At 49.8% G+C, this 57671-nt stretch carries 52 protein-coding genes (1 of these 52 running past the window's edge); 30 read left to right on the top strand and 22 right to left on the bottom strand.

Going from position 1 to position 57671, the window contains the following annotated elements; translation table 11 throughout:
* The 6 genes from FPG75_RS25345 to FPG75_RS25330 form a co-directional block, all read left to right on the top strand.
* A protein-coding gene (locus tag FPG75_RS25345) for a SusC/RagA family TonB-linked outer membrane protein (protein WP_161596921.1) crosses the window boundary here: on the top strand, nt 1-1208 show its 3' portion. 2029 nt of this gene lie to the left of the window's left edge; the window shows 1208 of its 3237 coding nt (coding positions 2030-3237); its start codon lies beyond the left edge, outside the window; it ends in the stop codon at nt 1206-1208.
* Nucleotides 1209-1234: 26 nt separating this feature from the next.
* Nucleotides 1235-2689 (top strand): RagB/SusD family nutrient uptake outer membrane protein, encoded by a 1455-nt coding sequence (locus tag FPG75_RS25340; protein WP_143310845.1) that lies wholly within the window; start codon nt 1235-1237, stop codon nt 2687-2689.
* A gap of 165 nt (nt 2690-2854) precedes the next feature.
* Nucleotides 2855-5338, top strand: coding sequence for a PIG-L family deacetylase (locus FPG75_RS25335; RefSeq protein WP_143310844.1), 2484 nt, complete (start codon nt 2855-2857; stop codon nt 5336-5338).
* Nucleotides 5339-5347: 9 nt separating this feature from the next.
* Complete coding sequence (locus FPG75_RS26105; RefSeq protein ID WP_161596920.1) at nt 5348-5521, top strand: hypothetical protein; 174 nt, start codon at nt 5348-5350, stop codon at nt 5519-5521.
* Nucleotides 5522-5619: 98 nt separating this feature from the next.
* Complete coding sequence (locus FPG75_RS26335) at nt 5620-5751, top strand: hypothetical protein (RefSeq protein ID WP_262712076.1); 132 nt, start codon at nt 5620-5622, stop codon at nt 5749-5751.
* The gene (locus FPG75_RS25330) at nt 5748-7460 is read left to right on the top strand and encodes a sodium:solute symporter (protein WP_143310843.1); all 1713 of its coding nucleotides are present in this window, start codon (nt 5748-5750) and stop codon (nt 7458-7460) included. The genes FPG75_RS26335 and FPG75_RS25330 overlap by 4 nt, the downstream gene beginning before the upstream one ends.
* Before the next feature lie 214 nt (nt 7461-7674).
* On the opposite strand, the gene FPG75_RS25325 is transcribed toward FPG75_RS25330, so the two are convergent.
* The 5 genes from FPG75_RS25325 to FPG75_RS25305 form a co-directional block, all read right to left on the bottom strand.
* A complete protein-coding gene (locus tag FPG75_RS25325) occupies nt 7675-8523 on the bottom strand; it encodes a DUF2911 domain-containing protein (RefSeq protein WP_143310842.1) in 849 nt (282 codons plus the stop codon).
* Nucleotides 8524-8547: 24 nt separating this feature from the next.
* Complete coding sequence (locus tag FPG75_RS25320) at nt 8548-9207, bottom strand: response regulator transcription factor (RefSeq protein WP_143310841.1); 660 nt, start codon at nt 9205-9207, stop codon at nt 8548-8550.
* A 119-nt stretch (nt 9208-9326) separates the two neighbouring features.
* A complete protein-coding gene (locus tag FPG75_RS25315) occupies nt 9327-10136 on the bottom strand; it encodes a sensor histidine kinase (protein WP_143310840.1) in 810 nt (269 codons plus the stop codon).
* The gene (locus FPG75_RS26280; protein ID WP_144695905.1) at nt 10123-10770 is read right to left on the bottom strand and encodes a hypothetical protein; all 648 of its coding nucleotides are present in this window, start codon (nt 10768-10770) and stop codon (nt 10123-10125) included. The genes FPG75_RS25315 and FPG75_RS26280 overlap by 14 nt, the downstream gene beginning before the upstream one ends.
* A 59-nt stretch (nt 10771-10829) precedes the next feature.
* Nucleotides 10830-11270 (bottom strand): hypothetical protein, encoded by a 441-nt coding sequence (locus tag FPG75_RS25305; RefSeq protein WP_143310838.1) that lies wholly within the window; start codon nt 11268-11270, stop codon nt 10830-10832.
* 381 nt (nt 11271-11651) lie between these two features.
* Here FPG75_RS25305 and FPG75_RS25300 point away from each other — a divergent pair, with 381 nt between their 5' ends.
* Nucleotides 11652-12575, top strand: coding sequence for a hypothetical protein (locus FPG75_RS25300; RefSeq protein WP_143310837.1), 924 nt, complete (start codon nt 11652-11654; stop codon nt 12573-12575).
* A 68-nt stretch (nt 12576-12643) separates the two neighbouring features.
* Here FPG75_RS25300 and xerD read toward each other — a convergent pair whose 3' ends face one another.
* Nucleotides 12644-13543, bottom strand: a complete 900-nt coding sequence (gene xerD / locus FPG75_RS25295; protein WP_143310836.1) for a site-specific tyrosine recombinase XerD — start codon at nt 13541-13543, stop codon at nt 12644-12646.
* Nucleotides 13544-13666: 123 nt separating this feature from the next.
* Between xerD and FPG75_RS25290 the strand changes: the two genes are divergently transcribed.
* Together FPG75_RS25290 and FPG75_RS25285 are read left to right on the top strand one after the other, a co-directional pair.
* The gene (locus FPG75_RS25290) at nt 13667-17128 is read left to right on the top strand and encodes a pyruvate carboxylase (protein ID WP_143310835.1); all 3462 of its coding nucleotides are present in this window, start codon (nt 13667-13669) and stop codon (nt 17126-17128) included.
* A gap of 406 nt (nt 17129-17534) precedes the next feature.
* On the top strand, nt 17535-19016 hold the full coding sequence (locus tag FPG75_RS25285; protein ID WP_143310834.1) for a lipopolysaccharide biosynthesis protein: 1482 nt from the start codon (nt 17535-17537) through the stop codon (nt 19014-19016).
* Nucleotides 19017-19072: 56 nt separating this feature from the next.
* Here the strand turns inward: FPG75_RS25285 and rffA are convergent, their stop codons facing one another.
* The 4 genes from rffA to FPG75_RS25265 form a co-directional block, all read right to left on the bottom strand.
* Nucleotides 19073-20200, bottom strand: coding sequence for a dTDP-4-amino-4,6-dideoxygalactose transaminase (gene rffA, locus FPG75_RS25280; RefSeq protein ID WP_143310833.1), 1128 nt, complete (start codon nt 20198-20200; stop codon nt 19073-19075).
* Nucleotides 20201-20225: 25 nt separating this feature from the next.
* The gene (locus tag FPG75_RS25275; protein WP_143310832.1) at nt 20226-20933 is read right to left on the bottom strand and encodes a GNAT family N-acetyltransferase; all 708 of its coding nucleotides are present in this window, start codon (nt 20931-20933) and stop codon (nt 20226-20228) included.
* Nucleotides 20930-22114: a TDP-N-acetylfucosamine:lipid II N-acetylfucosaminyltransferase gene (locus tag FPG75_RS25270; protein ID WP_143310831.1), complete on the bottom strand. Its 1185-nt coding sequence runs from the start codon at nt 22112-22114 to the stop codon at nt 20930-20932. The genes FPG75_RS25275 and FPG75_RS25270 overlap by 4 nt, the downstream gene beginning before the upstream one ends.
* Before the next feature lie 171 nt (nt 22115-22285).
* Nucleotides 22286-22702: a nucleoside-diphosphate kinase gene (locus tag FPG75_RS25265; RefSeq protein WP_143310830.1), complete on the bottom strand. Its 417-nt coding sequence runs from the start codon at nt 22700-22702 to the stop codon at nt 22286-22288.
* 153 nt (nt 22703-22855) lie between these two features.
* Between FPG75_RS25265 and FPG75_RS25260 the strand changes: the two genes are divergently transcribed.
* A complete protein-coding gene (locus FPG75_RS25260; protein ID WP_143310829.1) occupies nt 22856-23860 on the top strand; it encodes a DHH family phosphoesterase in 1005 nt (334 codons plus the stop codon).
* A 33-nt stretch (nt 23861-23893) separates the two neighbouring features.
* Entirely contained in the window at nt 23894-24781 is an 888-nt protein-coding gene (locus FPG75_RS25255) for an FKBP-type peptidyl-prolyl cis-trans isomerase (RefSeq protein WP_143310828.1), read from the top strand.
* 106 nt (nt 24782-24887) lie between these two features.
* Here the strand turns inward: FPG75_RS25255 and FPG75_RS25250 are convergent, their stop codons facing one another.
* The 3 genes from FPG75_RS25250 to folP are packed head-to-tail and all read right to left on the bottom strand — an operon-like array spanning nt 24888 to nt 26999.
* Nucleotides 24888-25292, bottom strand: a complete 405-nt coding sequence (locus FPG75_RS25250; RefSeq protein WP_143310827.1) for a thiol-disulfide oxidoreductase DCC family protein — start codon at nt 25290-25292, stop codon at nt 24888-24890.
* A 13-nt stretch (nt 25293-25305) separates the two neighbouring features.
* Nucleotides 25306-26118: a diadenylate cyclase gene (locus FPG75_RS25245; RefSeq protein ID WP_143310826.1), complete on the bottom strand. Its 813-nt coding sequence runs from the start codon at nt 26116-26118 to the stop codon at nt 25306-25308.
* A gap of 17 nt (nt 26119-26135) precedes the next feature.
* Nucleotides 26136-26999, bottom strand: a complete 864-nt coding sequence (gene folP / locus FPG75_RS25240) for a dihydropteroate synthase (RefSeq protein WP_143310825.1) — start codon at nt 26997-26999, stop codon at nt 26136-26138.
* 102 nt (nt 27000-27101) lie between these two features.
* On the opposite strand from folP, the gene FPG75_RS25235 reads away from it, so the two are divergent.
* The 7 genes from FPG75_RS25235 to FPG75_RS25205 all read left to right on the top strand — a co-directional run bounded on the left by FPG75_RS25235 (nt 27102) and on the right by FPG75_RS25205 (nt 32001).
* Nucleotides 27102-27641, top strand: a complete 540-nt coding sequence (locus FPG75_RS25235; RefSeq protein WP_143310824.1) for a DUF1599 domain-containing protein — start codon at nt 27102-27104, stop codon at nt 27639-27641.
* Nucleotides 27642-27666: 25 nt separating this feature from the next.
* A complete protein-coding gene (locus FPG75_RS25230) occupies nt 27667-28749 on the top strand; it encodes a BT_3928 family protein (RefSeq protein WP_143310823.1) in 1083 nt (360 codons plus the stop codon).
* 3 nt (nt 28750-28752) lie between these two features.
* Nucleotides 28753-29808, top strand: coding sequence for an ABC transporter permease (locus FPG75_RS25225; RefSeq protein WP_143310822.1), 1056 nt, complete (start codon nt 28753-28755; stop codon nt 29806-29808).
* Nucleotides 29809-29933: 125 nt separating this feature from the next.
* The gene (locus FPG75_RS25220) at nt 29934-30449 is read left to right on the top strand and encodes an RNA polymerase sigma factor (protein ID WP_143310821.1); all 516 of its coding nucleotides are present in this window, start codon (nt 29934-29936) and stop codon (nt 30447-30449) included.
* Complete coding sequence (locus tag FPG75_RS25215) at nt 30439-30912, top strand: hypothetical protein (protein ID WP_143310820.1); 474 nt, start codon at nt 30439-30441, stop codon at nt 30910-30912. The genes FPG75_RS25220 and FPG75_RS25215 overlap by 11 nt, the downstream gene beginning before the upstream one ends.
* 37 nt (nt 30913-30949) lie before the next feature.
* Complete coding sequence (locus FPG75_RS25210; RefSeq protein ID WP_143310819.1) at nt 30950-31471, top strand: DUF4252 domain-containing protein; 522 nt, start codon at nt 30950-30952, stop codon at nt 31469-31471.
* Nucleotides 31472-31488: 17 nt separating this feature from the next.
* Nucleotides 31489-32001 carry a DUF4252 domain-containing protein gene (locus tag FPG75_RS25205; RefSeq protein ID WP_143310818.1) on the top strand — a complete coding sequence of 171 codons (513 nt, stop codon included), beginning with the start codon at nt 31489-31491 and terminating at the stop codon, nt 31999-32001.
* A gap of 1 nt (nt 32002) precedes the next feature.
* On the opposite strand, the gene FPG75_RS25200 is transcribed toward FPG75_RS25205, so the two are convergent.
* Nucleotides 32003-32290 carry a DUF721 domain-containing protein gene (locus FPG75_RS25200; RefSeq protein ID WP_143310817.1) on the bottom strand — a complete coding sequence of 96 codons (288 nt, stop codon included), beginning with the start codon at nt 32288-32290 and terminating at the stop codon, nt 32003-32005.
* 103 nt (nt 32291-32393) lie between these two features.
* A complete protein-coding gene (gene recF / locus FPG75_RS25195) occupies nt 32394-33476 on the bottom strand; it encodes a DNA replication/repair protein RecF (RefSeq protein WP_143310816.1) in 1083 nt (360 codons plus the stop codon).
* Nucleotides 33477-33686: 210 nt separating this feature from the next.
* Here recF and pdhA point away from each other — a divergent pair, with 210 nt between their 5' ends.
* The 6 genes from pdhA to FPG75_RS25165 all read left to right on the top strand — a co-directional run bounded on the left by pdhA (nt 33687) and on the right by FPG75_RS25165 (nt 37919).
* Nucleotides 33687-34697, top strand: coding sequence for a pyruvate dehydrogenase (acetyl-transferring) E1 component subunit alpha (gene pdhA, locus FPG75_RS25190; protein ID WP_236652897.1), 1011 nt, complete (start codon nt 33687-33689; stop codon nt 34695-34697).
* Nucleotides 34698-34789: 92 nt separating this feature from the next.
* Nucleotides 34790-35488: a tetratricopeptide repeat protein gene (locus tag FPG75_RS25185; protein WP_143310815.1), complete on the top strand. Its 699-nt coding sequence runs from the start codon at nt 34790-34792 to the stop codon at nt 35486-35488.
* Nucleotides 35489-35554: 66 nt separating this feature from the next.
* Entirely contained in the window at nt 35555-36055 is a 501-nt protein-coding gene (ribH, locus tag FPG75_RS25180) for a 6,7-dimethyl-8-ribityllumazine synthase (protein ID WP_143310814.1), read from the top strand.
* Nucleotides 36056-36064: 9 nt separating this feature from the next.
* The gene (locus FPG75_RS25175; protein ID WP_143310813.1) at nt 36065-36784 is read left to right on the top strand and encodes a (Fe-S)-binding protein; all 720 of its coding nucleotides are present in this window, start codon (nt 36065-36067) and stop codon (nt 36782-36784) included.
* A 36-nt stretch (nt 36785-36820) separates the two neighbouring features.
* The gene (locus FPG75_RS25170) at nt 36821-37231 is read left to right on the top strand and encodes an EVE domain-containing protein (protein ID WP_143310812.1); all 411 of its coding nucleotides are present in this window, start codon (nt 36821-36823) and stop codon (nt 37229-37231) included.
* 1 nt (nt 37232) lies between these two features.
* Nucleotides 37233-37919 (top strand): SIR2 family NAD-dependent protein deacylase, encoded by a 687-nt coding sequence (locus FPG75_RS25165; protein ID WP_143310811.1) that lies wholly within the window; start codon nt 37233-37235, stop codon nt 37917-37919.
* Nucleotides 37920-37997: 78 nt separating this feature from the next.
* Here FPG75_RS25165 and FPG75_RS25160 read toward each other — a convergent pair whose 3' ends face one another.
* On the bottom strand, nt 37998-39323 hold the full coding sequence (locus tag FPG75_RS25160) for a saccharopine dehydrogenase C-terminal domain-containing protein (protein WP_143310810.1): 1326 nt from the start codon (nt 39321-39323) through the stop codon (nt 37998-38000).
* A gap of 423 nt (nt 39324-39746) precedes the next feature.
* On the opposite strand from FPG75_RS25160, the gene gyrA reads away from it, so the two are divergent.
* Together gyrA and FPG75_RS25150 are read left to right on the top strand one after the other, a co-directional pair.
* Complete coding sequence (gene gyrA, locus FPG75_RS25155; protein WP_143310809.1) at nt 39747-42305, top strand: DNA gyrase subunit A; 2559 nt, start codon at nt 39747-39749, stop codon at nt 42303-42305.
* 146 nt (nt 42306-42451) lie between these two features.
* Nucleotides 42452-43705 (top strand): tetratricopeptide repeat protein, encoded by a 1254-nt coding sequence (locus FPG75_RS25150; protein ID WP_143310808.1) that lies wholly within the window; start codon nt 42452-42454, stop codon nt 43703-43705.
* A gap of 288 nt (nt 43706-43993) precedes the next feature.
* Here the strand turns inward: FPG75_RS25150 and FPG75_RS26180 are convergent, their stop codons facing one another.
* From FPG75_RS26180 to FPG75_RS25120, 6 genes are all read right to left on the bottom strand, one after another.
* Entirely contained in the window at nt 43994-44188 is a 195-nt protein-coding gene (locus tag FPG75_RS26180; protein WP_201748012.1) for a hypothetical protein, read from the bottom strand.
* Nucleotides 44189-44327: 139 nt separating this feature from the next.
* Entirely contained in the window at nt 44328-47699 is a 3372-nt protein-coding gene (locus FPG75_RS25140) for a glycosyltransferase (protein WP_143310807.1), read from the bottom strand.
* Between the two features lie 150 nt (nt 47700-47849).
* A complete protein-coding gene (locus FPG75_RS25135) occupies nt 47850-50042 on the bottom strand; it encodes a hybrid sensor histidine kinase/response regulator (RefSeq protein ID WP_143310806.1) in 2193 nt (730 codons plus the stop codon).
* A 72-nt stretch (nt 50043-50114) separates the two neighbouring features.
* A complete protein-coding gene (locus tag FPG75_RS25130; RefSeq protein WP_143310805.1) occupies nt 50115-50309 on the bottom strand; it encodes a hypothetical protein in 195 nt (64 codons plus the stop codon).
* A 77-nt stretch (nt 50310-50386) separates the two neighbouring features.
* Nucleotides 50387-50584, bottom strand: a complete 198-nt coding sequence (locus FPG75_RS25125) for a hypothetical protein (protein WP_143310804.1) — start codon at nt 50582-50584, stop codon at nt 50387-50389.
* 158 nt (nt 50585-50742) lie between these two features.
* The gene (locus FPG75_RS25120; RefSeq protein WP_143310803.1) at nt 50743-51438 is read right to left on the bottom strand and encodes a LytR/AlgR family response regulator transcription factor; all 696 of its coding nucleotides are present in this window, start codon (nt 51436-51438) and stop codon (nt 50743-50745) included.
* Between the two features lie 104 nt (nt 51439-51542).
* On the opposite strand from FPG75_RS25120, the gene FPG75_RS25115 reads away from it, so the two are divergent.
* The 4 genes from FPG75_RS25115 to FPG75_RS25105 all read left to right on the top strand — a co-directional run bounded on the left by FPG75_RS25115 (nt 51543) and on the right by FPG75_RS25105 (nt 57464).
* On the top strand, nt 51543-51857 hold the full coding sequence (locus FPG75_RS25115) for a DUF6660 family protein (protein WP_143310802.1): 315 nt from the start codon (nt 51543-51545) through the stop codon (nt 51855-51857).
* 83 nt (nt 51858-51940) lie between these two features.
* A complete protein-coding gene (locus FPG75_RS25110; RefSeq protein ID WP_201748011.1) occupies nt 51941-55054 on the top strand; it encodes an efflux RND transporter permease subunit in 3114 nt (1037 codons plus the stop codon).
* Nucleotides 55051-56283 carry a TolC family protein gene (locus FPG75_RS26175; RefSeq protein WP_201748010.1) on the top strand — a complete coding sequence of 411 codons (1233 nt, stop codon included), beginning with the start codon at nt 55051-55053 and terminating at the stop codon, nt 56281-56283. Before FPG75_RS25110 ends, FPG75_RS26175 begins: the two co-directional genes overlap by 4 nt.
* An 11-nt stretch (nt 56284-56294) precedes the next feature.
* Nucleotides 56295-57464 carry an efflux RND transporter periplasmic adaptor subunit gene (locus FPG75_RS25105; RefSeq protein ID WP_143310801.1) on the top strand — a complete coding sequence of 390 codons (1170 nt, stop codon included), beginning with the start codon at nt 56295-56297 and terminating at the stop codon, nt 57462-57464.
* The last annotated feature ends 207 nt before the right edge of the window (nt 57465-57671 follow it).

Genomic DNA, 57671 nt, shown 5'->3' with positions numbered 1-57671 from the left:
AGAGAAGCGCGAATTTCTGGTCGGTAGGTTTGGCCTGGAACGTTTACAAAGAACTGTTCCTGATGGATGTGAAAGGACTGGATGAACTGAAACTCCGCGCCAGCTATGGCAGCAACGGTAACCAGGCGATCGATAACTTCGCATCGCTCGGATTATACAGCTCCGGCGCTGATTACGACGGTCGCCCGGGGTACGTGCTGTCACAATTCCCGAACAAATACCTCACCTGGGAACAGAACAAACCTTTCAACGTAGGTATCGATTTTGCCGTACTGAAAAATCGTTTATCCGGTACCGTAGAATATTATGAGAGAACCACATCGAGGTTATTGCTGAACGTACCGGTATCGTCTACCAATGGCGTTACCACCGTGTTCCGTAATAATGGAGAGATGAAGAACAGCGGGATAGAAGTATCGCTGTCGTCTAAAAACGTGATACCAAAGAAAGAAGGCGGTTTCTCCTGGAATACCGATTTCAATATCTCTACACTCAAAAATACCATCACCAAACTGGATAACCCGATGACCGGCACTTTCAAGAGAGAAGTAGGTCAGGACTTTTACCAGTACTACCTGGTAGGATATGCCGGCGTAGATCCGAAAACAGGAGAGGCGCTGTGGTATAAAGATGATAGCAAAACATCTACTACCAATGTATATGGCCAGGCTGGCCGTTTCTACCAGGGCAGCGCGCTGCCGAAATTTTATGGCGGTCTTACCAATACCTTCAGTTTCCGTCGTTTCGACCTGAGTTTCCAGCTGTATTACAACTGGGGCAACAAGGTATATGATAGCTGGGGCACCTTCACGGAATCCGATGGCAGTGGCGGATTTAGCGCTACCGCTAAAATGTCGCGCAACGTTTACAAGAACCGCTGGCAGCATCCCGGTGATATAACCGATGTACCGAAAGTGACTTTTGGCGGCACTCAAACCGGTTTGAGTAACCAGGCATCATCCCGTTTCCTTTATGATGGCAGCTATATCAGGCTGAGAGATATTACCATCGGCTATAATCTTCCTACAGCACTGATCAGAAAAGCAAGGATAAGCGATCTGCGGATTTATGCGAGGGCCAACAACCTGTGGACGTATGTAAAAGACAAGCACCTGACCATGGACCCGGAAACCCCGGTAACAGGGGATTTCGACCAGCGTCCGCCCGTGTTCAGAACATTCCTCGTAGGTCTTGATCTCAGTTTCTAATCCATCATCGAAATAAATCTGCAATCATGGTAAAACAATATAAACATCATATCATCACGCTGGTAGCAGGTTTCCTGCTCAGCGCCACTGCTGCCTGTAACAAAGACTTCCTCGAACTGAAACCGGAGCAGTCCACAGATGTAAAAGACGCCGTAAAAGACTTGCCCACCATGCGTGCCGCCATCAATGGCGTGTATTCGCAAATGCAGAGCGAAACCTACTACGGGCGTACCTTTTCGCTGTTGCCCGACCTGATGGCCGACAACGAATACATCAGTGTGATCAACAGTAACCGCTACCGCAACAATGACCAGTATGTAGTTACTTCCAATGATGGTAACGCTGCTGATACCTGGAACCAGCTGTACAACATCGTGGCCAATGCCAACCTGATGATCAGCAAAGGGCCGAAGATATTTCTGCCGTCTACCGCTGCTGATACCACCGAGGCTACCTCCTTGCTGGCCGAAGCCTATGCCGTAAGAGCGCTGGCCTTCTTCGACCTCGCGCGTTTCTATGCAAGGCCTTACACGTATACTGCGGATGCATCCAGTCTGGGCATTCCGCTGGTAACCACTACCAATGTAGATTCCGTGCAGTCGCCTGTCCGCGCTACGATCAAACAGACCTATGATCAGATCATCGGTGATCTTTCCAGGGCCTGTGATCTTTTTGTGAGCAGCAAAAGCAAGTTTTTCAACTCGGGCAGGATCAACCTGCAATCCGCCAGGGGCCTGCTTGCACGAGCATATCTCTATAAAGAAGATTGGGTAAGGGCAGATTCTGTAGCCACCCTTGTCATCAATTCTAAAAATTATACCCTGCTCGCCAACGATAAACTCGTGAGCGATTTCAAGAACACGGGCAATTCCGAAACGATGTTTGAGGTGATCAATACCGCTACTGATAACCGCGGTACCAACGCCCTGAGCTATTTCTATAGCCAGAGCGGCTATGGCGACGCACTGGCCACTGATGATGTGTATAAGCTGTATGCCGCTACAGATGCGCGTTTGGGCTTCCTTACCCGGGGGCGCCGCGCTGGCGGTGGTGAAAACCCGGCGAACATCATCACTAAATACAAAGATGTGAACACTTTCCTCGAAGCCATCAAAGTGATGCGCTTTGCGGAAATATACCTGATCCGCGCCGAAGCGCTGGCACGCCAGGGCAAGGAGCCCGCCGCACTTGTTGATCTCAATGTGATCGTGAAAAGGGCTGATCCCGCCGCTACGCCGGTTGTTGCCGCAGGTGCGCAACTCTTGCAGGCCATTCAGCTGGAAAGACGTAAGGAGCTTGCTTTTGAAGGTCATCGCCTGTTTGATCTCACCCGTAGTAAACAATCGTTTACCAAATACCTGACGGGTGGTAAAACTATTGCTGTAGCGGCATCCAACCCGAAGGTAGTATTACCGATCCCGCAAAGGGAGCTGGATGCCAATCCCAACATCCGCGGCCAGCAGAACGAGGGATATAATTAGATAAATAATTTTCACGCAAAGGCGCAAAGGAGCAAAGCAGCAAAGTACACACTTTGCTGCTTTGCTCCTTTGTTGCTTTGCGTGAAAAACAACCGCTTAACCAAAATCTCTTCTCCGGCATCAATTAATTACTATTTTTGAAAATCCGTAAATCACGTAATAGTAATGATTCAAAGAATCCGTACCGCACTGGCTTTGCTTTTGCTGCTTGCAGCAGGCCTGCCGGCGATGGCGCAACCTTCGCCCGTGTGGAATGCCGCAGATATTAAATTGCAGCTCAGGAAGCTGGATACGCTGGGCAGCGTGCTATATCTCGCCGCTCATCCCGATGATGAAAATACCCGTTTGCTCGGATACCTGGCCAAAGAGAAATTGTATCGTACCGGTTATCTGTCGCTCACCCGCGGCGATGGTGGCCAAAACCTCGTCGGCAACGAACAGGGCGAGCTGCTGGGGCTTATCCGCACACAGGAGCTGCTGGCAGCACGCCGCATCGATGGAGCGGAGCAGTTCTTCACCCGTGCACAGGATTTCGGGTTCTCCAAAAATCCTGATGAAACATTTACGATCTGGAACAGGGAACAGATATTGGGAGATGTAGTATGGATGATCCGCCAGTTTCAGCCGGATGTGATCATCTGCCGCTTTCCCGCTGATAGTCGCGCCGGTCACGGTCATCACACCGCTTCCGCCATGCTCGGCGCTGAAGCTTTTGCCGCCGCTGCCGACCCAACACGTTTTCCTGAACAACTCAAATATGTAAAACCCTGGCAAGCCAAACGCCTGCTGTGGAATACTTTCAGCTTCGGTAATACCAACACTACTTCTGAAGATCAGTTCAAGCTGGATGTAGGCGTATACAACCCGCTGCTTGGCAAAGGCTTTGGCGAGATAGCCGCTGAAAGCCGCTCCCAGCACAAGAGCCAGGGCTTCGGTGTGCCCGCGGGCCGTGGCAGCTCACAGGAATATTTCCTGCCCATCAAAGGCGATGCGCCGCATCAATCTCTCATGGATGGCGTGAATACGGGCTGGTCGCGCCTGAAGGGCGGCGATGCTATCGGCGCATTGGTAGATAAGGCGATTGCCAATTACAACATGGAAGATCCCGCTGCCTCCGTACCGGCGTTGCTCAATATCCGCAAAGCGATACAGGCACTGCCCGATGGCTACTGGCGCAATCAGAAACTGAAAGAAACCGAACAACTCATCTTTGCCTGCGCAGGCTTATGGGCAGAGGCTTACAGCGCTTCGCCCAGCGTAGTGCCGGGCTATAAAATGGAGGCCTCTGTGCAGCTGGTAAACCGTGGCAATGTGCCCGTAACGCTGGAACAGATCAGTCTTCCAGGCAATGATCATATCGCGGCTAAACAGGAGTTGTCGTTTAACAAGCTCACTACCTTAGGTAACACGATCACAGTATCGGAAAATACGCCGGTATCAGAGCCTTATTGGTTATCGGCGCCACATCCGGTGGGGACTTATATGATCAGCGATCCTTTGCTGGTAGGCCATCCGGAGAACATTCCGGCACTACAGGCTACTATCCGCCTGCTGATCGGCGGCCAGGAATTCAGCATCCAGCGGCCCTTGCAATATAAATATACCGACCCGGTAAAAGGGGAGTTGTATGAACCGCTGATCATCGCACCGCCGGTAGTTGCTAATCTCAACAACCAGGTATTCATCTTCACCGATCTTACTACGCAGTCTGTACCAGTGAAAATAAGAGCAATGGCCGATGGCGTGAATGGTACCGTGGAGCTGAAACTGCCTGCCGGCTTCACTGTCAGCAATAATAGTCAGTCGTACAACCTGGCAAAGAAAGGAGATGAAACGGAAATACGTTTCAACATAGCGCCTTCAAAAGCCGCTATGGGCAATCATACCGGTACGCTCACCGTTTTATTGCATTGTAACGGTAAAGACTATACGGAAAGCATCCAGCAGATCCGTTACGACCATATCCCGGTGATCACGCTGTTTCCGCCCGCGGAAGCGCGCCTGGTAACCGTTGATCTCAAACACAATGGCAAGAGACTGGGCTACATCCCTGGCGCCGGCGACATGGTAGCCGCCTCACTCCGGCAGGTGGGCTATGATGTTACTGAACTGGGCGAAAAAGAGATCATGGGCGGCCAGCTCGATCAATACGACGCCATCATCGCCGGTGTGCGCCTCTATAACGTGAACCCACGTATGAAATACTGGCAACCACAACTGATGGAATATGTGAAGAACGGTGGCACGCTGCTGGTACAATACAACGTGAACTCCCCGCTGGTGCTCAACGACCTCGGGCCGTATCCTTTCAATCTTTCCCGCGACCGCGTCACGGATGAAAATGCAGCCGTGCATTTCATCGACCCGAAAGACCCGGTGCTGCATTATCCCAACGATATCACCGCAGGTGATTTCGACGGGTGGGTACAGGAACGCGGACTTTATTATCCTTCCGGCATCGACAAATCTTACGATAAACTCTTTACCATGCACGACAAAAACGAGCCAGCGCTCGATGGCAGCACGATCGTTGCCAGCTATGGTAAAGGCAGATATGTATACACGGCCTTGTCTTTCTTCAGACAGCTGCCTGCCGGCGTACCTGGCGCCTATCGTTTATTCGTAAACCTGATTTCAGCAAAAAAGTGATGCCCGACAATGAGCAGTAAAAGAACAGAACAGAACAGGCCTCGCCTCCGCATTGCAGCAATACTTTGCATCCTGCTCGGATTGGTGATCGGCTTCGAAATTAAAAGAGTACATATCGGCTTACTGATAGGAATCGCACTGGGCCTGCTCACCGGCAGCCTGTGGAGTAAAAGCCGGGAATAATATTTACGGATTCAGGGATTTTTTGATTTACGGATTTACATCAATCAAAAAATCCCTAAATCCCTAAATCCATAAATAAACCTGTAATTCACATAACCATGACAGAAAAAGATCTGCATGAGGAGAAACCGCCATTATTTCCATCCTGGAATTATTGGTATGTATTAGTAGTAGCCTGGTTGCTGTTGCTGATCATCCTCTTCTGGTTATTCACCAAAACATTTTCATGAGTGTTCTCGACTGGGTTGTTCTTGTTTGCACGCTGACAGTGATTATCCTGTATGGCGTCTGGAAAAGCAGGGGCAAGCAAAATATGGAAAGCTATTTTCTTGGTAACCAGGCAATGCCCTGGTATATTGTGTTGTTGTCGATCATCGGTACACAGGCCAGTGCGATCACTTTCATCTCTGCACCCGGACAGGCTTATACCGACGGTATGCGCTTTGTGCAATATTATTTCGGCTTGCCGCTGGCTATGGTCGTGCTTTGTATCACGTTTGTACCCATCTTCCATAAATTAAAAGTATATACTGCTTATGAATTTCTCGAGCAGCGTTTCGACCTGAAAACACGAACGCTTACTGCCTCGCTGTTTTTAATTCAAAGAGGATTATCCACGGGGATCAGCATCTGCGCGCCTTCCATTATCCTGTCGTCGTTGTTGGGATGGAACCTGTATTGGACGAACATGGTGATGGGAGGCCTGCTGATCATCTATACGATGGCAGGCGGCACCCGTGCTGTATCCTACACGCAAACGCTGCAACTGGTGGTGATCTTTGCCGGCATGTTTCTCGCCGCCTGGATGGTGATCCATCTGCTGCCGCCGGATATCGGATTCAAAGAGGCTTTAAAGGTATCGGGGAAGATGAACAAGCTGAATGTGATCGTCACGAAATTTGACTGGAATGATAAATACAATATCTGGAGCGGCCTGATTGGTGGCTTCTTCCTGGCCTTGTCTTATTTCGGAACGGACCAATCGCAGGTGGGGCGCTACCTCACGGCCAAATCTGTAAAGGAAAGCCGCCTTGGCTTACTCATGAACGGCCTCGTGAAAGTGCCGATGCAGTTTGCCGTGCTGCTGATCGGCGCCTTGGTATTTGTATTCTATCTCTATTTCCGTGCACCTTTATTTTTCAACCAGGCAGAGCTGGCGAGGGTACATCAAACCGAGCATGGCGCTGCCTTACAGGAGTTGGAGAACAAATATGCCACCCTCTCTGCGCAAAAGCAGCAGCAGGTAAAGCAGCTGGCTGCCGCACTGGAAGGCCATGATGAAAGCCGCATCAGTACTGCGCAGCAGGCATTACAGCAAACAGAAGACCGCTCACAGGCCCTGAGAGGGGAAGCGGTGGCGCTCATCAAAAATGCTGACCCCGCCGGCGATGCGAGCGATACCAATTATATTTTTCTGCACTTCGTGGTGAATAGTTTACCTAAGGGACTGGTAGGATTGTTGATCGCCATCATCTTCCTCGCGGCCTGGGGCAGCATTGCCGCAGCTTTGAACTCGCTGGCATCAACTACGGTCATCGATGTATATAAACGGCTGTATAGAAATGATGGATCGCCGGAGCAATACCTCCGCATCTCCAAAATGTGGACGCTCATCTGGGGCATTTTTTGTATTGCCGTGGCGCAATTCGCGAGTGGCCTGGGCAGCCTCATTGAAGTGGTAAACGTGCTGGGGTCCTGGTTTTACGGCGTAACGCTCGGCATCTTCCTGGTGGCTTTCTATTTCAAACGCATTGGTGGCACCGCCACCTTCTGGGCCGCCATCCTCGCAGAGATCATCGTCCTGATTCTTTTCTGGCTCAACAAAGTCTCTTTCCTCTGGCTCAACGCCATCGGCTGCATATTGGTAGTGTTATTTGCAGCTGCGCTGCAAGTGTTGATGTCAGGCGAAGGTAGTCTTGCTCAGGATTATTCTGATTGAAAGGATTACAAGGATTTTTTTCAGGATTAAAAAAGATTAAAAAAAGATTGATGGGAAGATATTAGCGATGGTAGCCCTTGAAGCGCTCAAAGCGCTTCAAGGGCTGGAACCTTGTTGATCTTCTCACAAATCTTTTTTTAATCTTTTTTAATCCTGAAAAAAATCCTTGTAATCCTTTCAATCAGAATAATCCTGAGCAAGACTACCTTCGACCTTATTTCATTGTCGCCAGCAGCCTTTTATTTAGTGCTACGTAGTCGTCGCTTTTGGCGGCTTTGGCTAGTTCTGTGGATTTGAGAGCTGCGGCTTTGGCGGTCTTGTAATCCTTTGCCAGTGCGTGGATGCGGGCCTGTTGGTAGAATACCCAGAAGGCATCCGGGGATTGTGCCGCGGCCTGATCGATGTATTCAACAGCTTTTTTCACATCTTTCATTTCATCGGCGTAGAACATGGCGGCCTGGAAATAAGGTTTCTTATCTCCCTGCATGGCCTCATTCAGTTGTGCGATGATCTTGTCTTTGTTATCGGCGATGATCTCGACAGGTACTTTTGTTTTATCCCAGCTGATGGCCATGATCATGGAAGAAGGCAATACTTTTTCGAAGGCGATGGTGAAGCTCTCTTCGGAGAAGGGCAGGTTCACAACATTCGCGGTAACGCGGGCTACATCTTCTTCTTGTTTGTAGTCGGCCGGTTTGGTGATGTTGAGGTTGCTGGAGAGTATCACGGTCCATTGTTTCGGGCCGGGAATGGTTACCAGCCCGTATTTGCCGGCTTTAACGGCTACGCCGCCGAACTTTACATCTTCGCCGAAAGTGATGGTGGTAGCGCTGTTGGCGCCTGTTCTCCATACTTTACCATAAGGTACGATATCGCCCATGATGGTTCTTCCTTTGATCGCAGGGCGGGAATAGCTCAGTTCTACATTGGAGAGCGAGAAATCTTGTTTCACCAGCTGGGTGGGGCTAGGGGCGGGCATCTTCACGCCTTGCGCCATGGCCGAACCGGCAAATAGCAATACGGCACATCCGGCAGATGTGGCAAACGTTCGCAATGTTTTCATATTTAGTAGTTATTGGTGGCAGGTTTATTCGATGATCCCGTTTCTGAAAGCGTATAGCACCAGGCCCACGCTGTTCTTGACATTGAGCTTTTCCAACAGCTTTTGCCGGATACCTTCTACGGTGCGCGGACTCAAAAATATTTGCTCTGATATTTCCTGTGTGGTGTATTCGTTACAGATCAGCTTCAGTACTTCCTGTTCGCGATCGTTGAGCTGCACTTCATTTTTCAGTGTAGGTTTGATCTGCTGTTTGGTTTTATGCAGTACTTTTTTGAGCAGCGCCAGGTTTACATTTTCGTTGAAGTAGAAACCCTTGTCGTAGGTAGTGCAGATGGCCTCATATATTTCTTCCGGCTCTGCATTCTTGAGCAGATAGGCGTTGGCGCCATTTTCCACGAGGTGTACGATGAAGTTGTCATCTTCATACATCGTGAGTATGATCACCTTTACGTCGGGATATTTCTCTTTTACTTTGATGGTGGCTTCTATGCCGTCCATGTTGGGCATCTTGAGATCCATGAGGATGACGTCAGGGAGTTGTTTCTCCATGATTTGCAGCAGGTGTAGGCCATCGTCGGCTTCAAATACGATGCTGATATTTTCGTATGGAATAAGTGTGTTGATCACTCCACTGCGAAAGATCTTGTGATCATCCGCAATTGCCACTTTGATATGGTGTGCCATAGGTGGACAGTTTACAGAGAAAATGCTATTAATTTACAGTTAATAAATTGCTGTAGGTCATGATGTTAGAGGCGCCAATCACTACCGGTTGGCAAGTTAGTAATAAAACAACATAAGTATCAACTATTCTGTGCGGGCGACTGGTAATTTTCGACTGTGATTTGAGCAATGGTGCCTTTAGGGGTGCGCTGGCTGAAGTTGATCTGGCCGTCGATGATGTTCAGCCGGCTCTCGATATTTTTCAGTCCCAGGCTGCCGGTCTTCTTTTTGGATTCGTTGAGCGATTGCAACAGTGCGCCGTTTCCGTCATCTTCAACAAGTATGGTTAGCAGGGAAGGGGTGGTTTGATAGGTGATCAGCACCTCTTCGGCTTGCGCATGTTTCAGTATGTTGTTAATAAGTTCTTGTACTACGCGGTATACGTTCAGTGCCTTTTCGCGGTCTACCGGGTGGCCGTTGCCAGCTGTCCGGAACGCGATCTTTACCTGTTTGTTTTTGTTCATCAGGTTACAGAAAGAGTCCAGGGCATGGGCAAGACCAAGGTTTTCCAGTGCTTGCGGGTGCAGGCTTTGGGAGATGAACCGCAATTGCTGGATGATGGTATCAGTAAATTCTTTGGTTTCTTTCAGGCGTTCCGATTCACCGTTGCCGGTTTTCATATAGGATTGCAGGCCGCCAATGCTGAGTTTCAGTACAGAGAGCTGTGCGCCCACCTCGTCGTGGAGGTCTTCTGCAATACGTTTGCGTTCCTGTTCCTGTCCTTGTAAAACGGCGAGTAGGCGTTCACGTTGTAATTGCAGGTCTTTGTCGCGAAGCACCAGTTTATGCTGGATTACCTGCTTCTGCTGCAACATCACGAGCAATATAACGATGACCCCCATGATCAACATTACGGTAGAGCCAATGACGATAATATCAACTATTCGCATAGCTCGCCTTTTTTTCTTTTGTAAGTCCTATATAGAAGAGGATCATAGATATTGTACCAACGAAATAGATACTTGATAATACCAGCGTAATTGCCATCAGCGGCGTCATGCCCGCTTCAATGATGAAATTATAGCTGATGTTGAACATAAACGAAGTACAAAAATATAAAAATATCCCGGCATTATACCAGAATGAGGGAAGGGAGTCGATATAAATGGCGCGCTCTATCAGGTCTTTGTCGCGCAATAACTGAAGAAAGAAGAAAATACCATAAAAAATGATCACGAAATTTCTTGCGCCGGCACTGATGGAGTTGAAATTCTGCATGCCTTCAATGAGGAAGAAGTCAATGAGAAAGATGATGGTGATGATGACAGGCATGATCTTGATCACCATTCTCATGGTGTCGTTCTTGATAATATGCCAGTAAAAAATTGACAGGATAACAAATTGGACGAGGTTCATTACACTGAAAAACCAAAGGTTGTTACCAAAAAGTTTTTGTATAACATAAGAGCCGCCGGCAAATACCACGGAGCTGGCAATGTAATACAGGATTGATTTCCCGCTAACATCCAATGACTTGAATTTAATTATAAAGGGGATCAGTACCACGCACTCGATCCCCATCATAAGAAAATAAATTGCAAAGAAAACTGACTGATTCACTTTACTGGTTTAAATGACGATTGTTATACTGCTGGTGGAGGAGGGGGAGGCGGATTGCCAGTGCAGTATTGAGGGCAAGGCAACCCTCCATCCAGTATCACTGCCTGAGCTGCCATGCTTTTTGCCATGATCTGGTTGCCATTGCTGTCTTGGGCAGCATGCGGAGGAAGAATGTCATTACCATTCTCATCTACCGCTACCAGTACCATTTTCTTTTCTTTGATACCGTCACCGTTGGTATCCACTTTCAAACCGTAATAGATGCGGAGGGCAGTAGCACCGGGCTGGCTCAACAGCTCTATTACTTTGTCTCTGCCAAAGCACATCGCTTTTACGTGTGTACCCATGCTTTTCTGTGAAGCATGTTCGTTATCGTAGTTCTGACAGAGGGTATCCATTTCCTCCCGGGAAATGAACCCGCCGGCATCGGAATGGATCGGCCGTCGTTGAGGAGAATCGTTCATAGTGGGTAGTTTTAGTTTTGGCGGTAAAATTATTATAATTTATGGCTTATGCAATAGATACGTGTTGCTCCAACGTTTGTGTAATTGGAAAGAAGGAGACAGTGTAATCCGCTATGGTAAATCGTTTGGGCGTGTTTTAAGGCATGTTCGCCAGGCACGGTTTCCGTAAACGTCTCTCAAAAATGCGTATAAATACGCATTCGTTTTTTTCAGTTGTAAAACGCTTGACTCCCGGCTTTTTCTTCACAAACTTTGCATCATCAACCGGACCTAAGGGACCACAAAGATCGAACGCATTAAAGCAATTGGCCTTTCTACCATGTTTGTTTTGAGTTAGAAGTATGCAGCGGTACATACCCCATTTTCTAAACTTACGAAACTATGAGCTACCTGTTAATCGGCAACATCTCTGCGCTTATCTGTGACGATTGTATTGAGCCGCTGGCAAATGCACGGATCCGCGTTTATCTGCCGGAACCAAAATATCCCTCAGATAACCTCACTGTTGTGAAGGGCATCTTCAATAACCTGAGGCCCCTGTCGGCAAGGGAAGTACTGATGAAGGCCGACCGCCTCCTGGCAGAAGCTGCACTTGATGAGAAAGGAAATTTCAGTCTCGCATGGGAAGAAACACATCTCTTCACCGAACCGCTGGAACTGGACCTGTGCCTGGATAAAATGCCCGGTAATACCGGCAGCTATCAACCCAGGAATTACCACCTGAGCTATATGGTGCCGCATTGGAAACGCAACAAGGAAAATTTTATAGGCGCCTATGCCTATGTGATACCAGCTGCCATCTGGACTGATATCTGTAGTAATGCAGGCGCCTGGGTGATCACCGGATTCGTAAAACGCTATGGCTGTGATAATGGCCAGCCACAACTCAAAGTGGCCGCCTTTAACGCCGCCAATGGCAAGATGGTCGGACAAGCCACTACCAATGAATTCGGACGCTATACCATCCGTTTCTCCCGGAAAGACCTCTACGCCGGCACTTTACAGCCGCTGCGCGAGGGCCGCAAACACTTCGGACCGGATGTGTATTTTAAAATATACCGCCACGATCAGCTCATCTGGGCGGAAGATGAAAGTATCGCTGCCAGCGCCGCACGCCAGGACCTCGCGCCCTGCGCCTGCCTCGATATCTGTTACAAGCCTTCGGCCATCGGCAGGGCTTCGATACACATCAACCGCTGGATCAATAATATTGTAACGCTCACGGATACACGCAAACGTACCCGCGTCGTACTAAAACATACAACTAACCCACAGCTTGTTGTAAAAGATTACCCTCATGTTTGACAACCCCTTGTTTAAGGCTCGCAGCTACCCTGTTCCCCGGGTAGCTGTTTTTTTTGTGGTAACTATCATTAAAAGCGAGGGTGGAAACGCTGTAGGGTGTCGCGCAGGTATTCGCGGTCGAGGTGCGTGTAGATCTCGGTAGTAGTAATGCTTTCATGGCCAAGCATCTCCTGCACGGCGCGCAGGTCGGCGCCGCCTTCCACTAAATGCGTAGCAAAGGAATGCCGGAATGTATGCGGCGATACTTTCTTCTGAATGCCTGCCCGCATCGCCAGGTCTTTGATCACGAGGAAGATCATCACCCGGCTCAGGGCGCCGCCACGGCGGTTGAGGAACAAAGTATCTTCTTCGCCCTTCTTAACGGGCATGTGTACACGAATATTACGCCGGTATATATCTATCTGCCGCATGGCATCTTTCCCGATCGGCACCAGCCGCTCTTTATCTCCCTTACCAATCACGCGGATAAAGCCCACATCCATATGCAGCTGCGTGATCTGTAAATTGATCACCTCACTCACCCGGAGGCCACAACTGTACATGGTTTCCAGGATTGCCTTGTTACGGTGCCCCTCGGCAGTGTCCAGCGGTATCTGTGCGATGATCTTTTCAATCTCTTCAAAAGTCAGCACATCCGGCAGCTTGCGCTGTATCTTCGGCGCTTCCAGCAATTGGGTGGGATCTTCTTTCGTCATATCCTCCAACAGCAGAAAGCGGTAGAACGCTTTGATGCCCGAGATGATCCGTGCCTGCGAGGTGGCCGTCATGCCCAGTTTGGCCACCCATTGCACAAAGGCCTGCAGCGTTGCCAGCGTAATATCCTGCGGCCGCAGCCGCTCATGGCCCGTCGCCTGAAGATATTGTTCCAGCTTCTCCACATCCCGCAGGTAGGCTTCGATAGAGTTCAGCGACATCGAACGCTCCAATTGCAGGTAGCCCTTGAACAGTTTCCTGAATGATTCCCACATAAGCAGCAAGATAAGAGCTTTTCTAATGCTAAATCGATTGTAATTAGATAACGCCTAAATATTTTTTAGATAGAAAAACGAGGGACTGAATTGCGCTATTTTTATCCAAAGCTCTTTATAATTATGCCAGACCTTCCATTAGAAAAGATCAGAAAACTGCTGGTGGCCAATCGTGGCGAAATTGCCGTACGCGTGCTGAGAGCGGCGGCAGAGCTGCGTATCCGGACCATCGCCATCTTTACGTACGAAGACCGTTACTCACTGCACCGCTACAAGGCCGACGAAGCCTATCAGATCGGTAAAGATGATGAGCCGCTGAAACCATATCTGGATATTGAAGCCATTATCCACCTCGCCAAATCGCAACAGGTAGATGCGATTCACCCCGGCTACGGCTTCCTCAGCGAGAACGTGACCTTTGCCCGGCGCTGCCGGGAAGAAGGGATCATCTTCATAGGGCCCTCACCCGAAGTGATGGCGCAACTGGGCGATAAGGTAGCCGCCAAGGCCATCGCCCGCGAGGCCGGCGTGCCCCTGATCGAAGACAGCCGCCTGCCACTCACTGATGCCGCCGTCGCTTTATCGGAGGCAAAACGTATAGGGTTCCCCGTTATGCTGAAAGCCGCCGCCGGTGGCGGAGGCCGCGGCATGCGCATGGTACGGCAGGAGAACGAACTCGAACGCGCCTTTCTCGAAGCCCGCAGCGAAGCCGCCAAAGCCTTCGGCGATGATACCATCTTCCTCGAAAAATTTATCGAAGACCCCAAGCATATAGAGATACAGCTCATGGGCGACCACCACGGGAACATCGTACACCTCTATGAGCGCGACTGCTCCGTGCAACGCCGCTTCCAGAAGGTAGTGGAAATAGCGCCCTCGCCCAATCTCCCGGAACATACACGGGAACAGCTATACGAATATGCGCTCCGCCTCGCCAGGAAAGTGAACTTTAATAATGTAGGCACAGTAGAGTTCCTGGTAGATAGTAAACATCATATTTATTTTATAGAAGTTAACCCCCGCATACAGGTAGAACATACCGTAACGGAAGAAGTGACGGGGATAGATATTGTGCGATCGCAGATATTGATCGCACAGGGACATCGCCTGTCGGACCCCGAGATCTTCCTGCGCGGGCAGGAAGACGTGCACCTGAATGGCTTTGCCATCCAGTGCCGTATCACTACGGAAGATCCGGAGAACAACTTCAAGCCAGATTACGGTACTGTGATCGCGTACCGTAATGCAGGTGGCTTCGGTATCCGCCTGGATGAAGGAAGTACTTATTCCGGCGTCAAGATATCGCCCTTCTTTGATTCCATGCTCGTGAAGGTAACGGCCTGGGGCCGCACGCTCTCTGGCGCCGCCGGCCGCCTGCACCGCACCATGCGCGAGTTCCGTATCCGGGGCGTGAAAACCAATATCCGTTTCCTCGAGAATGTGATCACGCATGATATCTTCCGGAAAGGCAACTGCACCGTGAGTTTCATCGATCAGCACCCGGAGCTGTTCCGCATGTCGCAGATACGCGACCGCGCCACCAAAACGCTTATGTACCTCGCCGATGTCACCGTCAACGGCCACCCGGATGTAAAAGTGAAAGACCCCGGCCGCAGTTTCCGCACGCCCGCAGTGCCGGGCTACAGCAAGCTGGCGCCTTTTCCCAAAGGCACCAAAGACTTGCTGGAAGAGATGGGGCGCGACCGCTTCTCTGAATGGCTGCGTAAAGAACAAGGGATATATTTTACTGACACCACTTACCGCGATGCGCATCAAAGTCTGCTCGCTACGCGCGTGCGTACCAAAGATATCCTCGCCGTGGCGGAAGGCTATGCCCGCAACAACCCGCAGCTCTTTTCCATGGAAGTGTGGGGCGGCGCCACCTTCGATGTGGCGATGCGTTTCCTGCATGAGTGCCCCTGGCGCCGCTTACAGCAGATGCGCGCCGCCATGCCCAATGTATTGTTGCAGATGCTATTCCGCGGTTCTAACGGTGTCGGCTACTCGGCGTACCCGGAAAACCTCATCGCCAAATTCATCGAACAGGCTTCGGAAAGCGGCATCGATGTTTTCCGCATCTTCGACTCCCTTAACTGGGTGGAAGCCATGGAACCCAGTATCCGCTTCGTGCGCAAGTATACCGCTGGTATCGCGCAGGCAGCCATCAGCTATACCGGCGACGTATTGCAGCCCGGCGCCAACAAGTATTCCCTGCAATATTATATCGACCTCGCCAAACGCCTCGAAGATGCCGGCGCGCATATGCTCGCCGTGAAAGATATGGCTGGCCTGCTCAAGCCCCGCAGCGCGGAAGTGCTCATCCCCGCACTGATGGATGCCGTGAAACTGCCTGTGGTACTACATACGCACGATACCGCCGGTATTCAGGCCGCTACTTATCTCAAGGCCATAGAGGCCGGTGTGAACGTAGTAGATTGTGCCATCGCTTCCCTGAGTGGCCTTACCTCGCAGCCCAATCTCAACTCCATGGTGGCAATATTGGAAGGCCATCCCCGCAGCCGGCCGATGAACCTGGCTGCACTCAATGCGTATAGCAACTATTGGGAAGATGTGCGTGACTACTATTATCCATTCGAATCAGACATGAAAGCCGGCACCGCGCAGGTGTATGAAAATGAAATACCCGGCGGCCAGTATTCCAACCTGCGGCAGCAGGCCGAGTCGCTCGGACTGGGCGACAAACTCGAGCTGATCAAACAGAACTACGCCATCGTAAACCAGCTGTTTGGTGATATTGTGAAGGTAACGCCCAGCTCAAAAGTAGTGGGCGATATGGCGCTGTTCATGACGGCCAATAACCTCAGCGCTACCGATGTGATGGATGCAGATCGTAACCTGGCATTCCCGGCATCCGTGAAAGGTTTCTTCCGGGGCGACCTGGGCATACCGCATGGCGGCTTCCCAAAAGATTTGCAGCGCATTGTGCTGAAAGGCGAAGCGCCCCTCAAAGGCAAGCCCAATGATCACCTGCCACCGGTGGATTTCGATGCCGACTTCGCCGCCTTCCAGTTGAAGTACCCGCATGCTACCTTCCTGGACTATCTCAGCTACCAGATGTTCCCCAAGGTGTTTGATGAATATTATCATCATGCCATGACCTTTGGCAATGTGGAAGCGATTCCTACGCCGGCCTTTTTCTATGGCCTCAAACCGGGAGAGGAAATACTCATCACCCTGAGCAAAGGCAAAACCATCATTGTGAAACTGGTGTACATCCTGCCCGCTGATGAAAGCGGCATGCGCACCGTAGTATTTGAGTTGAACGGCTACGCCAGAAGGGTACAGATCCGGGACCGGGCAGTCACCAACCTGAAGCCGTTGAACCGGAAAGTGGAGGACCCCGGCAAGGAGATCGGTGCACCTTTGCAAGGTAAGTTATCACGTTTGATGATCCGGCCTGGCGACCAGGTCAAGGCAAATATGCCCCTCTTTATTATCGAAGCTATGAAGATGGAGACAACTGTTACGGCTACACGAAATGCCATTGTGAAGGCCGTGCATTTAAAGGAGGGAAGTATGGTGCAACAGGACGATCTGGTGGTGGAAATGGAAGGGGAGGTATGAAAAGTATCACTATCGAAAGTTGGATGTTAATCTAATTGAAACAAATGACTAATAATGAAGTGATTATCTGATCTGAAAAAATAATGAAAACACCTGTTTTTATTCATAAAAATGGGTGTTTTCGTAAGATAATCCATCAAAAAAAGAGGCTGGTTTTACCTGATTTTCAATCAAAATGCCCGTTTGGTCTATTTGTTTGAGAGATTACTTGATGTAACTGTATTTAGTTATTTGAAAATCAGTTAAATAAGATATGCTAGAATTGACCAGCAAGCTGCCTTTAAACAATATCGGTTAACGGAACCGTTTTACCCTTGCCGCCAGCTGAATGAAGAGCAAAAGTAAAATGCTGTTCGATTTTGCGTAATATTGTAGCCTCAAATATAGTTTAATTTTTTATATATAGATGGGCGTTATCAAACATCAGAGCATCAGGTCTACCGCACTTATTTACATCGGATTTATCATCGGAGGGATCAATACTGTTTTTCTGTTTCCGCGTATTTTCTCGGACAGTGAATTTGCATTGACCCGTTTGTTGCAGGAGATCGCTGTGATCCTGGTGCCATTTTGTACAATCAGTACTGTGCCCACCATCAGCCGTTTTTTTCCTTATTACGCCGGCCATCTGAAAGACAAGGACAACGACATGCTCACCTGGTCGGTGGTGGCTACCTTCGCCGGCTTCTTGTTGTTTGTGCTGGGTACTTTGTTCGGTAAGGATTTCATCATCGCGCAGTTTTCGGAAAAATCGCGCTTGTTCGTTTCCTACTTTTTCCTGGTGTATCCCAACGTATTGTTATTTTCCCTGTTCGGCGTATTTGAGGCCTATAGCGGTTCCAGGCATCTTACGGTATTCCCGAACTTCCTGAAGGAGCTGGTATTACGTGTGGTCACTACATTGCTGGTAGTGCTATATTACTTCAAGTGGATCGGCCTGGATATATTCCTCTGGCTGTTTTCCTTATTATACGGCATGTTGCTGCTGGCCTTGCTGGTATACCTTTGGCGGCACCGCGTGTTATATTTCACTTTCCGGGTGAGCAATGTTACGCGGAGGTTGTTCGGTAAAATGGCTAACTATTCTCTGTCATTATTGGGAGCTACCTTGTTTAACGTGTTGGCAAAGAATATAGCCCCGCTGATCCTGACGAGCACGCACGGCTTGCAGAATGTAGCGTATCTCACTATTGCCACTTATTTTTCACAGGTGATCATGGTGCCTCAAAGGAGCATCTCGGCCATCGGGCTGCCCGTACTGGCGCAATCCTGGCGGATTAAAGACATGGCCAAGATCGAAGAGGTATATACGAAATCCTCCCTGTTGCAGCTGGTGTATGCATTGTTTATCTTCCTGGTGATATGGCTGAATATCGACAGCTTGTTCACTCTCTTGCCACCCAGCTACATTGCCGGCAAGTATGTGGTGTTGTTCCTCGGGCTATCCCGCATTGTAGACATGGGCACGGGTTTAAACAGTCAGCTGCTGAGCACTTCCAGGCTGTGGCGCTTCGATTTTTACAGCTCCACCGTGCTGCTGGTGCTCTCGTTGCCGCTCAATTATTTCATGATCAATCACTATGGCCTGCTGGGTTCCGGCTATGCTGAGCTTATCTCTATCTCTGTCTTTAACCTGATGCGCTTCCTGTTTATCTGGTGGCAGTTTGGATTACAGCCATTTACCATTAACAGTGTAAAGGCGCTGGTGATCGCCGCAGTGGCCTATTTCGCCTGCTACTGGATCCACACCGGGCTGCATCCGCTGCTGGAGATGATGATCAAGGGCGCGTTATTTACCCTTATCTTCATCGGCCTTACCTTATATTTCAAAGTATCTGATGATATCAACAGCACTGTAAGAAATGCCATCTCCAGATTCATCAAATAATCAAATCCTAAATTCCAAAATCCGTAAATCAAAAAATCCCCCAATAAAAAAGGGGCTTAACGGCCCCCTTTATAAAATGCTTTTATGGTGTTGGTGATGTGTAGTACTTCGTCATTCGTAAGCTCGAAGAAGAGTGGCAAGCGTACCAGTTTCTCGGAGTAATGATCGGTGTATTTTAATTCCCGTCCATCGTGTTTGTCTTTGTAGAAAGGAGATTTATGGAGAGAGAGATAATGGAACACCGCGTGTACCTGGTTTTTCTTCAGGTAGGCGATGAGGGCATCCCGCTCGTCGATGTTATTGCAGATCAGGTAAAAGATGTGCGCATTATTGGTGGCGTAGGGTGGGATGGTGGGCAGTCCCACTACATTACCCAGCTCCTGGAGCTCCTGCATGTATAGCGCCCAGATCTCTTTTCTTCTTGTTTGTATCTCCTCAATATTTCCCAGCTGTGCGTAGAGGAAGGCGGCGGTTACTTCCGAAGGCAGGAAGGAGGAGCCGATATCTACCCAGCCATATTTATCGATCTCTCCGCGGAAGAATGCCGAGCGGTTGGTACCTTTTTCCCAGATGATCTCTGCGCGTTGTACGAACCTTTCGTCGTTGATGGCGAGCAGGCCGCCTTCGCCGGAGATGATATTTTTTGTTTCGTGAAAAGAGAAGGCTGCCAGGTGGCCGATGGCGCCCAGGCTTCTGTTTTCGAAATAAGAGTCGATCGCCTGCGCCGCATCTTCAATCACAAATAAGTTGTGGCGTGTTGCGATATCCATGATCTTCGCCATATCGCAGGCGGCGCCGGCGTAGTGCACCGGTACGATCGCCTTGGTTTTGGGCGTGATCAGGGCCTCGATGGTATCGGCGTCGATGTTGGGATTGTCTGCGCAGCTATCTGCAAATACGATCTTGCCGCCTCTGAGTATGAAAGGGTTGGCGGTAGATACGAAGGTATACGAAGGCATGATGATCTCGTCGCCGGGTTGTGTATCGATCAGGATGGCGGCCATTTCGAGGGCATCGGTGCAGCTGGTGGTGAGCAATGTTTTCCGGAAACCGTATTTCTTTTCCAGGAACTCCTGGCATTTTTTGGTGAAAATGCCGTTGCCCGACAATTTGCCGGACATCACTGCCTGGTACATGTAATGGGTTTCTTTACCTGTGAGGTATGGCCTGTTGAAGGGTATCATCGTTGAAAATTTTAATCGTCATTTATTAAAGCCAGAAATGATAAAAGTACTCTTCCTTTATCACTTTATAACCGCTCTTTTCGTATAGTCTGCAAGCAGGTATGTTGAAACGCTGTGTAACTACCTGTATTTCCTGGTATCCTTCCCGGAAAGCCACATGCTCTGCGGCTTCCATGAGCATGCTGGCGGTGCCTTTGCCGCGGGAGGAGGCGTCTACGGCTACCAGTCCGATATCTGCGCGGCCATTTTTTTCACCCAAAGTTACCATGCCTGCTATGTGCGGGCCTTCCTGGCAGATGAGGATATATTTGGCCAGGCTGCGGTTGGCGGAGCGCTCCGCCCATATCCGGTACATGGCTTCATATTTATCGCGGCCGATAGCCGGGTCGGTATTGTAACGGGAGTAGATGCCTGCGGCAATGCTCAGGCGGATCAGCTGTTCGCTGGCGCTGAGACCTTCATAAAAACTCACGGCCGGCGGAAAAGCAGCGCTGGCGCTGGTGGGCTTGGCATAAGTGGTTTTCACATCCACCAGTTTGCCATTGTAGCTTTGCAGTAATTCCGGGGCATCCAGTTCTTCCGGACTGGCAAGGTACACTAACCTGGCCTGGCCTTTCAGCTGCTCAAGCGTGCGGGCCAGCTGTTCCGGCGCCTGCTGGCTATCGGCCATAAATACTTCGTAGCCGAAAAACTCGCTGTCCCAGGGCAATCTTTTATATGGCGCAGTGATCATCGTTCGCTTAAAATTTCTGCCAGCACTTTCATCTTCTTCTCCGGATCAAACAGTGTATCCATTACCGTTATATTATGGCGTATGGCGTCTTCACTCAGGGGAGTGATGAAGTCCCGGAAGGATGTTTGTGCAATATCTTTCGAATCGAAAATAGTGATATTGTTGGTTTTGAGAAATTCGAAAGTGGTGCTGTTGCTATGTACGTATACTTTTTTTCCTCTGTACAGCAGTGCCAGCGTGTTGCCGGCGGCCTGTGTGCGGTAGTGGTACATCACGGCTACGTCTACCTGGCCGAGGAGCTGATAATACTCGCTGCGTTCCATGTAGCCGCGCAGGGCCATTACCTTGTCTTCGCCAAAGATCCGTTTCGCTTCCTTTTCCACGAGGTCGCCGTAGGCTACATTGCCGTAACTGAGCGGGATCATCAGCTTGATCGGTTCATCTTTGTAAACAGACAATGCTTCCAATGCTTCGAGGTGATTGTTGGTAACGGTATCCGAGTTGCCGAGGAGGATAGTGGTGTAGGGGCGTGCTTCCCTCTTGGCCATGATGGCTTGCTCTTCGGCGCCTGGTTTGGGATTGAAGTTATAATAAAAGTATTTGTAGGCGGCTTTGGTATCGTAATGTTTCAATAGCCACTGGTAGTCGATATAGCTCCAGTTGAGGAAGAAGTTGAGCCTTTTATAGAACCGTTCGCGGCTGCGCAGGATGGCCTTTTCGGGCGCTTTGTAGCCCAGGTACCTTTGTGCGAAGGTGGTCAGCAGCCTTTTGGGCCTTGCCGGGTTCCAGCGCACGGATGGCAGTTCTTCATGCTGTTCAAAGTATCGCAGGCTTTGCGGGCCGTATACCGACTTTTTGAAGCGTGAATAGGGGATCTCCACTACATCGCCGCCCCAGAAGAACATCCCTGTGGTAACGTCTTCGGGAAGGGATAGCACGGCCTGTACGGCCTGTTCAGAGGCCCAGTGCACAAATACTTTATCGTTGGCGTCGATCTTTTGCAGGATGGCCTTGAAGGCGGGTGTGTGGAAAGGTACGAAGGTGACGAGTTCCGATTTTACAAATCTGGATTTGTGCGCGCGGTTGTCAATCAGATAGACGTTCTTACCCGGAGCGGCATTTTCGGCATCAGTAATAAAATCATTGATGAACTTGTCGTCGACCATTAAGTGATAGTTCATGCGGTCCCGTTGGGTATTATTGAATAGTGTTTGCGGAGGTACAGAGTATAGTCGGGAGCAACGGACGGTGGGCAACGCTACGCCTGCTGGATGAGAAGATTGGATAACGCCTGCGCACGCAATGCCTGCGCAGGCGTGTTATGTCAAAATGTTTTTTGACTTTTGTCCGGACTAGAATTTTTCCAGGCCGCTGAAGAAGAAGTCGCCTTCGATCACTGCGTTTTCGTCAGAATCGGAACCATGAACGGCGTTGCGGCCGATAGATTCAGCGTACTTTTTGCGGATAGTGCCTTCTTCTGCATTAGCAGGGTTGGTAGCGCCGATCAGCTTGCGGAAATCTTCCACTGCATTGTCTTTTTCGAGGATAGCTGCTACAATATGACCGCTGCTCATGAATTCTACCAGTTCGCCATAGAAGGGTCTTTCTTTATGCACGGCATAAAATTCGCCCGCTTTCGCTGCTGATAACTGTGTCATTTTCATGGCCACGATACGGAAGCCGGCAGCATTGATCATGTTCAGGATGCCACCAATATGCCCGTTTGCCACCGCATCAGGCTTGATCATTGTAAAGGTTCTGTTGCCCATATGATATTTAATTCCAAATGTGTATTAGAGCCGCAAAAGTAATTACATTTTCCTTTAGTGGTAAAAAATTTTGAAATTCTGTGTCAAATAAAGATATTCGCACTTCGTTTTCTGTTGAGAACAGAGATATCTACTAATTATATTACAGTTTGAATGAAGTCGATTGAGGAAATTAAGCCTTTGCTGGAAAACCCTAAAAAAATCGTCATTACCATGCATCAGAAGCCTGATGCAGATGCGATGGGATCTTCGTTAGCGATGTATCATTACCTGACTCAGAAAGGCCATACGGTAACTGTAATATCACCAACCAACTTTCCGGATTTCCTGAAATGGATGCCTGGTGCCGACGGAGTGATTGATTACGAGTCTTCTACAGACAGGGCGATACAAGCGCTGGAAGGGATCGAGCTGTTGTTCTGCCTTGATTTTAACGCCTTGTACCGCACCAAGAACCTGGCGCCTCACCTGGAAAAACTGGATTGCCCGAAAATACTGATCGACCACCATCTCGAGCCCCAACCCGGCTTCGAATATGGGGTAAGTGATACTGCAGCCAGCTCCACCGCCCAACTGGTATATGAAACCATCTACAAGCTGGGAGACGAGCAGCTGATCAACCTGCCGATCGCGGAATGTATCTATGCCGGCACCGTAACTGATACCGGTTCTTTCCGTTTCGCCTCCACCTCTGCACGCGTGCACCGTATGGTGGCCGACCTGATGGACAGAGGCCTGAAACATGAAGTGATACACCAGGCGATCTATGATAACTTCCTCGAAAACAGGCTGCGCTTCCTGGGCCATAGCCTGCTCAATCGCATGGAAGTGTTCTATGAATATAATACCGCCATGCTGGCGATACCTTATTCTGATCTGAAACGGTTCGACCTTCAGACGGGCGATACAGAAGGATTGGTTAACTTCCTCCTGTCTATTCAGGGTATCAAAATGGCGGCCCTGATCATCGACCGTAATGTAGAAGTGAAACTGTCATTCCGCTCGAAAGGTAATTTTGATGTGAACACTTTTGCACGTAAATACTTCGATGGCGGCGGCCACTTCAATGCTGCCGGCGGCAGAAGCACCGACTCACTGGAAAAGACCGTCAGCCGCTTTATCAAAGCGATGGAGGAAAATGAGGACGCCTTGCAATAGAAAAAAAGTACTTCAACCTACTAATACAATCAAATGAAAAGAAACAATCAGTTATTAGTTGCAGCGTTCGGCTTGTTGTTAGCCAGCTGCGGCGGCGGTGTCAAAAAAACACCGAGCGGTATTGAATATATCGTTCACAAATCCGGCAGCGGCGCTCAATTAAAAGTGGGTGATACCGTTATGCTGAACGTGATTCAGAAGATCAACGACTCTCTGCTGGGTGATTCCCGCAAGATCATGGGCGCTCCGCTCAATGTAGTGATCCAGAAACCGGCAGACAAACTTGACCTGATGGAAGGTATTGCGCTCCTGCATGAAGGTGACAGTGCTACTTTCTTCATCCCCTGGGATTCTTTACCGCAGATGCAACGTCCTCCCTTCGGTAAAAAAGGCGACAAGCTGAAGATCACTTTCGCTGTGGAAGGCAAGTTCTCTGCTGCTGCCCAGAAAGATAAAGACGAAAAAGCTATCAAAGAATACCTGGAAAAGAACAAGATCAACGCTACTAAAAATGCGGCTGGCGTTTATATCGCGGTGAAGGAAGAAGGCGCCGGCAACACACCTAACCCGGGCGATACCGTAGTGGTGCACTACACTGGTAAACTCACCAACGGTAAAGTATTTGATTCCAGCCTGGATTCTACTATGCGTCCTGGTATGCCTTTAGAGCCTATCAAATTCCCGATCGGTCGCGGTTTTGTTATCAAAGGTTGGGACGCTGGCCTCAGCAGCCTGAAAAAAGGCGCTAAAGCTACCCTGGTGATCCCTTCTACACTGGCTTACGGCCTGCAAGGCAGTCCCCCGGCCATTCCTGGTAACGCTGTGCTGGTATTCGATGTACAACTTGTGAACATCATCCCTGGTAAACCAGAAGCTGCTCCTGTAGCGCCTCCTGTTGCTCCGGCTCCAGTTAAGAAATAATAGTAAGACAGTCAATAAAAGAATAGGGTGTATCAAAAGCAATTTTGATACACCCTATTCTTTTATAAGATATGCAGATCGGCCCCCACAGGGCCAAAGCCCGGTACTAACTATCCTGCAAAAAACGGCTTCGCACATCCGGCGTAGGCATCATACACGCCTCCTGCCGGCCAAACCAACGGTAACGGTTACGCGCAATCCAGCTGTATAGGCCGTCACGGAGCGGACGGGGGATCGCCATGAAAACATAAGCCAGGCGCCAGGGGAAAGGCAAGTGGCGGCATACTTTCAGGGCTGCCGTACTTTTCGTATAGGCCTGCGCGTTCTCCACCAACACAAAGGAGGCCATCGTTTCCAGCGGGAAATGATATTGTACAGACAAGGCACTGGCAATATCCGATTGCAAGGGCGCAAAACGGAAGTAGGACCGCCGGTCGTGGCGGATCACAAAATTGACACTGGAATTGCAGAAATTGCAAACACCGTCGAACAATATGATCGCATGTTGCATAGTGACGGGGTTATCAGGCATAGCCGTCTATCAATACTTCATATAACTTTACTTTGAGGTCTTCCAGTGATACGTCCTGCACGAGGTTCCCATCCTGCGCATAGGACACGCTGCCTCTTTCTTCTGATACAATGATGGCCAGGTTATCACTATGTTCGGTGATACCTACTGCCGAGCGGTGGCGCAGGCCTATACGCGTGGGCAGGTCGGGGTTTTCCGATACGGGCAATATTACTTTGGCGGCCAGCATCTTGCTACCCACAATGATGAGCGCACCATCGTGCAGCGGGCTGTTTTTCTGAAAGATGCTTTCTATCAGTTTGGCGCTCACGTTCGCATCGATCGGGATACTGGAAGCGGTGTCAAATTTCACGCGGTAAGTAGTGGAGATCACGATCAATGCGCCGGTGCTGGAACTCTGCATGCGGCTCACCGCGGTAATGATCTCGTTGATGATATTCTCTTCGTCTTTATAACTCTTGAACTTATCGGGCAAAAACAACTTGGTGAGGAAGCTGTCTTTACTCAAAGGTGTTTTCTTACCCAGCACCAGCAGGAATTTCCGGATCTCCGGCTGGAAGATGATGATGATAGCGATGATACCAACATTGATAAAGTTCTGCAGGATATTACTGAGGATGGGCATCTTCAGCGCCTTCACCAGGAAGTAAGCGGCGTATACCATCAACAGGCCTACGAAAATATTAAAGGCCAGACTGCCCTTCAGCAAACGGTACAGTTGTATGATCAGGAAAATAACGATCAGCAGATCTACTATATTCAGCCAGCGAAACTCATATCCGTATAATTGTATTACTTCCTTCATGTTGTAAAAATAGCAAATTAATTCCCTTTTGTTTTCTCTGTGATCTTCACCGCTTCCACAGCGGGCTTTACGTCATGTACGCGCAGGATATGCGTGCCTTTTTGCAAGGCAATTGTGTTCAGTATGGTGGTGCCATTGAGGGCTTCGGCGGGCGTAATGCCGAGCAATTTATGTATCATCGATTTACGGGAGATGCCCGTGAGCACCGGCGCCTGCAGGGTTTCCACGAACAGGTCGAGGTGATGCATCAGCGCATAATTGTGTTCCACTGTTTTACCGAAACCGAAGCCCGGATCGGCGATGAAATCTTTGATGCCCGCCGCGCGGCACTGGGCTTGTTTTAGCACGAGGTAGTCCAGCACTTCGCGCACCACGTTTTCATACTGCGGTTTATTTTGCATGGTGGCAGGCTTGCCTTGCATATGCATCGCGATGTAGGGCACTTGCAGTTGTCCGGCAAGCGGTATCATATCCGGGTCCATCTCCCCGGCGCTCACATCGTTGATGATGGCGGCGCCCGCATGAATGGTTTTCTCTGCCACAGCGGCGTACCAGGTATCGATAGAAAGAATGGCCTGCGGGAAACGGTGCAGGATGGCATGTATGGCGGGCAGGAGGCGGTTCAGCTCTTCCTCTGCGCCGATCATCTCCGCACCCGGGCGTGTGCTTTGTGCGCCAAGATCCAGTATAGCGGCGCCTTCGGCGAGATGCTGTGCGGCTTTCTCCACCACATGATGCAGCTCGCGCAGGCGATTGCCTTCATAAAACGAATCATCGGTAACATTGATAATACCCATCACAACCGGCTTTGCGAGCGGCAATAACTGTCCCCGGCAATTGATCGCACAGGATGGCGTGGTGGCGAGATGGTGAGCTTTCATGGTATTTGTTCCGCGTGTTTATCTGAAATTCTTTATTTTGCCCTGCAAATTTAAGCAATGTAAGCACAGCGCTTGCATTTTATGCAATAGGAGTTCTCAATTATGGATACATCAGCGCAATATCAGGCAGCCATCGCGGGTTGTAAAGACATTTTTATCAAGAAGACGAAAGACTATGGTACGTCGTGGCGCGTGCTGAGGCCGATCTCCGTGGTGGATCAGATCTTCATCAAGGCACAGCGTATCCGCAATATCCAGGAGCTGGGCACCCAGCGCGTGGCAGATGATATAGAAGGAGAGTTCAAAGGCATCGTGAACTACGGCGTGATCGGGCTGATACAGCTTGAACAGCACGGTAACCCCTATACGGACTTACCCGTGGAAGAAGTATCCCGCCTTTACGATCACTATCTCGCGGAAGTGCAAAAGGTAATGGAAGATAAGAACCACGACTACGGCGAAGCCTGGCGCGATATGAGCCAGGAATCATTCACAGACCTGATCCTCACCAAGCTGCTGCGCATTAAACAGATCCTGCGCAACCAGGGCCAGACGCTGATCTCCGAAGGCATCGACGCCAACTATACGGATATCATCAATTATGCGTTATTTGCATTGATTAAGATAGAAGAAAACCGATAGCGGAACTAAACCATTAAACTATTTTATGAAGATTATCCTGAACCTGTTACGCATTGTTGTGGGAGTGTTGTTCATCTTCTCCGGCCTTATCAAGGCCAATGACCCTTTGGGGCTGAGCTACAAGATGGACGAGTTTTTTGAAGTGCTGCACCTTACGTTCCTGTCGCCCTACGCGTTGGCCTTTTCGATCGTCATGAACGCCTTCGAGATCATCGCGGGTGTGGCCTTGCTGCTGGGTTACCGCATGCGTATCTTCTCTGTACTGTTATTATTACTGATCATCTTCTTCACCTTCCTCACCGGTTATGCGCTCTTCAGCGGCACCATCCGCGAATGCGGCTGTTTCGGAGATTGTATCAAACTCACCGCCTCTCAAACATTCTGGAAAGATGTGGCCCTGCTGGTGATGATACTGGTGATCTTCGCTTACCGCAAACGCATACAACCCCTGTTCAAAGGCGCCGGGCTGGCGATGCTGCTGGCCACCGTGTTTGCATTGGGCATCCAATGGTATGTGCTGCGCCATCTGCCATTCATCGACTGTTTGCCTTATAAGGTAGGCAACAATATTCCCGAGAAGATGAAACTGCCGCCAGGCGCCACTCCCGACGTATACAAGATGACCTTCATCTATGAGAAAGATGGTGTGAAGAAAGAATTTACGGAAGAGAACTATCCCTGGTCAGACAGCACCTGGAAGTTTGTAGACCGTAAAGACAAGCTCGTCAAGAAAGGCAATGCCGAACCGGCCATCAAGGATTTCATCCTGATGGACCTCGATGGCGGTAATCAAACCGCATCAGTATTGAGCGAAACAAAACCGGTGTATCTTTTCCTGGTGCTCAACACTAACAAAGCTGGCAGCGGCTGGGATGAGAAGATGAAAGCGATCCAGCAAAAATTCAAAAACGGCGAAGTGGCCATCTATGGCGTATCTGCCTCTACCAAAGATGAGATCGGCGCTTTCAAACAACAGCATGGCCTGGAGTTTCCTTTCCTGCAAATGGATGGCGTGGCCATCAAAACAGCTGGCAGAAGTAATCCCTGCCTCATCCTGCTGGATAAAGGCACGATCAAAGGTAAATGGCATTATAACGATATTCCCTGACGCATGTTCCGCTTCGTGATCCGCAAAACAGGCTATGGCGTGCTGGTGTTACTCGGCGTAGTAACGCTGGTGTTCTTCCTGTTCAATGTGCTGCCGGGCGATCCCGCGCGGCTCACACTGGGACAGCGGGCGGATGTGTCGTCACTGGAAAATGTACGCAAAGAACTGCATCTCGACCAGCCGGTAGGGGTGCAGTTCCTGCTTTATCTCAACGACATCTCACCCATAGGTGTACATACGATGGCGGAGGCGCAGGAAAACCTGCATTATCTCATGCTCGTACATCTCTCTAAAGAAAAAATACTGGTGCTCAAAACGCCCTATCTGCGCCGCTCTTACCAGGGCAAGCGGCAAGTATGGGAAGTGCTGACCGATGCGCTGCCCGGCACATTGCTGCTGGCCATAGCGGCCATGCTCTTTGCCACGGTAGTAGGTATTGCACTCGGCATCCTCTCGGCCGTGAAGCAAAACACCTGGCTGGATACGAGCGCTATATTTGCCAGCGTGATGGGCATTTCAGCGCCTTCCTTCTTTGCGGGCATTGTGCTGGCTTATCTGTTTGGTTTCCTCCTCAGCGATTATACCGGCTTGCACATGACGGGCAGCCTCTTTGATATCGACCCTTTCCATGGGCGCATCCTCAACCTGCGCAACCTGGCGCTGCCAGCGGTTACACTGGGTATACGCCCGCTGGCCATCATTGTACAACTCACGCGCAGCGCCATGCTGGATGTACTGCAACAAGATTATATCCGTACGGCCTACGCAAAAGGACTGGCGCAAAAGCAAGTGCTGTGGCGGCATGCGCTGCGCAATGCACTCAACCCGGTGATGACGGCCATCACCGGCTGGTTTGCCGAACTGCTGGCAGGCGCCTTTTTCGTGGAGTATATCTTCGGATGGAAAGGCATTGGCAAGATCACCGTGGATGCGCTGGACAAATACGATTTCCCCGTAGTGATGGGCGCTATCCTGTTTACCGCCGGCATCTTTGTGCTGGTAAACCTGCTCGCAGACCTCTTATATGCCGTGATAGACCCGCGCATCAAGCTGCAATAACGAGTAGCTAAATATTTGAAGATCATTCCCTTCTCCCGTATTCTTCCTGTTAATAAAGAATTTTTTCAAATCTTTGTAACATCTGCATTTTACAGTCGTCTTCTTTTAAAATCACGATATCCTGCATGTCTTTAGATTTATTCCTTTCCCAGGTCATTCCCGTCAGGCAGAAGCTGTACCGCTTCGCATTCCGTCTGTTAGGGAATGAGGAGGATGCGAAGGATATCACACAGGATGCACTGATGAAAGTATGGGCGATGCAGGAGAAGATGCTGGAGTTACAGAACCTGGAAGCCTGGTGTATGCGGATCACGCGTAACCTGGCGCTGGACAAGATCAAATCCAGGAAGTACCGCATGGCCGATGATTTAGACAGGGCAGGAGAAGTGGTGGCATCGCATCAGAAAACGCCGCATGCCGCCATGGAACAGCATGACGTGATGCAGAAAGTACGTGCTGCGATACAGTCGCTTCCCGAAAAATACAGGACCGTTATGGAACTGCGGGATATCGACGGACTAGCCTACCAGGAGATCGCAGACATCATGAGCATTGAGCTCAACGACGTTAAAGTGAATTTACACCGCGCGCGTAAAGCCGTGCGCGAGAAATTGCAAAATCAGCAGGTATATGGATTATAACAAGATCAGTGAATTGCTGGAAAAGTATTGGGAGGGAGAATCCTCGCTGGAAGAAGAAGCCACCTTGCGCAGCTTCTTCAGTATCACACACAGGGATCTGCCGGAGCACCTGCGGGAGGCAGCACCATTGTTCCAGTTCTTTCATGAGGAAGCGGCAGGAGAAACGGTGGAACTGCCTGAATGGGAGTTTACGCAGGAGCAGCCGGAGACGCCGGTGGTGAAGATGAATCCGTTCCGCAACTGGATGAAGTATGCCGCCATCTTGCTGATGGCCATAGGCATCGGCCACGCCGTGCGGCAGCATCAACAGCAGCAGCAGGTGGCAATGCAGCAGGACAAAGCATTTGAAGAAACCAAGAACGCCCTGCGCCTGCTCGCCAAAAACCTGAATAAAGGCACCAGCCAGATGCAGAAGCTGTCTTACTTCAATGATGCAACAGAAAAAATAGAAGGCAATAATTAATCAACAGACCATTTAATTCCGCTATAAATTTCAACAGATGAAACGATCCCTTTTATTATTGATCGCGGTATTTGCCAGTTTTAACCTCTTCGCGCAGCAGGGGAGCGTGATCGACCGATTCTTCTCGAAATATGAGAACGACCGGAACTTCACACTGGTAAGTATTACGCCTAAGATGTTCAGCATGTTCTCCAAGCTGGACGCCAATGATCCCGACGCCAAAAGCCTGATGCGGGTGATACAGAAGCTGAAAGGCCTGCGCATCCTTGCCAAGGAAGACACTAAAGACGGTCCTAAACTTTACCGGGAAGCAGCTGCCTTTCTCACCAACGATTTCCAGGAGCTGATGACCGTACGCGACAAAACCAGTGATCTTAAATTTCTTGTCAAGGAAAATGCCCGCGGCAACATCAATGAGCTGGTGATGCTGGTAGGCAGCCCTGATGAATTTCTGGCGATGAGCCTTGTAGGCGATATTGATCTCAACGAGATCTCGCAGATCGCCTCTTCTGTCAATATCCAGGGTATGGATAAACTCAAAAATCTCAAGAAAAAGTAAACTTTAAAACCAACACGATGAAATCATTTGTAATTGGATGTTGCTGCCTGCTCGCCGCCAGCGCCGCTTTCGGGCAGGAAAAAAGTATCCGCGAATTCCGCGACAACTTCCGTGGCAAAGCTGATGAGGCTTCCGTAAGAGTAGGCGCCGCAGGTATGCGTCTCGCCGGATGGGTGCTCTCTTTCGACGACAGCGGCGATCCCGATGTAAGCACGATGCGCAAATTAATGCGGAAGGTGCGTAACGTGAAAGTATATACGTTTTCAAACGCCGACAGCTCCCTGCTGAACGGGGAAGAGGTCAACCGCCTCAAACACAACCTCGAAAGCCGCGATCATTTCGAAACCCTGATGGAAGTGCGTGAAAAGAGCGGTAGCCGGGTGCAGGTTTTCAGCAAAGGCAAAGACGATGAATTGGGCAATGTAGTGATGCTGTTACAAGATGCGAAAGACTTTGTAGTAGTGAATCTGCACACGTCTCTGAAGGTAGAGGACATCAATGACCTGATCCGGCAGTTTGCGAAGAACTAACTCAACGGATCATCACTTCCCTTACAATACTTTCTCCGAGCATTTCATTTACCAGCTTGATGATCTTGTCTTTTGAATAAGACAACTCCTGTTTAAGTGGCGCCACACTTGTAGTAATGATCAGTTTTCCATCTATCAGCTGGATGCCTTGTGTATAGCGGGCAATCGTTTTACCCATAATTTTTTCCCAGTTCTCCTGAATACGAACCTCCGTGAGGCGGGGTTTCAGCCTGCTCTTGTTCATAAATTCCCGGAGGGCATCTCCTATACTGGTTGTTCCATGACGCATAGTGCGAAACTAAAGAATATTTACGGATTTATGGATTTATGAATTTAGGGATTTGGGCAACAGCCTACAAATCCCTAAATCCGTAAATCCGTAAATTCCTAAATCAAGAAATACTTATCAGTTGTACCGTTTCTCCGGTGGCGGCAAAAGCGTCCAGCAGCCGTTGTGCATGGGTGTCTGTGATGAATACCTGGCCATATTGCTGATCGGCCACTAGGGCGATGAGGCGCATTACGCGATCCTGGTCGAGCTTTTCGAAAACGTCGTCGAGCAGCAGCAGGGGCGGGAACTGCTTATGTTTTTTCAGCACTTCAAACTGTGCGAGCTTGAGGGCGAAGAGAAAACTTTTACGCTGGCCTTGCGAGGCGCTGGTTTTCATGGGATGATCATTGAGCAGGAATACGAGGTCGTCGCGATGGATGCCGGTGCTGGTACGTTGTAATTGCATATCGCGGTAACGGCAGGCATGCAGCAGGTTGGCAAAGTCATCTTCCTGTAAGCTGCAATGGTAGCGGATATTCACGGTTTCGTGTGTGCCGGCGATGTAATCGTAAAGACGTTGTACCTCTGGTATGAACGCTTGCAGGAACTGCTGCCGGGCTTTGAACACAGGCACGCCATGTTGTACCAGCTGGAGATCGAAGATATCGAGAAGTTGATCCTGCTGCGGGCCGCTCGCCTCCATATTTTTCAGCAGGGTATTGCGCTGCAATAATATTTTCTGATACACGATCAGGTGATCGAGATAGGAGGGATCGAGCTGGGAGAGCAGGGTATCGAGCCACTTGCGGCGTTCTTCGCTGCCGCCGGCGATGATGGCTGCATCGTCCGGAGCGATCATCACCGCGGGGAACTGCCCGATGTGGCGGGAGAAGCGATCGTATTTATCATCGTTGAGCGAGAACTCTTTTTTGCCTTCCTTTACGGTGCAGAGGATCTTTTCTTCATGGCCATTTTTGCTGAAGGTGCCTTCCAGTCGGAAGCCGTTGGTATGATACCGGGTGTTCTGGCTTTCGTTGCTGGTGAAATAGCTGCGGGTAAAGCAGAGGTAATAGATGGCATCGAGGAGGTTGGTTTTACCGGAGCCGTTGCGCCCGGTAATGCCCACCACCTTTTTATCGAAGAGGAATTGCTGCTGGGTATAGTTTTTAAACTGTACGAGTGATATTTTTTTTATATACAGCAATGAAAAAAGTTATGCGTGAATAATAATATGCAAAAATACTCCGATTTATAACTGATAAAAAACCGCGGCCATCGGAGCTTCGCAGACAATAATCTGCAAATAAATACAAAACTTATTGAAATTGATGAATTTGCATAATTTAACGGGAATTGGAATTGATATTTATATTTTACGATTTTCCTGTTATATTTGCGAACAAATTTAGAAAGAGTGCAAACTAAAACAGACGTGAAGACGAAATTCACCAAAGAGACGTATCTGTACTGGTATGAATTGATGCTTTTGCTGCGCCGTTTTGAAGAGAAGGCCGGCCAATTGTATGGGATGCAGAAGATCCGTGGTTTTTGTCACCTGTATATCGGACAGGAAGCGATTGCTGCGGGTGCGATCACTGCTACCAAGCCGGAGGACAAATTCATTACTGCTTACCGCGACCACGCGCTGGCGATTGCAAAAGGTATCACGGCAAAGGCTTGTATGGCAGAATTGTATGGTAAGGCGACCGGTTGTTCCAAAGGAAAGGGAGGCAGCATGCACTTTTTCTCCAAGGAACATAATTTCTTCGGCGGCCACGGTATCGTGGGCGCACAGATAGGCACCGGCGCCGGACTGGCTTTTGCTGAACAATACCTCGGTACCGACAACGTGGTACTGTGCTTCTTCGGTGATGGCGCGGCCCGCCAGGGTATCCTGCATGAAACCTTCAACATGGCCATGCTGTGGAAACTGCCCGTAATATTCATTTGCGAAAACAATATGTACGCCATGGGTACTTCTGTAGAACGTACCTCCAACGTAATGGATATCTACAAATTGGCAGATGCTTACGAAATGCCGGCGGATTCTATCGACGGTATGAGTTGCGAAACAGTGCATGAAGGCGTGGAAAGAGCCGTGAAACGCGCGCGTGAAGGCGGCGGGCCCACCCTGCTCGAAATCAAAACTTACCGCTACCGCGGCCACTCTATGAGCGATCCGGCTAAATACCGCACCAAGGAAGAGGTAGAAGAATATAAAGAGAAAGACCCGATCACTGAAGTACTGAAAGTGATCCAGAAAAATAAATGGGCTACCGAAGCTGAAATCGAAGCCATCAACGAACGCGTAAAGAATGAAGTAGAAGAATGCGTGACCTTCGCTGAAGAGTCGCCATGGCCGTCTGACGACGAACTGCTGAAAGATGTTTATACGCAGGAAGATTATCCTTTCATCGTTGACTAACATTTTTTAACGTAAATGGTGAGTGGTTAACGGGATTCGTTGACCACTCACCATTACCTGTTATTTATCATTCACTAATCACTATTCACCAAATGGCAGAAACTAAAAATAAAGCCACTACACCGCCGGTAGATCAGGATTTCGATCTGCAGGCATCTATGCACAGAGCTGAAGATTTCTATACCAAAAACAAAAATGTTATCAATATTGCGCTCCTGGCAATAGTGGTAGTAGTAGGCGGTTTCTTTGCTTACAATCGTTTTATCAAACAACCTAATGAGAACAAAGCGCAGGAAATGGTGTTCCACGCACAGAACTACTTCGCTGTTGACTCTTTCAAACTGGCGCTCAACGGCGACGGTAACAACTACGGTTTTCTGCAGGTGATCAACAAATATGGCGGCACCAAAGCCGGCAACCTCGCCAAATACAGCGCAGGCGTATGTTACATCCGCCTCGGTGAATACCAGAAAGGTATCGATATGCTGAAATCCTTCAGCGCTACCGATCTGCTGCTGCAACCCGCTGCCTATGGCCTCATCGGTGATGCCTACATGGAACTGAACAACACCAATGAAGGTATTGAATACTACAAGAAAGCCGGTCACTATAACGATAACGAACTCACTTCTCCTGTATACCTGTTCCGCGCCGGTATGGCCCTGGAAAAAGCAGGCAAACCACAGGATGCTATCGCTATCTACAAAGAGATCAAAGAGAAATTCCCGCTCTCTAACGAAGGCAGGGATATGGATAAATACCTCGCCAGACTGGGCGACGTTAAGAACTAAGCTACAGTTTTCAGCGTGGTACCGCAACCCGCGCTGCTGCGCTGAAAGCTGGTCCAAAATCCGATTATGTCTGAAAATAATAAAAGCTTATTAAATGATGCTGGCATTCTCAACCTGGAGGATGCCAGTGTTGTTATGGTGTACACCGAATGGAACGACGCCATCGTCAACGAACTGGCAGCAGGCTGCCAAAGATCGCTGACGCAATACAACGTATCGAAAGTGAACAGGATCGTAGTGCCCGGCGCCTTTGAGCTGCCCTACGCCTGCAAACAATATTGGGAAGCCACCAAAGGCACCGGCAACCAGCCTGGCGCTATTATTGCGTTTGGTTGCGTGATCCGCGGAGAAACCCCGCATTTCGACTACGTGTGCAAGGCCGTAACAGAAGGGATACTGCAACTGAACTTGCAGTTACCCGTTCCCGTTATATTCGGTATCTTAACAGTAGATAATGAACAACAGGCGCTCGACAGGCTCGGTGGCGCGCACGGACACAAAGGAGAAGAAGCCGCCATCACCGCCCTGAAGATGATCGCCCTGCAAAGAGCATTGGCAAAGAGTTAAAATATCAAGATGAACGTACAGTTATTCATACCGTGTTTTGTAGATCAGCTGTTCCCGGAAACAGCATTCAATATGGTGAAAGTGCTGGAAAAACTGGGCTGTAATGTGATGTATAATACAGACCAGACCTGCTGCGGCCAGCCAGCCTTCAACGCCGGCTATCACGACGAATGCAGATCGGTAGCGAATAAATTTGTAAAGGACTTTCATACCTTCGACTACATCGTTGCGCCCAGCGGCTCCTGCACCGGCTTTGTACGCAACTACTACAGCAAATTGTTTGATAATTCCGCTGCTCATAATGAAGTGAAACTCCTGAAGAAAAACCTCTACGAGTTCACCGAATTCCTCACGGAAGTATTGCATGTGACCGACCTCGGCGCCACCCTCAACGGTGTAGGCACCTACCACGATGCCTGCGGCGCCCTGCGCGAATGCGGCATCAAACAAGGACCCCGCCAGCTGCTCGAAAAAGTGAAAGGCCTGGAACTGCGTGAAATGAACGATTGCGAAGTGTGCTGCGGTTTCGGCGGTACCTTCTCCGTAAAGTTCGAACCCATCTCCATCGGTATGGGAGAACAGAAAGTCAATAACGCCGTTAACAGTGGCGCCGATTATCTCATCTCCACCGATCTTTCCTGTCTCATGCACCTCGACGGCTATATCCGCAAGCACGGCACCAATATCAAGATCATGCATATCGCAGATGTATTGGCCAGCGGCTGGTGATCTGCTCCGTCAGTTCTCACAATCAAAAATTACAAGATGAATTACTGGCTCGTGAAGTCTGAACCATTCAAGTATTCCTGGGATCAGTTTGTGAAAGATAAAGTAACATTCTGGGACGGAGTGCGTAACTACGCCGCCCGCAATAACCTCAGGGCTATGAAAAAAGGCGACCAGGTATTGTTCTATCATAGCAATGAAGGCCTCGCCGTAGTAGGCCTGGCGCAGGTAGCCAAGGAAGCCTATCAGGATCCTACCACCACCGATACCAATTGGGTAGTGGTAGACCTCAAGCCGGTAAAGGCTTTCAAGGAACCTGTGACCCTCGCCACTATCAAGGCCGATAAAAGACTGGCGAATATGTCGCTGGTGCGCATTGGCCGCCTCTCCGTATGCGATGTGAAGCCGGAAGAGTTTGAAGCCATTATGGAACTGGGCAAGATGAAATAATATGAAACCAAGACTGGTAGTACTTACAGGCGCCGGTATCAGCGCAGAGAGCGGCCTCCGTACCTTCCGCGATTCCGATGGATTGTGGGAAGGCTACGATGTATATGAAGTAGCATCGCCCGATGGCTGGCAAAAGAATCCCGGTCTTGTGCTCGACTTCTACAACAGTCGCCGCCGCGATGTGATGAACGTGCAGCCTAACGCCGCCCACACCGGCCTCGCACTGCTGGAACAACGATACGATGTAAGGGTGATCACTCAAAACATCGACGACCTCCACGAGCGTGGCGGCTCTACACAAGTGATACACCTGCATGGCGAGATATTCAAGATGCGCAGTGTAAACGATCCTGCGGCGTACCGCACCATGGATATCCGCGATGATATCCGCCTGGGCGACCTTGCCCCCGATGGTGGCCAGCTCCGGCCACACATCGTATGGTTCGGCGAACCCGTGCCCATGATCGAAGATGCACTGCGTGAAGTGATGCAGGCTGATATCTTTGTAGTGGTAGGCACTTCGCTGAATGTATATCCTGCCGCGGGTTTGCTTCATCACGTGGGGCCTGCAGTACCGAAATATATTATCGACAAGAAGATACCAGCCGTAGACGGGCTGGATCAGCTCATTCTCATAGAAAAGCCTGCCACAGCGGGTGTACAGGAATTGATCTCTCTCTTGTTATAAAAAAATAGCCCCCCGTTTGTTGCGGGGGGCATCACATTTCCTTTCACTCAGGGCGAGTTTACCATAGGAAACATTTCTTTATTCGAAACTCTCCTCGAACCTGATATCAAATTCTTCCAGTTCCTTCAGCACCGGGTTATAGATCTCCGGTAATACTGGTATCTGCAATCCTTTCAATGTTATTTTTTCCTGCATGATCAGTTTGGCCATGATGCCCAGTGGCAGGCCTACTGTTTTGGCCATCGCGGTGCGCACATTGTCTTCCCCTTGCGTGATCATGTAAGCATGCATGCGGGTGGCCATGTTGCGGCGTTCGAACTCTATCTCGTGCATCATCACGATCATGTCTTTGTCTGAAGGCTCCATGCGCAGTTTATCTTCCACGATGTGCTGCAATACGCTGGCATTGGTTTGTTCGCCGAGGTTAATGGTATCGCCGTTGAGCAGTCCCAAGAACTTGAGTTGGCGGATCACTTTCGACTTGCTGCTCACGCCGAGGTGGTGGGCGATGGCTTCATCATGCGGGGCTTGTTTATCGCCTTTGATATGTTGCGAGGCCCATTTGAAATAGGAGAGATGATCCGTTTGTATTTTGTGATGATCATCTGTCAGGCCCAGCTTCACCAGTGCGTTCCAGCCTTCGCAGAAGTCGGGGAAGCGCAGGGTGGCCCGCATAAAGGTAGCAATATCCTGGAGTTTATAGGCATCCATATAGGCGAGTGAATCGCGGTTGGGGTAGTAGGCCAGTTTGCCGAGGCCGGGTACCTGTATGGTTTTGGAGTGATCGAACAGTTGTTCGTAACTGAGTTCCTTCACCTTTCCTTTTTCTTTGTAGGTAGCGCCGGAACTGCCTGCCAGCACGATGTTGCGGGCATTCCAGGATATTTTATATTGCCAAGGATTATCGTTGCTATCGGGCGAAATGAGCCCGCCACAGTAAGATTTGAAGGAAAATATCTGGCCGCCTTTCTTCTCGATGGAGTGGATGAGTTTCATGGCGGACATATGATCGATGCCGGGATCGAGGCCCATTTCATACATGAAAAGGAGGCCGGCTTTTTCAATATCTTTTTCCAGCTTGCGTACTTCGGGATCGATGTAGGAAGCGGTGAGGAGGTGTTTGCCGAAATGCAGGCAGTCCTTGGCTACAGTGATATGCAGGGCTGCCGGGAGTAATGAGATAACGAGGTCTGTTTCCTGGATGAGTTGCTGGCGGGCTGCCTGGTTTTTGATATCCAGTTCCACCGGGGTTGCGTAATAAGATTTACCTGTTTTTGATTTGATAAGCATGAGATCATGGTCCGCCACCGTGATGTGCCACTTCTGCCGGGGAGCATTCGTCAGCAGGTAATCTATAAGACTGGTCGCGGATTTACCTGCACCAAACAACAAAATGTTTCTCATAGTTCTTTTTAGAAAAGTGGTTAAGAATCAGGGGAATAACAGCAATTTTGACACTTATGTTCGAATCTGCCTGCTAGTTTGGATTTGATCCTGAAAGAATTAATGTTTTCCGTTGATTCGATGTATTGATTATCATAGGGTTAGAAACAAATAGTTTGCCAATATTTTATTTCTTATATATCTTCAAAAAGAGACATATCAAATAAAAAGTAAAATTACGGCATTTGTATTAATAACGCTGAATGCCGGTAAATGGTTGTATGCCATAGCGCTATTTAATCATATAACGATCCTGCTATATAACCCTTATTCACTATGATCAATTTTATTCACATTTATTGATTTTTAGGCTGTAATAAGGCCTGAAATGGCTATATTTGCCTTTATTTGTTTTCAGCAGAAAAATCTGTAAATCAACACTAAATGACAGAGCATACGGAAAATCAGCAGGAAGGGAAAATTATCCAGATTAATATCGAGGAGCAGATGAAAACGGCATACATCGACTACTCGATGTCGGTGATCGTAGGCCGTGCGCTGCCTGATGTGAGAGACGGTTTGAAACCCGTACACCGCAGGGTCCTTTTCGGTATGAATGAATTGGGTAACCACAGTAACAAACCTTACAAGAAGTCTGCCCGTGTGGTGGGTGACGTAATGGGTAAGTATCACCCGCATGGCGATGCTTCTATCTACGATACCATCGTACGTATGGCGCAGCCCTGGAGCCTTCGCTACATGCTGGTAGATGGCCAGGGTAACTTCGGTTCGGTAGATGGCGACATGCCCGCAGCGATGCGTTATACCGAGGTCCGTTTGCAACGTATGGCAGAAGCCATGCTGGAAGACATTGAAAAAGAAACAGTGGATTTCTCCCTCAACTTCGACGATACCCTGGAAGAACCTACGGTATTGCCTACACGTATTCCGCACCTGCTTGTCAATGGCGCCTCCGGTATCGCAGTAGGTATGGCCACCAACATCATGCCCCACAACCTCACCGAAGTGGTGGATGGCTGTATCGCCTACATCGACAACAGAGAGATCACTGTAGAGGAACTGATCAAACACGTGAAAGCGCCCGATTTCCCTACAGGTGGCATCATCTATGGTTTCGACGGCGTGAAACAAGGCTTTGAAACCGGCCGCGGAAGGGTAGTGGTACGTGGCAAGATCACTTCAGAAATCTCTAAAGCAGGCCGTGAAAGACTCGTGATTTATGAGCTGCCTTACCAGATCAACAAAGCCATGCTGCACCAGAAAATTGCACAGCTGGTGAACGACAAGATCATCGAAGGCATCTCCGATGTACGCGACGAGAGCGACCGCGAAGGTATGCGCCTTGTGATAGACCTGAAACGTGAGGCGATCCCCAACGTTATCATCAACCAGTTATACAAATACTCCGAACTGCAAACATCTTTCGGTATCAACAACGTGGCGCTGGTGAAAGGTCGTCCACGCATCCTGAACCTGAGAGATATCATCGCAGAATTTATCGACTTCCGTCATGAAGTGGTAGTGAGAAGAACACGCTTCGATCTGCGCAAAGCGGAAGAGAAAGCGCACATCCTGCAAGGCTACCTGATCGCGCTGGATCACCTGGATGAGGTGATCGCATTGATCCGCGCCGCCGCCACGCCGGAAGAAGCGAAAGATGGTTTGATGAGCAGCTTCGGATTATCGGAGATACAATCCAAAGCCATACTGGAACTGCGTTTGCAACGTTTAACAGGCATGGAGCGCGACAAGATCCGCGCGGAATATGAGGATGTGATGAAACTGATCGCTTACCTGAAAGACGTGCTCAATGATGAATCCCTTCGTATGAAGATCATCAAGGAAGAGCTGGAAGATGTGAAGAAGAAATTCGGCGACGAACGTAAAACCGAAATTCAATACCTCGCCAGTGAGATGAGGATTGAAGATATCATTGCCGAAGAAGATGTGGTGATCACCATTTCACATTTGGGATATATCAAACGTACTTCTGCGTTCGACTACCGCCAGCAGAAGCGCGGCGGCCGTGGCGCCATCGGCGGCAGAACACGTGATGAAGATTTCATCGAGCACCTGTTCGTGGCCTCTACGCACCACACCATGCTGTTCTTCACAGAAAAAGGACGCTGCTATTGGCTGAAAGTATATGAGATCCCTGAAGGTGAGAAGAACGGTAAAGGCCGTGCGATCCAGAACATGATCCAGCTGCCGACCGACGATAAGATCCGTGCGATCATCGACATCAAAGACCTGGGTGATAAAGATTTCATCAATAACCACTATATTGTACTCTGTACCAAGAACGGTATCATCAAAAAAACCCTGCTGGAAGAGTTCTCCCGTCCACGTCAGAATGGTGTGAACGCTATTACCATCAACGAAGGCGACCAGCTGCTGGAAGCCAAGCTCACTACCGGCGACAGCCAGATCATGATGGCCATTCAGAGTGGCCGTGCGATCCGTTTCCCGGAAGTAACCGTACGTGACACCGGCCGCGGCGCCATCGGCGTGAGAGGCATCGAGGTGGACAACGACAAGGACGAGGTAGTTGGTATGATTTGTGTTGACAAGGACGATGCGTCTAGAACGGTGCTGGTGGTGTCTGAGAAAGGTTACGGAAAGCGTACCAATATCGAGGAATACCGCATCACCAACAGAGGTGGTAAAGGGGTGAAGACCATCAATATCACTGAAAAAACAGGTAACCTGATCGCCATCCTCGATGTAACAGAGAAGCATGACCTGATGATTACCTGCAAATCCGGTATCACCATCCGTATGGCGGTAGCCGATATCCGCGAAGCTGGCCGCGCCACACAAGGCGTACGCCTGATCCGCCTGGATGATAACGATGAGATTGCAGCTGTAGCCCGCCTGGATGAACAGGAGGAAGAGACCACCGACGCGTTGCCGGAAGGTGAAACCAACACCCCGGACATCACTGCCGACGCTAACGGTGAAGAGCCTGTAACTGAAGAATAGTGCAACTTTGGCCGGATGAGCCATGCTCGTCCGGCCAATAAAAAATAAATATGATCAGCTCTTAGTGGTAACTATATCTCTGGTTGTATTGCATATTGTATTCACACCATACTCTTAAAGTAATCAGCAAAAAAAACACAGACAACATGAAAAAATTATTGGTATCTGTTCTTTTATGTTCTTCTGCTGTATCTGTGATGGCACAGAAAGCAAAAGTGAGCAGTGCAGAGGAAAACCTGAAAAAGCAAGATCTGGAGAAGGCCAAAGCAGATATTGATGCCGCTTTGCAGAACGACAAAACCAAAAACGACGCCAAAACATGGATGGTGGATGGTAAAGTACTGGAAGCAATGGGCACCAAAACCAAAAACCCTGCTCTGGCTGTAGAAGCATTCAACGCTTTTAAAAAATCACTGGAAATTGAACCTAACCAGAAAACTGCCGCCCTGGAACTGAACGGACCTATGTTCAACGTGTATGCCACTGTTGCCAACGCAGGTTACGCCAATCTCAACGAGCAGAAATGGGATTCTTCTCTCCTCAACTTCAAAAAAGCTTTTGAAGTAGCCGATTTCTACAACAGCAAAAACCTCGGTGGCAGCATCCCTACTGATACTGCCCTGACCTTCTACACCGGCTACGCAGCTAACCAGGCTAACCAGAAAGCAGATGCTTTCACTTACCTGAAAAAAGCGGCTGACCTGCAATTCAAAGCTGAGCCTGCACTGTACGTGATCCTCGGCCAGCTGTATGAAGAAAAAGGCGACCAGGCTGGTTGGTTAAAAGCCATCGAACAAGGTAAAGCATTATTCCCTAAGGATAAACGCTTCAACGATATGGAAATGGTGTACTACACCAAAACCGGCAAAACTGCTGAGTTGATGGGCATGCTCGAGAAAAAGATCGCTGAAAATCCCAAAGATGAAGCTGCACTGCTCGACTACGCCATCCGTGTAGACAATCTCGCCAATCCCCGCGATGAAAAAGGCAACGACGCACCGAAACCAGCTAACTACGAAGAGCTGATCGGCAAAGCAGAAGGCGCTTACAAAAAAGTACTGGAACTGAATCCGGCCGATGCTACCGCTAACTTCCAGCTGGGTGCACTGTACTTCAACAAAGCGGTTGTATTCAACAAAGAACTCAACAGCCTCGATAGCAAACAGCAAACGTCTCCTAAAGCAAAAGAACTGCAAGGTAAAGTAGAAGGCCTGATGAACCAGGCATTACCTTTCTTCGAAAAAGCTGATGCAGGCTTCTCTTCCAAAGGCAGCAGCCTGGATGCCGGCGACAAACAGACTTACGAAAGCTGCTTGTATGCACTGCAAAAAATCTACGCGATCAAGAACCAGACCGCTAAAGTAGAAGAAGTTAAAAAGAAACTGGATGCACTGAAATAAGCTGCACCCTCAAGAATAGGAACGCCCCCCGCTGTAGCGGGGCTTTATCGCGAAGGTTGTCTTGGCTCAGGATTATAATGATTGAAGATTACAGGATTTTTACAGATTGTAAAAAAAGGATTCGCGAAGATCAATTCGAATCGATCTTCGCGAATCCTTTTTAATCTTTATTAATCCTGTAAAAAATCCTGGTAACCAATCATTATAATCCTGAGCACAACTTCGCGCAAAATTCCGTCCAGACGCAAGCCTGGACGGAACATTAACTCAAACGCTGTATAGCTGGGATTAAGCAGCTTTTTTAGCAGGCTTTTCAGCTTTAGCAGCTTTCTTAGCAGGAGCTTTTTTAGTTGTGTCAGCAGCAGGTTTTGCAGCTTCAGTTTTTGCTTTTTCTTTTTTTGCAGGTTTAGCAGCAGGAGCTTGTGCAAAAGAAGTAGCAGAAAACAGTACTACTGCTACAGCGGCGATCAGGCTTTTTTTCATGATGTTTGTCTTTTAGAATGATAGATAAATAAAAAATGTTTCAGAGTTCGTGAGGTAAATTTACAGGCAGTATCGACGTTTGATTCCCAGGTTTCGATGAACAGGGTATTACTGTCGTTGAACAAGGGAAATCGGACGGTCATTTGATAGCCTGCACATTACCCGTACGCTTCAAAACGCCCCATCCTTGTGCGTTTCCTTGAATAGCCCTGCGTATAGAACGGAACAATACCACATACATCAGCTGACGGTAAACCAGCTTCTGAGGAATCATCCATACGAGCTTTGACAGCGGCGCTTTTTCAAAGAGAAAAGCTACAGTGGCCACCAGCAGGTCTACTACCATGAACAGGATATAGAAGAACAGTATCTTGTGCATGCCTGCGGGATCGTGGCGGTTCCAGATAAGGCTCCATATCAGCATCAGATCGGCGAGTGGGGCCAGTATTGGCAACAATACCTGGAAGATCACGATGTTAGGCAAGGATATCAATCCTAATGCTTTATAGGCAGGATTGAAGCAGGCATCAATATTTTTACGGCAGCTCTGCATGATACCATAGCTCCAGCGGAAACGCTGTTTCATGAACTGTTGCATCGTTTCAGGCGCCTCGGTCATGGCCACGGCTTCCGTGCAGTTACGTACAATATAGCCGGCTCTCAGGATGCGGATGGTGAGGTCGCAGTCTTCTGCGAGCGTGTCCGTGGTGAAGCCACCCGCCTCATTGATCGCCTGTTTGCTGAAAGCCCCGATAGCGCCGGGTACCACGGTGATACCATTCACAAGGTCGAGTGCGCGGCGGTCGAAGTTCTGTGCCGTGATATATTCAATAGATTGCCACCTGGCCAGCAGGGTAGTTTCATTCCCTACTTTCACATTGCCGGCAACGGCGCCTACTTTATCAGACTGGAATTTTTTCATGAGCTGTGCAACGGCGTCGGCATAAAGTTGTGTATCGGCATCGATACAAACAACGTAGTCGTATTGTGCTTGCGCAATACCGAAGTTGAGCGCGCTGGCCTTGCCACCATTGGGTTTGGTGAGCACCTTCACCAAGGGATGCTGACCGAAATCCTTGTGCACTAACGCATAAGTATCATCTTTTGATCCATCATCTACAAAGATGATCTCAAACAGGGGATATTGTTGTTGCAGCAGGTTATGCAATGTTTTTACGGCATTGACGGATTCGTTGTAGGCCGGTACGATGATCGATACGCCCGGTTGTTTCGTTGAGGCGGTACCGTTAGCATGTCTTTTCTCCCTGATATACTGTATGACGGCCAGTATCAGCATGAGCAATATTTTCGTGAGGCCAAGTATGATCGCAAGCCAGAAGGCGGCTTGCAGGAAACGGCCCAGCCAGAAGAAGACGACGGCCACAGTACCGTTCATCGCGATCATGCTGTTGTGTACGGGCGGCATTACTTCATCACGTTTTTTGTGAAGCAGATCCGCCACGGTGGTGAAGGCTACGCCTTTTGATTTGAAGTAGTGTATGATGCGCGGTAAAGCCGCTACAGTAGCGCTTCTGTCGCCACCGGCATCATGCAGCAGGATGATACCTTTTTCCGGATTGGCTTCATATTGATCCACTACGCGCTGATAGATGGTGTCGGCCTCAACGCCGGGTTCCCAGTCTTCCGGATCAATACTTTCCCCGATAGTATAGTAATTATTTTGTTTGCTGAGCGCAATGGGTTTGAGTTCTTCCGGTGTAGTAGGCTCGGCATCGGCGTTGTAGGGCGCACGGAACAGCACCGTGCTACGGCCGGTGGTAGCTTCTATCAGCAGCCTGGTGGCATTGATCTCGGTATTGGCGCGTTCCGGGCTGATGGCCGCGATGTTCGGATGCGTGAATGTGTGGTTGCCGATCTCGTGGCCGCTGGCGTATATCTTCTTCAGCAGTGGCAGGTTGTTTTCTGCGTTGATACCTACGATGAAGAATGCGGCAGGCACCTTTTCTTGTTGCAGTATCTTCAGTATCTGCGGGGTGTAGGTTGCATCGGGGCCATCATCGAAAGTGAGGATGACCTGTTTCTTTACCTGCCCGGATCTTCTGATCACGTAGCCGGTAGGCAGTTGTTGATAGTCCTGCGCCTCGATGATGTTGTTGGCAGTATCCGGCTGGATGTGGATGATACCATCCTGCGGGGTGTTGATCACATCCAGTATCTCGCCATCGCCGATATAGTCGGGCTTGGCGCTGGATGCCTGGATGCCGGAGAGATTATTGAAGTTGAAGGGCAGGCGTTGCAGGGCGGCATTGTCGAGCCGACGGTAGTAGAAGCGCCACAGGCGGGCGTCTTCAGAGCCGAGGCGCCACAGTGCGGTGCCTGCTGCGCCATATTCATCTGCGAAGCGGAGCGTGTTGAAATTGCCTGCGGCATCCATGAACTGAACATGGTGAAGAACGCCGCCGTCATCCGTATAATCAAAGTGACAGTTGTAGGTGTCGCTGTCGAACTGCACCTTTGCGTGATAGCGGTTGGCAAGCGACAATGCTTCCTGGTAGGTAACGGTGACGCCTTCACCCTGCTCAGGCCAATCGTAGCCGTAGCCGGCGATGCACAGCACGATCTTGTTAGCGGGCATCTTGTGTGCGGCTTCGTCCAGTATCTTTTCTATCCATCTCTCTTCACTAACGGGACCGGCTACACTGGTAGTGAAGTGCTGATCGTATCCCATCAGGAAGATATAATCATTGTATTGAGAGAGCTGGCGCAGATCGTAGTCGGTATTGTTGGGCACCACATCCTGCGTTACGAGCAGCCCTTCTTTGTGCAGGCGTGTATAGAGTTCCCGCTGAAAGGCCACCAGCGAGGCGTCTGTCTTCCCGTCAAATTCTTCAAAATCTATGTTGATACCTTGCAGGTGATACTGGTGCAGGTATTTGAGGATGTCATTGATGAGGCGTTCCCGTTTATTGGTGTTGTCGAGGATACGGCGCAGGATGCCGCTTTCAAAATCGCCATTATCTTTATCGGGGTTGATATTGTTCACCAGCGGCAGAATGGCTACATGGTGTTGCTGCATCAGTTGCAGGGCGGCGGTATCAATTTCGGGGCGCAGGGTATCGGTAGCGGGATCGATAAAGAACCATTCCGGTACTACCGTATTCATCTTGTCGATGTTAGTCTGTAAGGAGTAGAATGATTGCGGATCCCAGTCGACATAAAAGCCTGCGCGGATGGTTTTGATGGAATCGCCGTTGACCATGGCATTCATGCCGGCTTTGCGGTTCTTGTATTCCAGTATGTCCTCAAATCCTTTATAGGTGCCGGCTTCTTTCTTTGACAGCGCGGTAGGCCGGAGGGGGTGGGCCAGTTTCTTGTAGCTGGTGCTTTCGCCCTGCAAAGAGGGAAGGCCAGGGGTATAATTGTTGCGGAGCGCCAGCCACACGATACCGCCCATGAGCACCAGCAGCACGAGTACCAGGCGGGTAACCCACAGGAAGGTGCGCCAGCGGAGCGGGGAAGCGGTTTGGAATACTTGTTTGCCGTTAGTCATATGTCCGGTTATTTTTTTACTTGATCTGATACAAAGGTAGATACGAATAAAGCGGCGCGAAGGTTCTTGTCGATGTACAGGCGGAGTTAGTCGGTGAGATGGGGTGGATGGGCGTTTATTACGCAGTTCCTTATCACATTGCCCTGCCGCTTACAGCATGAGGCTCATAGCTTCTTGTACAGCCTGTAGCGACAGCTGTTTCAGCGTTTCGAAATGATCTTTCACAATGGCTGCGTGATAGTTATTTTCATGGAGTTGTTCCAGCTCTTCGAGGATAGGGTAGAGATGGGATTCCAGTCCGATGAAAGACACCGTTGTTTTGAGGTTATGTGCGGTTTCGCGGATGCCGGCGATATCATCTGCGCTGATGGCCTTTTTGAGGGCGGTGAGATCTTCCGGTAATTGGGAGATGAACTGTTCGAGCATGGTATGCTCGAATTGTTTATCGCCTTTGGAGAGATCGCGGAGGTACTGCATGCTCACGAGGTGCGTGCCGTTTTCGTGATGCTGATGATTGATGAGTGAGATATCTTTGCCGGGCAGTTTGCCGGTGAACACCTGTATCATGCGATAGAGTTCCTGTTCCTGTATAGGTTTGGAGATATATTCGTTCATGCCCATCTGCAGGCATTTTTCACGTTCTCCGGCCATAGCGTGGGCGGTCATGGCGATGACGGGGATATTGGAATGCATTTCCGTGCGCAGCTTTTGCACGGTGGTATAGCCGTCCATTTCCGGCATCTGGATATCCATGAGTACGAGGTCGAAATTATTTTTCTCGAGAGCCTGGAGCGCTTCGCGGCCATTATTGACCAGTTTATATTGCAGTTGCCAGGTGTTGAGCAGGTGGCGGAGCAGGTGCTGGTTCAGGCGGTTGTCTTCTGCTACTAACAGTCTTACGTCCGGATGCAGCGACAGTGGCTCATTTTCGACATCCTCGCTCACATTCTCCGGCAGCAGGTCGCTGATGGTATAGGGCAGTTCCACTTTGAAAGTGGCGCCTTCGCCGGGTTTGCTTTCAACGGAGATGAATCCGTTTTGCAGTTCCACCAGTTGTTTCACGATGGTGAGTCCGAGGCCGGTGCCGCCGTATTTGCGGGTGGTGGAGGCTTCCGCCTGGTGGAAGCGGTCGAAGATCGTAGCCTGTTTGGCCGCATCGATGCCGATGCCGGTATCACTAACGGTGAAGAGTAAACGTACCGCATGGTCTTCCTGCCAGCTTTTGGTTACATGCAGCGATACTTCTCCCTCGGCGGTGAATTTGATAGCATTGCTCGTGAGGTTCACCAGCACCTGTGTGAGGCGGGTAACGTCTCCATATAAAATATCGGGCATTGTTTCATCGGCCGTAACATGCAGGGCGAGGCGCTTTTCTTCTGCTTTGGGGCGGAAGAGCGTATATACGGAGTGCAGCACGCCGCGCAGGCTGAAGGCGGTGCCTTCGATGCGCATCATGCCGGATTCTATCTTGGAGATGTCGAGGATATCATTGATGATCTCCAGCAGGTTTTGCCCGGCGCCTTCGATGGCGCTGACATATTCTTTTGACTTTTCGTTGAGGGGTTGTGCCTGTAGCAGGTGTGTGAAGCCCAGCACGGCGTTCATGGGGGTGCGGATCTCATGGCTCATATTCGCCAGGAACTGGTCTTTCACGGCGGCGAGTTTCTTTTCTTTCTTCTGTGATTCGTCGAGCGCTTCGATGAGTTGTTCCTGCCGGTGAATGCGGCTGGTGATATAGAGGAATGCCAACAAACTGGTGAGGCAGGCAAAGAATACGAGCACGGTGCCCCAGCTCTGAGCTTTTTGTCCGCTGGTATCGATGAGATGCGTGGTGCGGTTCACTTCTGTTTGCCGGGTGGAGTCGAGTTGATGGAGAATAGCCGTGATGGCTTCTCCCAGGCGTTTGCCTTTCTGGTTGTTGATCAGCCTTTCAGCGGCCCATTTACCTTTGCTGTAGAGGGTGTCGAGTACCTGTACGTTGAAGCTGTTCTTTTCATCTACCAGGTAATTCAACTGGGTGAGCAGCTTTTCGGTGCTGTCGTTTTTTACGATCTTGTTGATCTCTTTGAGATCGGCTTTGATCACAGCGATCTCGGCTTCGATGCCGGTGATGTGCATGGTGTCCTGCGATATCACGGTGCCGCGTACTTTGCTGTCGGTTTTGGCCATGCTGGTTTGCAGCTTCTGTAACTCGTTCTTCACATTGAGTTCCTGCAGGAGCTGTTCGTTGCCGGAAATAAGTTTGCGGATATTTTTTGCGGAGTTAAACTGCAGCACAATAAATAGTATCATGCCTGTGATGAACAGGCCCAGGAGATAATATTTGATTCTTTTTGGCTGCATGACAGTTTATATACGCTGATACAGGAAAGCCGGTTCAAGTTACAACAATATCATTATACGGGGCAGAGGATGTTATTCTGCATGGTTGTCCATCCGGGTATAGGAAATCACGGCGCCTGTGATGAAAAAGAGGCTGGCGATCACCAGTAGTAAGGCTTTCAGCATATGATGCTGAAAGGGGCTGCTTAATTCATACAGGGAGAGATAAGTGCTCCCCACCATGAAAGCAATGAAGCAGGAGAAAACAATAGACCACTTCGTTTTCATTTTGGGATTTTTTGATTTACAGATTTAGGAATTTACGATAAATCCGTAAATCCCTAAATCCGTAAATCCGAAAATAATTATTTGGTTTTTGGTGCAGCAGCAGCATCTTTCTTTTCAGCTGGTTTAGCGTGATGTTTGTGATGCGCTGGTTTTTTTGCAGTAGTATCTGCTGCTTCCTTTTTAGTTTCTTTTTTGGCAGGCTTGGTTGTCTGTGCAAAAGATGACACACTTACTAACAACATTGCCGCAGCCAACAGAACGCTTAACTTTTTCATGGTTGTAAACTTTTTATTGTGATCAATTACGTTGACAATATAAAGATACACAGGCCATTAAAGCATAGGGACCGGGAATGGTTCAACAGGCATTAGCTGTCGGTAAAGGAGGGAAAACTGTCGGTGGGGTATAAACATGCGGCCCTTAGGGGGCCGCACTATAATAGCTTCAACCGATTAGTAAGCGCAGCTTTATACGCATCCGCAATAGGGATGGAATGATTGCGGATGATGATCGTCCCGTCTTCTATCGATTCAATTTTGTCGAGGGCAACGATATAAGAACGGTGTACACGCATGAACCGGCTTGCCGGCAGCTTCTCCTCCAGGGATTTGAGCGTGGTATGGATCGCGTGAAATTTCTGAGGGGTATATAGCTTCACATAGTCGCCCATGGCTTCGAGGAAGAGGATATCTTCCGTGAGGATGCGCTTCAGGACGCCGTTATCCCGGATGAATACAAATTCGGTATCAGATACCTGCAGCTCGCGGCTGCCGCTTTCGCAGATCTCGCGGGCTTTGTCGATCGCCTGAATGAAACGTGCGGGGCTCACTGGTTTGATGAGATAATCGGCTACATTTAATTCAAAGGCTTCAACAGCATAATCTTTTTTTACAGTGGTGAAGATGATAACAGGCGCTTTTTTGCCCAGGTTGCGCGTCAGCTCAAGGCCGCTCATACCAGGCATCTCGATATCCAGCAGGAGCAGGTCTATCTTTTCCTTCTGTAGAAAGTTATAGGCTTCCATGGCACTGCTGCATTCGCCGATCACCTGCAACTCGTCTACATGACTGGCCAATTGCTTCATGGCAGTGCGTGCCAGCTTATTATCATCTACGATCAAACAATTCATGCGGCTAATTTAACAACAAATCATAATATACAAACAGGTCAGTCGCAACTATGATGCAGTTTTTGTGCGGGCATGTTTGAGAAGTATGATTTACATTTGTAAGTATGAAGTGGTTTGTTTACATATTAAGCCTCTACATCGTGCTGCTGTCGTGCATCCCCTGCAACGACGCCGATGCGGCTGTAAGCAGATCCCGTTCCCGCATAGAGCAGGTAAGCTCTCATACCGACCACCAGCAGCAACTGGATTTCTGTTCGCCCTTGTGCGTTTGCAGCTGCTGCAATGTGCAGGTAACGCCAGCTTCCGCTACGCTCTTCCTTGCTATCTGTCAACAGGTAATATCCATCTCCTGTGATCTCCCCGTATACGCCCTTCCCTGCACTGCCACCGACGTTTGGCAGCCCCCTCAACTGGTGTAATGATTATTGATGACCGTTTCCGATGATGATCCGCCCTGGCGGACCCTCAGCGCTATCATTTATTTCATTACTCCTCTACCAGCATGGACAAGATCATTCGTTTTTCCATCCGGAATAAACTCGTCATAGGCGTACTCACGCTAGGACTCATTCTCTGGGGGATATGGTCGCTCGCCAAACTCCCCATCGACGCCGTACCTGATATCACGAATAACCAGGTGCAGGTGATTACACAGTCGCCCTCACTGGCGGCACAGGAAGTGGAAAGGCTCATTACCTTTCCCGTAGAACAGACCATGGCCCTGATTCCCGAGCTGAAAGAGATCAGGTCGATATCACGCTTTGGTTTGTCGGTGGTAACCATCGTTTTTCATGATGATGTAGATATTTACTGGGCCCGGCAACAGGTCAATGAAAAGCTGGGAGAAGCGAAGAGCAGTATCCCTGGCGGCATTGGCACGCCGGAGATGTCGCCCATTTCTTCCGGCCTGGGAGAGATCTACCAGTATGTGGTACATCCGGCCAAAGGCTATGAAAACAAATACGATGCCCGCGAGCTGCGTACCATACAGGATTGGTATGTGCGGCGTCAATTGCTTGGCACGCCTGGCATTGCGGAGGTCAACAGTTTCGGCGGGCTGCTGAAAGAATATGTGGTGGCCCTGAATCCGGATAAGTTGCGGAGTTATAATCTCAGCATCACCAATATATTCAACGCACTCGAAAAAAATAATCAAAACACTGGCGGCGCTTACATCGATAAGAAGCCCAATGCTTATTTCATCCGGAGTGAAGGATTGATCGGCAGTATAGCAGATATAGAGAAGATCGTGGTGAAAAGCACGCCCGGCGGCATTCCTGTGCTGATCCGCGATGTGGCCACCGTAGAGATAGGGCAGGCCAACCGTTACGGCGCGCTCACCCGTAATGCAGGAGGAGAAGCTGTTGGCGGCATTGTGATGATGCTCAAAGGCAAGAACTCCAACGAAGTGGTGAAAGCCGTCAAGGCGCGGATGGACCAGATCCGGAAAACGCTGCCCGAAGGCGTGGAAGTGACGCCCTTCCTGGATCGCAGCGAGTTCGTAGGCCGTGCCATTGGCACGGTGGAGAAGAACCTGGTAGAGGGTGCGCTCATCGTGATCTTTGTATTAGTGCTCTTCCTCGGCAATATGCGCGCAGGGCTGATCGTAGCCTCCGTAATACCTTTGTCGATGCTCTTTGCAGTAGCCATGATGAAACTGTTTGGCGTATCAGGCAACCTGATGAGCCTCGGCGCGATCGACTTCGGTCTTATCGTAGATGGCGCCGTGATCATAGTAGAGGCCACCTTGCATCACCTTGGCAGCCGCCAGGGTGGCCTGTTGCGGCTTACGCAGGCCGAGATGGATGAAGAGGTATTCGACAGCGCCCGCAAGATCCGCAGCGCCGCCGCTTTCGGCGAGATCATCATACTGATCGTTTATCTGCCCATCCTCGCGCTCACCGGCATCGAAGGCAAGATGTTCAAGCCCATGGCGCAAACCGTGTCATTCGCCATCCTCGGGGCTTTCATCCTGTCGCTCACCTATGTGCCGATGATGTCTGCTTTATTGCTCAGTAAAAAGATCAGCCATAAAACTACTATAGCGGACAAGATCATGCTTTTCTTTCACCGTTTGTATAGCCCGCTGATCAAAGGCGCCCTGCGCGCCAAAGCCCTGGTGGCGGGTTCCGCAGTGGCCCTTTTCGTGATCGCCCTCGTGGTGTTCGGGCGTATGGGCGGCGAGTTCATTCCAACATTGGAAGAAGGAGACTTTGCAGTAGAAACGAGGCTGCTCACCGGCAGCTCTTTGTCGGAAACGGTAGACAAAGTAACGAAAGCATCTGATATCCTGCTGAAGCAGTTCCCGGAGGTAAAAGAAGTGGTGGGCAAGATCGGCGCTGCCGAGATACCCACCGACCCGATGCCTATGGAATCATGCGACCTCACTATTTTGCTAAAGCCACGCAGGGAATGGACCAGCGCCGGCAGCCGCGAAGCGCTGGCCAATAAAATGCAGGAGGCGCTGGAAGCCATACCAGGCGTCAATTTCGGCTTCTCTCAACCGATACAGCTGCGCTTTAATGAATTGATCTCTGGCGTACGGCAGGATGTGGGCATCAAAATATTCGGGGAAGACCTCGATATGCTGGCATCGCTGGCGCAGAAGGTAGGCGGCATCGTAAGCCGCACCCCTGGCGCCAAAGACCTGTATGTAGAGCAGATCGGCGGCCTGCCGCAGATCGTGGTAGCTATCGACCGCAACAAGGTTGCCCAATACGGACTGGATATCGCCACCATCAATGAGGCCATCAATACAGCCTTTGCAGGGCAACGCGCCGGCCTGGTATACGAAGGGGAGAAGCGTTTCAGCCTGGTGGTGCGGCTCGATAAACAAAGCCGCCAGCAACTCAGCGATGTGCAAAATCTCTATATCACCGCACCCGACGGTAACCAGGTGCCCTTGCAACAGCTGGCGCAGGTATCGATGGTCAACGGTCCTAACCAGGTACAGCGCGAAGATGCCAAACGCCGCATCATCGTGGGTTTCAACGTTCGTGGCCGTGATATCGCCAGCGTGGTGAAGGAGATCGAGGCTACTATCGGCAAAGAACTGAAACTGCCTGCCGGTTATTTCATCCGTTATGGCGGCCAGTTTGAGAACCTGCGCGAAGCCAATCAGCGTTTATCCGTGGCCGTGCCCGTGGCCTTGCTGCTCATCTTCGTCCTGCTGTACTTCACTTTCAGCTCTGTAAAACAATCGCTGCTCATTTTCACCGCCATCCCGATGGCGGCCATCGGCGGCGTGTTTGCGCTGCTGGTCAGGGGCATGCCTTTCAGCATCTCCGCAGGAGTGGGATTCATTGCGCTGTTTGGCGTGGCGGTACTGAACGGCATTGTACTGATAGGAGAATTTAACCGCCTGAAGAAAGAAGGCATCAGCAGTCTGGAAACGATCGTACTAAAGGGAACGGCTATACGATTACGCCCCGTGCTCATGACCGCCTGTGTGGCGGCGCTGGGCTTCCTGCCCATGGCGCTGGCTACCAGCGCAGGCGCGGAAGTGCAGCGGCCTTTGGCTACAGTGGTCATCGGTGGCCTGGTAACCTCCACCTTGCTCACCCTGCTCGTATTGCCCTGCCTATATATCTATTTTGAAAAAGGATTTAAGAAATGAAAAAGATCATCATATGCCTGCTGTTGCCTTTTACAGCAGCGGGGCAATCCAACATACTCACCATGGAAGCCGCTGTGCAAACGGCTTTGCAGCAGAACAAAGGACTGCAATCCGCCGCTACGCAGGTAGATTATTACCGGCAGCTGGTACGCAGCAGCGCTGAGATACCTAAAACAGACGTGTCGTTGCAATACGGCCAGTACAACAGCTATGCGAAGAACGACAATAATTTCAGCATCACGCAGGCCATTCCTTTTCCTGCTGTCTTCGGCGCCAAACGGCAGCTCAACGAAGCGCAGGTAGAAAAAGCGCAGTGGTATAAGGCCACTACACAGAATGAGCTGGTATACCAGGTAAAACAATCCTACCTGCAATTGCTGTTCCTCAAAGAGCAACGGCAGCTGCTATTGCGCCAGGACAGCCTCTTTGCAGCCTTCGCCAAAAGCGCCGACCTGCGCTACCGCACGGGAGAGAGCCGCATGCTGGAAAAGACAGCCGCCGAAGCACGCCTCAACGAAGTACGGAATCTCCTCAAACAAAATGAGGCCGATAACAAAATATACGCTGCCCGCCTGCAATCATTGCTCGGCGGCGAGGCGGGCTTCACATTGTCGGAGGTAGCGCTACCTGCCGTGAAACCCGCTCAGCTGGCGGATTCCGCAGCCGTATCTTCCAATCCTTATCTACAATATCTCAAACAACAGATCGCTATCTCGCAAAAACAAAAGAGGGTATATAGCACGGCTATCTTGCCGGATTTTACAGTGGGATATTTTAACCAGTCGCTCATCGGTACTGCGCTGAATGCCAGCGGCACGCCGCTGGCAACGGGCAGCAACCGTTTCCAGGGATTTAATATCGGCGTGGCGTTGCCGCTCGTATGGGGCCCGATGAAAGCAAAGGTAAAGGCAGAAGAAAAACAGGTACAGGCAGCGAGCTTGAGTTATGATAATAACCTTATACAGCTGCAAAGCCAGTACCAGCAAGCCGTTCAGCAGTATGTGAAACAGCTCGCCAACCTGGAATACTATCACGCTACCGCTTTGCCCAATGCAGAGCTGATCCTGAAACAATCGCTCATGGCCTATGGCAGCGGCGAGATCGGCTATGCCGAACATTTCCTGAACCTGGAGCAGGTGCTGGGCATCCGGCAGGGTTATCTTCAAACATTACATGATGCCAAACAAGCCGAATATTTTATCGCTTATCTGGCAGGTCGTCAACTTTAAATACTTGTTTTATGCAGCTACTTAAAAAACATATATACGTTACCGTTATCCTATCAGGAGGCCTGCTGGCGCTGATTTCCTGCGGTGGCGCCAAAGAGAAGCCTGTTACCGCGCATCATGAAGAAGCGCCTAACACTGTAGAACTGAGCGCCCTGCAATTCCGTACGGCCGGCATCACCTTCGGGCAGCCGGAAGAGCGGGAGATCAGCAGCGCCGTGAAAGTGAATGGCATGCTGGATGTGCCGCCACAGCAGCTGGTCAGCGTGTCTGTACCAATGGGCGGTTTTATTAAACAAACTACTTTACTGCAAGGGATGCCGGTGAAGAAAGGACAGGTGATCGCCGTCCTCGAAAACCTCGACTACATTCAGTTACAGCAGGATTTCCTGGATGTGCGCAGTCAGCTCGAATATGCCAAAGCGGAATATGAACGTCAGCAGGAGCTGGCCCGCGAAAATGTGAATGCGCTTAAAACCTTGCAGCAGGCGAAAGCCACCTATCAATCGCTGACAGTGAAAGAAAATGGTTTGCAGCAGAAGTTAGGGTTGCTGAATATCAACCTGCCGCAATTGATAAAAGGCGGTATCCAGCGGACGGTAAACGTGTATGCGCCTATCAGCGGCTATGTGACGCAGGTGAATGTAAACCTCGGCCAGTTTGTGAATCCGGCCGATATCCTTTTTCGCATTGTTAATACCGAACATTTACATGCGGAATTGACGGTTTTTGAAAAAGATATTCCTAAATTAAAGATCGGGCAACAGGTACGTTTCACGCTCGCCAATGAAACCAGGGAACGGACGGCCACCGTGCACCTCATTGGCCGTGAGATCAGCCAGGAGCGCACTGTTCGCGTACATTGCCACCTGGACAAGGAAGATACCCAGCTGCTGCCAGGCACCTATCTGCAAGCCATGATAGAAACCGGCGCCGCCAAAGTAAAGGCATTGCCCGAAGCGGCAGTAGTGAACTTTGAGAACAAATCCTATGTTTTTGTGAAGAACAACAGCAGCGACAGTACCCATCATTTCACCATGACAGAAGTGCTGAAAGGCAATACAGAACAAGGTTACACAGAGGTGAACTTTTTGAAGGAGACGCCCGCTAATGATATTGTGGTGAAAGGCGCATACGACCTGCTGGCGAAAATGAAGAACAGTGGGGAAGAAGAAGGGCATTGATGAATGTTCCGCCCCGCTGGGGCGGACGTCTGGTGTTCATGCATTTGGTGCTACCAATATTTCGCCCCGCTGGGGCGATGGGTATGGTGATCATTCATTTCATCTACCAATATTATCGCCCCGCCGGGGCAATAATTAGCATCAGCTCCGCAGGAGCGATAGCCCGGTAGACCCGGGCGTAAGCCCGGGGACGGGGACGGGGATGGG

The organism is Chitinophaga vietnamensis, from assembly GCF_902167635.1.
Lineage (GTDB): Bacteria > Bacteroidota > Bacteroidia > Chitinophagales > Chitinophagaceae > Chitinophaga > Chitinophaga vietnamensis.
This window is presented reverse-complemented; position numbering and strand designations above follow the sequence as displayed.

Bases quoted from the DNA above. Each gene is read 5' to 3' on its own strand.
- FPG75_RS25340 (WP_143310845.1), top strand. From the start codon at position 1,235: ATGGTAAAACAATATAAACATCATATCATCACGCTGGTAGCAGGTTTC.
- FPG75_RS25335 (WP_143310844.1), top strand. From the start codon at position 2,855: ATGATTCAAAGAATCCGTACCGCACTGGCTTTGCTTTTGCTGCTTGCA.
- FPG75_RS26105 (WP_161596920.1), top strand. From the start codon at position 5,348: ATGAGCAGTAAAAGAACAGAACAGAACAGGCCTCGCCTCCGCATTGCA.
- FPG75_RS26335 (WP_262712076.1), top strand. From the start codon at position 5,620: ATGACAGAAAAAGATCTGCATGAGGAGAAACCGCCATTATTTCCATCC.
- FPG75_RS25330 (WP_143310843.1), top strand. From the start codon at position 5,748: ATGAGTGTTCTCGACTGGGTTGTTCTTGTTTGCACGCTGACAGTGATT.
- FPG75_RS25325 (WP_143310842.1), bottom strand. From the start codon at position 8,523: ATGAAAACATTGCGAACGTTTGCCACATCTGCCGGATGTGCCGTATTG.
- FPG75_RS25320 (WP_143310841.1), bottom strand. From the start codon at position 9,207: ATGGCACACCATATCAAAGTGGCAATTGCGGATGATCACAAGATCTTT.
- FPG75_RS25315 (WP_143310840.1), bottom strand. From the start codon at position 10,136: ATGCGAATAGTTGATATTATCGTCATTGGCTCTACCGTAATGTTGATC.
- FPG75_RS26280 (WP_144695905.1), bottom strand. From the start codon at position 10,770: ATGATGGGGATCGAGTGCGTGGTACTGATCCCCTTTATAATTAAATTC.
- FPG75_RS25305 (WP_143310838.1), bottom strand. From the start codon at position 11,270: ATGAACGATTCTCCTCAACGACGGCCGATCCATTCCGATGCCGGCGGG.
- FPG75_RS25300 (WP_143310837.1), top strand. From the start codon at position 11,652: ATGAGCTACCTGTTAATCGGCAACATCTCTGCGCTTATCTGTGACGAT.
- xerD (WP_143310836.1), bottom strand. From the start codon at position 13,543: ATGTGGGAATCATTCAGGAAACTGTTCAAGGGCTACCTGCAATTGGAG.
- FPG75_RS25290 (WP_143310835.1), top strand. From the start codon at position 13,667: ATGCCAGACCTTCCATTAGAAAAGATCAGAAAACTGCTGGTGGCCAAT.
- FPG75_RS25285 (WP_143310834.1), top strand. From the start codon at position 17,535: ATGGGCGTTATCAAACATCAGAGCATCAGGTCTACCGCACTTATTTAC.
- rffA (WP_143310833.1), bottom strand. From the start codon at position 20,200: ATGATACCCTTCAACAGGCCATACCTCACAGGTAAAGAAACCCATTAC.
- FPG75_RS25275 (WP_143310832.1), bottom strand. From the start codon at position 20,933: ATGATCACTGCGCCATATAAAAGATTGCCCTGGGACAGCGAGTTTTTC.
- FPG75_RS25270 (WP_143310831.1), bottom strand. From the start codon at position 22,114: ATGAACTATCACTTAATGGTCGACGACAAGTTCATCAATGATTTTATT.
- FPG75_RS25265 (WP_143310830.1), bottom strand. From the start codon at position 22,702: ATGGGCAACAGAACCTTTACAATGATCAAGCCTGATGCGGTGGCAAAC.
- FPG75_RS25260 (WP_143310829.1), top strand. From the start codon at position 22,856: ATGAAGTCGATTGAGGAAATTAAGCCTTTGCTGGAAAACCCTAAAAAA.
- FPG75_RS25255 (WP_143310828.1), top strand. From the start codon at position 23,894: ATGAAAAGAAACAATCAGTTATTAGTTGCAGCGTTCGGCTTGTTGTTA.
- FPG75_RS25250 (WP_143310827.1), bottom strand. From the start codon at position 25,292: ATGCAACATGCGATCATATTGTTCGACGGTGTTTGCAATTTCTGCAAT.
- FPG75_RS25245 (WP_143310826.1), bottom strand. From the start codon at position 26,118: ATGAAGGAAGTAATACAATTATACGGATATGAGTTTCGCTGGCTGAAT.
- folP (WP_143310825.1), bottom strand. From the start codon at position 26,999: ATGAAAGCTCACCATCTCGCCACCACGCCATCCTGTGCGATCAATTGC.
- FPG75_RS25235 (WP_143310824.1), top strand. From the start codon at position 27,102: ATGGATACATCAGCGCAATATCAGGCAGCCATCGCGGGTTGTAAAGAC.
- FPG75_RS25230 (WP_143310823.1), top strand. From the start codon at position 27,667: ATGAAGATTATCCTGAACCTGTTACGCATTGTTGTGGGAGTGTTGTTC.
- FPG75_RS25225 (WP_143310822.1), top strand. From the start codon at position 28,753: ATGTTCCGCTTCGTGATCCGCAAAACAGGCTATGGCGTGCTGGTGTTA.
- FPG75_RS25220 (WP_143310821.1), top strand. From the start codon at position 29,934: ATGTCTTTAGATTTATTCCTTTCCCAGGTCATTCCCGTCAGGCAGAAG.
- FPG75_RS25215 (WP_143310820.1), top strand. From the start codon at position 30,439: ATGGATTATAACAAGATCAGTGAATTGCTGGAAAAGTATTGGGAGGGA.
- FPG75_RS25210 (WP_143310819.1), top strand. From the start codon at position 30,950: ATGAAACGATCCCTTTTATTATTGATCGCGGTATTTGCCAGTTTTAAC.
- FPG75_RS25205 (WP_143310818.1), top strand. From the start codon at position 31,489: ATGAAATCATTTGTAATTGGATGTTGCTGCCTGCTCGCCGCCAGCGCC.
- FPG75_RS25200 (WP_143310817.1), bottom strand. From the start codon at position 32,290: ATGCGTCATGGAACAACCAGTATAGGAGATGCCCTCCGGGAATTTATG.
- FPG75_RS25185 (WP_143310815.1), top strand. From the start codon at position 34,790: ATGGCAGAAACTAAAAATAAAGCCACTACACCGCCGGTAGATCAGGAT.
- ribH (WP_143310814.1), top strand. From the start codon at position 35,555: ATGTCTGAAAATAATAAAAGCTTATTAAATGATGCTGGCATTCTCAAC.
- FPG75_RS25175 (WP_143310813.1), top strand. From the start codon at position 36,065: ATGAACGTACAGTTATTCATACCGTGTTTTGTAGATCAGCTGTTCCCG.
- FPG75_RS25170 (WP_143310812.1), top strand. From the start codon at position 36,821: ATGAATTACTGGCTCGTGAAGTCTGAACCATTCAAGTATTCCTGGGAT.
- FPG75_RS25165 (WP_143310811.1), top strand. From the start codon at position 37,233: ATGAAACCAAGACTGGTAGTACTTACAGGCGCCGGTATCAGCGCAGAG.
- FPG75_RS25160 (WP_143310810.1), bottom strand. From the start codon at position 39,323: ATGAGAAACATTTTGTTGTTTGGTGCAGGTAAATCCGCGACCAGTCTT.
- gyrA (WP_143310809.1), top strand. From the start codon at position 39,747: ATGACAGAGCATACGGAAAATCAGCAGGAAGGGAAAATTATCCAGATT.
- FPG75_RS25150 (WP_143310808.1), top strand. From the start codon at position 42,452: ATGAAAAAATTATTGGTATCTGTTCTTTTATGTTCTTCTGCTGTATCT.
- FPG75_RS26180 (WP_201748012.1), bottom strand. From the start codon at position 44,188: ATGAAAAAAAGCCTGATCGCCGCTGTAGCAGTAGTACTGTTTTCTGCT.
- FPG75_RS25140 (WP_143310807.1), bottom strand. From the start codon at position 47,699: ATGACTAACGGCAAACAAGTATTCCAAACCGCTTCCCCGCTCCGCTGG.
- FPG75_RS25135 (WP_143310806.1), bottom strand. From the start codon at position 50,042: ATGCAGCCAAAAAGAATCAAATATTATCTCCTGGGCCTGTTCATCACA.
- FPG75_RS25130 (WP_143310805.1), bottom strand. From the start codon at position 50,309: ATGAAAACGAAGTGGTCTATTGTTTTCTCCTGCTTCATTGCTTTCATG.
- FPG75_RS25125 (WP_143310804.1), bottom strand. From the start codon at position 50,584: ATGAAAAAGTTAAGCGTTCTGTTGGCTGCGGCAATGTTGTTAGTAAGT.
- FPG75_RS25120 (WP_143310803.1), bottom strand. From the start codon at position 51,438: ATGAATTGTTTGATCGTAGATGATAATAAGCTGGCACGCACTGCCATG.
- FPG75_RS25115 (WP_143310802.1), top strand. From the start codon at position 51,543: ATGAAGTGGTTTGTTTACATATTAAGCCTCTACATCGTGCTGCTGTCG.
- FPG75_RS25110 (WP_201748011.1), top strand. From the start codon at position 51,941: ATGGACAAGATCATTCGTTTTTCCATCCGGAATAAACTCGTCATAGGC.
- FPG75_RS26175 (WP_201748010.1), top strand. From the start codon at position 55,051: ATGAAAAAGATCATCATATGCCTGCTGTTGCCTTTTACAGCAGCGGGG.
- FPG75_RS25105 (WP_143310801.1), top strand. From the start codon at position 56,295: ATGCAGCTACTTAAAAAACATATATACGTTACCGTTATCCTATCAGGA.